The organism is Streptomyces sp. NPDC050704 (assembly GCF_040654355.1).
In the GTDB taxonomy this organism is placed as follows: domain Bacteria; phylum Actinomycetota; class Actinomycetes; order Streptomycetales; family Streptomycetaceae; genus Streptomyces.
The window spans coordinates 1-57,671 of record NZ_JBFAHW010000065.1 but is presented as its reverse complement, the minus strand read 5'-3'; the positions used below and the strand labels follow the sequence as shown (position 1 = coordinate 57,671).

43 protein-coding genes and 1 pseudogene (1 of these 44 running past the window's edge) are annotated in these 57,671 nt (G+C 70.2%); 11 read left to right on the top strand and 33 right to left on the bottom strand.

The window, feature by feature from the left end; translation table 11 throughout:
* The 7 genes from AB0I18_RS32170 to AB0I18_RS32140 form a co-directional block, all read right to left on the bottom strand.
* Window positions 1-194, bottom strand: the beginning of a protein-coding gene (locus tag AB0I18_RS32170; RefSeq protein ID WP_363109150.1) for a serine protease. It extends 625 nt beyond the left edge of the window; the window shows 194 of its 819 coding nt (coding positions 1-194); its start codon is at window positions 192-194; its stop codon lies beyond the left edge, outside the window.
* 132 nt (window positions 195-326) lie between these two features.
* Window positions 327-1,865: an RNA polymerase sigma factor gene (locus tag AB0I18_RS32165; RefSeq protein ID WP_363109149.1), complete on the bottom strand. Its 1,539-nt coding sequence runs from the start codon at window positions 1,863-1,865 to the stop codon at window positions 327-329.
* Between the two features lie 405 nt (window positions 1,866-2,270).
* Window positions 2,271-3,158, bottom strand: coding sequence for a FadR/GntR family transcriptional regulator (locus AB0I18_RS32160; RefSeq protein ID WP_363109148.1), 888 nt, complete (start codon window positions 3,156-3,158; stop codon window positions 2,271-2,273).
* A gap of 162 nt (window positions 3,159-3,320) precedes the next feature.
* Window positions 3,321-5,084 (bottom strand): ABC transporter ATP-binding protein, encoded by a 1,764-nt coding sequence (locus tag AB0I18_RS32155; protein ID WP_363109147.1) that lies wholly within the window; start codon window positions 5,082-5,084, stop codon window positions 3,321-3,323.
* A 134-nt stretch (window positions 5,085-5,218) separates the two neighbouring features.
* On the bottom strand, window positions 5,219-5,977 hold the full coding sequence (locus AB0I18_RS32150; RefSeq protein ID WP_363109146.1) for an NUDIX hydrolase: 759 nt from the start codon (window positions 5,975-5,977) through the stop codon (window positions 5,219-5,221).
* Between the two features lie 129 nt (window positions 5,978-6,106).
* On the bottom strand, window positions 6,107-8,182 hold the full coding sequence (locus tag AB0I18_RS32145; RefSeq protein WP_363109145.1) for a glycogen debranching N-terminal domain-containing protein: 2,076 nt from the start codon (window positions 8,180-8,182) through the stop codon (window positions 6,107-6,109).
* Between the two features lie 618 nt (window positions 8,183-8,800).
* Entirely contained in the window at window positions 8,801-10,399 is a 1,599-nt protein-coding gene (locus AB0I18_RS32140) for a DUF4192 domain-containing protein (protein ID WP_363109144.1), read from the bottom strand.
* A gap of 132 nt (window positions 10,400-10,531) precedes the next feature.
* Here AB0I18_RS32140 and AB0I18_RS32135 point away from each other — a divergent pair, with 132 nt between their 5' ends.
* Both AB0I18_RS32135 and AB0I18_RS32130 read left to right on the top strand, forming a co-directional pair.
* Entirely contained in the window at window positions 10,532-12,694 is a 2,163-nt protein-coding gene (locus AB0I18_RS32135) for a RecQ family ATP-dependent DNA helicase (RefSeq protein ID WP_363109143.1), read from the top strand.
* A gap of 222 nt (window positions 12,695-12,916) precedes the next feature.
* Window positions 12,917-13,543: a hypothetical protein gene (locus AB0I18_RS32130; RefSeq protein WP_363109141.1), complete on the top strand. Its 627-nt coding sequence runs from the start codon at window positions 12,917-12,919 to the stop codon at window positions 13,541-13,543.
* A gap of 441 nt (window positions 13,544-13,984) precedes the next feature.
* Here AB0I18_RS32130 and AB0I18_RS32125 read toward each other — a convergent pair whose 3' ends face one another.
* The 3 genes from AB0I18_RS32125 to AB0I18_RS32115 form a co-directional block, all read right to left on the bottom strand.
* Window positions 13,985-14,614 (bottom strand): hypothetical protein, encoded by a 630-nt coding sequence (locus tag AB0I18_RS32125; protein ID WP_363109140.1) that lies wholly within the window; start codon window positions 14,612-14,614, stop codon window positions 13,985-13,987.
* Window positions 14,615-14,694: 80 nt separating this feature from the next.
* Complete coding sequence (locus AB0I18_RS32120) at window positions 14,695-15,396, bottom strand: ribonuclease HII (protein ID WP_363109139.1); 702 nt, start codon at window positions 15,394-15,396, stop codon at window positions 14,695-14,697.
* A gap of 115 nt (window positions 15,397-15,511) precedes the next feature.
* The gene (locus AB0I18_RS32115; RefSeq protein WP_363109138.1) at window positions 15,512-16,135 is read right to left on the bottom strand and encodes a TetR/AcrR family transcriptional regulator; all 624 of its coding nucleotides are present in this window, start codon (window positions 16,133-16,135) and stop codon (window positions 15,512-15,514) included.
* 192 nt (window positions 16,136-16,327) lie between these two features.
* Between AB0I18_RS32115 and AB0I18_RS32110 the strand changes: the two genes are divergently transcribed.
* On the top strand, window positions 16,328-17,875 hold the full coding sequence (locus AB0I18_RS32110) for an MFS transporter (RefSeq protein ID WP_363109137.1): 1,548 nt from the start codon (window positions 16,328-16,330) through the stop codon (window positions 17,873-17,875).
* Between the two features lie 154 nt (window positions 17,876-18,029).
* Here AB0I18_RS32110 and AB0I18_RS32105 read toward each other — a convergent pair whose 3' ends face one another.
* The 4 genes from AB0I18_RS32105 to AB0I18_RS32090 form a co-directional block, all read right to left on the bottom strand.
* Window positions 18,030-19,493: a DUF4173 domain-containing protein gene (locus AB0I18_RS32105; protein ID WP_363109153.1), complete on the bottom strand. Its 1,464-nt coding sequence runs from the start codon at window positions 19,491-19,493 to the stop codon at window positions 18,030-18,032.
* A 653-nt stretch (window positions 19,494-20,146) separates the two neighbouring features.
* Complete coding sequence (locus AB0I18_RS32100) at window positions 20,147-21,067, bottom strand: ADP-ribosylglycohydrolase family protein (protein ID WP_363109136.1); 921 nt, start codon at window positions 21,065-21,067, stop codon at window positions 20,147-20,149.
* 12 nt (window positions 21,068-21,079) lie between these two features.
* On the bottom strand, window positions 21,080-21,739 hold the full coding sequence (locus AB0I18_RS32095) for a histidine phosphatase family protein (protein ID WP_363109135.1): 660 nt from the start codon (window positions 21,737-21,739) through the stop codon (window positions 21,080-21,082).
* 82 nt (window positions 21,740-21,821) lie between these two features.
* Entirely contained in the window at window positions 21,822-22,427 is a 606-nt protein-coding gene (locus AB0I18_RS32090) for a YdbC family protein (protein WP_363109134.1), read from the bottom strand.
* 154 nt (window positions 22,428-22,581) lie between these two features.
* Between AB0I18_RS32090 and AB0I18_RS32085 the strand changes: the two genes are divergently transcribed.
* Window positions 22,582-23,115 (top strand): TerD family protein, encoded by a 534-nt coding sequence (locus tag AB0I18_RS32085; RefSeq protein ID WP_363109133.1) that lies wholly within the window; start codon window positions 22,582-22,584, stop codon window positions 23,113-23,115.
* A gap of 105 nt (window positions 23,116-23,220) precedes the next feature.
* Here the strand turns inward: AB0I18_RS32085 and AB0I18_RS32080 are convergent, their stop codons facing one another.
* Together AB0I18_RS32080 and nrdR are read right to left on the bottom strand one after the other, a co-directional pair.
* Window positions 23,221-26,124 (bottom strand): vitamin B12-dependent ribonucleotide reductase, encoded by a 2,904-nt coding sequence (locus tag AB0I18_RS32080; RefSeq protein ID WP_363109132.1) that lies wholly within the window; start codon window positions 26,122-26,124, stop codon window positions 23,221-23,223.
* Window positions 26,125-26,276: 152 nt separating this feature from the next.
* Window positions 26,277-26,828: a transcriptional regulator NrdR gene (gene nrdR, locus AB0I18_RS32075; RefSeq protein ID WP_363109131.1), complete on the bottom strand. Its 552-nt coding sequence runs from the start codon at window positions 26,826-26,828 to the stop codon at window positions 26,277-26,279.
* Window positions 26,829-27,349: 521 nt separating this feature from the next.
* On the opposite strand from nrdR, the gene lexA reads away from it, so the two are divergent.
* Window positions 27,350-28,132, top strand: a complete 783-nt coding sequence (gene lexA, locus AB0I18_RS32070; RefSeq protein WP_363109130.1) for a transcriptional repressor LexA — start codon at window positions 27,350-27,352, stop codon at window positions 28,130-28,132.
* Between the two features lie 140 nt (window positions 28,133-28,272).
* Here lexA and AB0I18_RS32065 read toward each other — a convergent pair whose 3' ends face one another.
* The 5 genes and pseudogenes from AB0I18_RS32065 to AB0I18_RS32045 all read right to left on the bottom strand — a co-directional run bounded on the left by AB0I18_RS32065 (window position 28,273) and on the right by AB0I18_RS32045 (window position 37,221).
* Window positions 28,273-30,273, bottom strand: a complete 2,001-nt coding sequence (locus AB0I18_RS32065; protein ID WP_363109129.1) for an ATP-dependent DNA helicase — start codon at window positions 30,271-30,273, stop codon at window positions 28,273-28,275.
* An 88-nt stretch (window positions 30,274-30,361) separates the two neighbouring features.
* Window positions 30,362-32,020, bottom strand: a pseudogene (locus AB0I18_RS32060) (IucA/IucC family protein); the annotation flags it as partial.
* A gap of 621 nt (window positions 32,021-32,641) precedes the next feature.
* Window positions 32,642-33,445: a GNAT family N-acetyltransferase gene (locus tag AB0I18_RS32055; protein ID WP_363109128.1), complete on the bottom strand. Its 804-nt coding sequence runs from the start codon at window positions 33,443-33,445 to the stop codon at window positions 32,642-32,644.
* Between the two features lie 39 nt (window positions 33,446-33,484).
* Window positions 33,485-35,530, bottom strand: a complete 2,046-nt coding sequence (locus tag AB0I18_RS32050; protein WP_363109127.1) for an IucA/IucC family protein — start codon at window positions 35,528-35,530, stop codon at window positions 33,485-33,487.
* 269 nt (window positions 35,531-35,799) lie between these two features.
* On the bottom strand, window positions 35,800-37,221 hold the full coding sequence (locus AB0I18_RS32045) for a diaminobutyrate--2-oxoglutarate transaminase family protein (protein ID WP_363109152.1): 1,422 nt from the start codon (window positions 37,219-37,221) through the stop codon (window positions 35,800-35,802).
* A gap of 425 nt (window positions 37,222-37,646) precedes the next feature.
* On the opposite strand from AB0I18_RS32045, the gene AB0I18_RS32040 reads away from it, so the two are divergent.
* Together AB0I18_RS32040 and AB0I18_RS32035 are read left to right on the top strand one after the other, a co-directional pair.
* Entirely contained in the window at window positions 37,647-38,882 is a 1,236-nt protein-coding gene (locus AB0I18_RS32040; RefSeq protein ID WP_363109126.1) for a hypothetical protein, read from the top strand.
* Between the two features lie 177 nt (window positions 38,883-39,059).
* Window positions 39,060-40,259 carry a hypothetical protein gene (locus tag AB0I18_RS32035; RefSeq protein ID WP_363109125.1) on the top strand — a complete coding sequence of 400 codons (1,200 nt, stop codon included), beginning with the start codon at window positions 39,060-39,062 and terminating at the stop codon, window positions 40,257-40,259.
* 96 nt (window positions 40,260-40,355) lie between these two features.
* On the opposite strand, the gene hflX is transcribed toward AB0I18_RS32035, so the two are convergent.
* The 6 genes from hflX to miaA form a co-directional block, all read right to left on the bottom strand.
* Window positions 40,356-41,849 carry a GTPase HflX gene (hflX, locus tag AB0I18_RS32030; RefSeq protein WP_363109124.1) on the bottom strand — a complete coding sequence of 498 codons (1,494 nt, stop codon included), beginning with the start codon at window positions 41,847-41,849 and terminating at the stop codon, window positions 40,356-40,358.
* Between the two features lie 208 nt (window positions 41,850-42,057).
* Window positions 42,058-43,539: a M1 family metallopeptidase gene (locus tag AB0I18_RS32025; RefSeq protein WP_363109123.1), complete on the bottom strand. Its 1,482-nt coding sequence runs from the start codon at window positions 43,537-43,539 to the stop codon at window positions 42,058-42,060.
* Window positions 43,540-43,696: 157 nt separating this feature from the next.
* On the bottom strand, window positions 43,697-45,829 hold the full coding sequence (locus tag AB0I18_RS32020) for an HD domain-containing protein (protein WP_363109122.1): 2,133 nt from the start codon (window positions 45,827-45,829) through the stop codon (window positions 43,697-43,699).
* 170 nt (window positions 45,830-45,999) lie between these two features.
* Entirely contained in the window at window positions 46,000-46,869 is an 870-nt protein-coding gene (gene dapF, locus AB0I18_RS32015) for a diaminopimelate epimerase (RefSeq protein ID WP_363109121.1), read from the bottom strand.
* Window positions 46,870-46,956: 87 nt separating this feature from the next.
* The gene (locus AB0I18_RS32010) at window positions 46,957-47,475 is read right to left on the bottom strand and encodes a hypothetical protein (protein ID WP_363109151.1); all 519 of its coding nucleotides are present in this window, start codon (window positions 47,473-47,475) and stop codon (window positions 46,957-46,959) included.
* Window positions 47,476-47,583: 108 nt separating this feature from the next.
* Window positions 47,584-48,522, bottom strand: a complete 939-nt coding sequence (miaA, locus tag AB0I18_RS32005) for a tRNA (adenosine(37)-N6)-dimethylallyltransferase MiaA (RefSeq protein ID WP_363109120.1) — start codon at window positions 48,520-48,522, stop codon at window positions 47,584-47,586.
* A gap of 183 nt (window positions 48,523-48,705) precedes the next feature.
* Between miaA and AB0I18_RS32000 the strand changes: the two genes are divergently transcribed.
* Complete coding sequence (locus tag AB0I18_RS32000; protein WP_363109119.1) at window positions 48,706-49,002, top strand: hypothetical protein; 297 nt, start codon at window positions 48,706-48,708, stop codon at window positions 49,000-49,002.
* Between the two features lie 24 nt (window positions 49,003-49,026).
* On the top strand, window positions 49,027-49,302 hold the full coding sequence (locus tag AB0I18_RS31995; protein ID WP_363109118.1) for an antitoxin: 276 nt from the start codon (window positions 49,027-49,029) through the stop codon (window positions 49,300-49,302).
* Between the two features lie 610 nt (window positions 49,303-49,912).
* Here the strand turns inward: AB0I18_RS31995 and AB0I18_RS31990 are convergent.
* The 4 genes from AB0I18_RS31990 to AB0I18_RS31975 form a co-directional block, all read right to left on the bottom strand.
* Window positions 49,913-50,689 carry a class III extradiol dioxygenase subunit B-like domain-containing protein gene (locus tag AB0I18_RS31990; RefSeq protein ID WP_363109117.1) on the bottom strand — a complete coding sequence of 259 codons (777 nt, stop codon included), beginning with the start codon at window positions 50,687-50,689 and terminating at the stop codon, window positions 49,913-49,915.
* A 69-nt stretch (window positions 50,690-50,758) separates the two neighbouring features.
* Window positions 50,759-51,013 (bottom strand): hypothetical protein, encoded by a 255-nt coding sequence (locus AB0I18_RS31985; protein WP_363109116.1) that lies wholly within the window; start codon window positions 51,011-51,013, stop codon window positions 50,759-50,761.
* Window positions 51,014-51,071: 58 nt separating this feature from the next.
* Window positions 51,072-52,592: a tRNA (N6-isopentenyl adenosine(37)-C2)-methylthiotransferase MiaB gene (gene miaB / locus AB0I18_RS31980; RefSeq protein WP_363109115.1), complete on the bottom strand. Its 1,521-nt coding sequence runs from the start codon at window positions 52,590-52,592 to the stop codon at window positions 51,072-51,074.
* 405 nt (window positions 52,593-52,997) lie between these two features.
* Complete coding sequence (locus AB0I18_RS31975) at window positions 52,998-53,564, bottom strand: antibiotic biosynthesis monooxygenase (RefSeq protein WP_363109114.1); 567 nt, start codon at window positions 53,562-53,564, stop codon at window positions 52,998-53,000.
* Between the two features lie 158 nt (window positions 53,565-53,722).
* On the opposite strand from AB0I18_RS31975, the gene AB0I18_RS31970 reads away from it, so the two are divergent.
* Window positions 53,723-54,721 (top strand): TAXI family TRAP transporter solute-binding subunit, encoded by a 999-nt coding sequence (locus AB0I18_RS31970; RefSeq protein WP_363109113.1) that lies wholly within the window; start codon window positions 53,723-53,725, stop codon window positions 54,719-54,721.
* Between the two features lie 96 nt (window positions 54,722-54,817).
* On the opposite strand, the gene AB0I18_RS31965 is transcribed toward AB0I18_RS31970, so the two are convergent.
* Entirely contained in the window at window positions 54,818-56,227 is a 1,410-nt protein-coding gene (locus tag AB0I18_RS31965; RefSeq protein WP_363109112.1) for a HAMP domain-containing sensor histidine kinase, read from the bottom strand.
* A gap of 9 nt (window positions 56,228-56,236) precedes the next feature.
* Window positions 56,237-56,923 carry a response regulator transcription factor gene (locus AB0I18_RS31960; protein WP_363109111.1) on the bottom strand — a complete coding sequence of 229 codons (687 nt, stop codon included), beginning with the start codon at window positions 56,921-56,923 and terminating at the stop codon, window positions 56,237-56,239.
* 285 nt (window positions 56,924-57,208) lie between these two features.
* Between AB0I18_RS31960 and AB0I18_RS31955 the strand changes: the two genes are divergently transcribed.
* On the top strand, window positions 57,209-57,671 hold a 463-nt coding region (locus AB0I18_RS31955; protein WP_363109110.1), incomplete at its 3' end, for an ATP-binding cassette domain-containing protein.

Sequence of the window (57,671 nt, the reverse complement as noted above, 5' to 3'; positions counted from 1 at the left end):
CCGCAGAACTGCCCGGCACGCGTACCCCCGAACCGGTCACGGCTGGACAGGGCCACCGTCCAGGGGCTTTCGGAGATCTCGACGGGATAGCCGCCGATGACGATGCTGTCGGCGGCCACAGGGGCAGGTGACGCCAGCGGTATCACGGCCGCCGCGGCCGCAAGGGCCAGCGCTCGGGTGAAGGGACGACGCATACGAGCTCCTCACTCTGGGGTCGTCATGAGACACCCAGAGTGATCCAGCACACGGTGGTACGCACTCCGCACAGACCGAGGGCCCGGCTCCCTGGACGGGAAACCGGGCCCTTCGTGACGTACGGTCGAGACCTAGTCGAGGTAGTCGCGCAGGACCTGCGAGCGCGACGGGTGACGCAGCTTCGACATCGTCTTGGACTCGATCTGGCGAATGCGCTCGCGCGTCACGCCGTACACCTTGCCGATCTCGTCGAGGGTCTTCGGCTGACCGTCGGTGAGACCGAAGCGCATCGAGACGACGCCCGCCTCGCGCTCGGACAGGGTGTCCAGGACGGAGTGCAGCTGCTCCTGGAGGAGCGTGAAGCTGACCGCGTCCGCCGGAACCACGGCCTCGGAGTCCTCGATGAGGTCACCGAACTCGCTGTCGCCGTCCTCACCCAGGGGGGTGTGGAGGGAGATCGGCTCACGGCCGTACTTCTGGACCTCGATGACCTTCTCCGGGGTCATGTCGAGTTCCTTGGCCAGCTCCTCCGGGGTGGGCTCACGGCCCAGGTCCTGAAGCATCTGGCGCTGGACGCGCGCGAGCTTGTTGATGACCTCGACCATATGCACCGGGATACGGATGGTGCGGGCCTGGTCGGCCATCGCGCGGGTGATCGCCTGCCGAATCCACCAGGTGGCGTACGTGGAGAACTTGTAGCCCTTGGTGTAGTCGAACTTCTCGACCGCGCGGATCAGACCGAGGTTGCCCTCCTGGATCAGGTCCAGGAAGAGCATGCCGCGGCCGGTGTAGCGCTTGGCCAGGGAGACCACCAGGCGGAGGTTGGCCTCCAGGAGGTGGTTCTTGGCGCGGCGGCCGTCCTCGGCGATGATCTCCAGCTCGCGCTTGAGCTTCGGGGCGAGCTTGTCGGCGTTGGCCAGCTTGTCCTCGGCGAACAGACCGGCCTCGATGCGCTTGGCGAGCTCGACCTCCTGCTCGGCGTTGAGCAGCGGGACCTTGCCGATCTGCTTGAGGTAGTCCTTGACGGGGTCGGCGGTGGCACCGGCCGCCGCGACCTGCTGCGCGGGCGCGTCGTCCTCGTCCTCGTCGGACAGGACGAAGCCCTGGGCGCCGTCCTCGGCGGGCTCGTCGCCGGTCTTTGCGGTACCCGGAGTCTCCTCGGTCGCCTCGTCGTCGACAGCCTCGGCATCGTCCTTCTTGGAGCCGGCCTTCTTGGCGGTCGCCTTCTTGGCGACGGTCTTCTTCGCGACGGCCTTCTTGGCGGTCGTCTTCTTGGCGGCGGCCTTCTCGGCGGACGCGTCCTCGGCGGGAGCGTCGGCGGCAGGCATCGCCGGGGCGGCGGTGGCGGTGGCCTTCTTGGCCGTCGCCGTCTTCGCCGCGACGGTCTTGGTGGCGGTGCGCTTGACCGGACTCTTCGCTGCGACGCTCTTGCGGGTGCGCTTGGGCTCCGCGGCACTGACCATCAGCGTCACACCCTCTTCCTCGAGGATCTGGTTGAGGCTGCGCAGTACGTTCTTCCACTGAGTGGCCGGAATCTGGTCAGCTTCGAAGGCCCGACGCACGTCATCGCCGGCGATCTGCCCCTCAGCCTTTCCCCGCTCAATGAGCGCCATGACAGAGACGGACTCGGCGATCTCCGGCGGGAGCGTACGGGATGTGCTGGCCGACACGAACAACCTCTCGGAACGTTGGAAAACGGCTTCCGGCCCCGTCCACTACGGACAGGAGCCGACGACCGCCGACTTGGGGATGGGCCGACGGCGCGGGCGGGAGCCGGGAAGAGTCACAGCGCCTTGAACGGCGTCCGTATTCCCTACTCGGCTGTCACCTCTTAGGTCATCGCGCTGTTCCGAAGAGCGTTACGCCCAATCTGCGTGGCCCGAGTCACACCCCGTAAGTACCCAAAATCTGCCAGACATGCTCAGACACGGTCATTCGGCGGGCCCGGCACCTCATTGCAGCGCCGGGCCCACCGGATCCTTCCGGAGTCCGGCAGGCCCGGCGGCTCATGGTTTGCCGGCCAAGCAATGCCCCTCGGGGCATGTGCCCCCGTCCGCGCCGCCCTCGGTACGCGGTCAGTGCTCGCGCGGCGCGGGCACCACGCGCTCCACCTCGGGATGGACGGCAAGCAGTTGACGCATGGCCGCCTCGGCGCCCGACGCGTCGCCCGCACCGAGGGCGTCGACGATCCGGGCATGGTGCCCGAGCGAAGCCTCGTTCGGCCGGTCGCAGCCGGCGATCGGGCCGCCGGAGACCTGGAGCGCGGCCGACACGATCCCGGAGAGGTGCTCCAGCATGCGGTTGCCGGCGACCTGGATGAGCAGCGAATGGAACTCGGCGTCGGCACGCGAGAAGGTGAGCGCGTCACCCTGCCTCATGGAGTGACCCATGATCTCGACCATGTCGACGAGCCGCTGCTGCACCTCCTCGCGTCCGTGTCCGGCGGCCAGGCGGGCGGCCAGCGGCTCGATCGTCCAGCGCAGCTCGCTCAGCTCGCGACGCTGGTCGTCGCGCTGCGGTCCGAAGGCTCGCCACTCGATGATGTCCGGGTCAAGAAGGTTCCAGTCGCTGACGGGACGTACCCGCGTGCCGACATTGGGGCGGGCGCTGACCAGGCCCTTCGCCTCGAGGACGCGGAGCGACTCTCGGACGACGGTGCGGGAGACCTCGAATCGCTGGCCGATCTCCTCGGGCACGAGCGGGCGGTCCGCACCCAGGTCGCCGGAGACGATCATCTGACCCAGCTGCTGGACCAGTTGGCCATGCAGGCCACGGCCGCGACTGCCGGCGGAGCGCCGGCCCACGCGGCCCAGCTCCGGGTCCGTGGCATCCCAGACGGAGGTGCTGACGCGGTCTGCGCCGAGGGCCTCCGCATAGGGGTAGCGGTCGAGTTCGCCCGGGCCGGCGAGGCCGGAGTCTGCGGAACGGGCGGCGGTCATCATGGTGTGCGCAAGGGTAGTCACGGAACCTTTGTCGGCGCCGTCTCCAACTCCCTTGAGGTCTTTGGTGAAAAGCACACGAAAGGGTGATCGCTCACCCCGTCGCAATTGACGCCTTATCGGAAAGAAATGGGCGTTCTACGCGGAGTTGCGCGCACGGCACGAACGTATGTGCACGGACGGTCGTCATCGGACCCTGCTACGCAGGGTCGTGAGCAGATATGCGCAGAGCAGGGCGACGAGCGACAACATCAGCGCGCTGCCGACCGGTTGAGCGATCGTCCGCACAGCGGCGGCCACATAGCGCTCACCCCCGAACGGCCACTGCAGCAGCACGAGCTCGCGCAGCCGGGTCGAGAACCCGACAGCGGTCCGTACGGACGGCCCCTCCAAGACCTTCTGCACGAGCGGCACGACCAGGATCGGCACCGCGAGAACCGCCGCGAGTCCGGCGGTCGTCGACCGGAAGATGCCCGCCGCCAGGACGCCCGCCCAGGCGCAGCCCACCACGAGGCCGAGCCAACTCGCGCTCAGCGAAAGCCAGTCCGCGGGAACTCCGGCGAGCTCCCGTCCGTAGACGATGTAGAGCAGTTCGGCGTCCACGGCCACCGTGAGGAAAGCCAGCGTCAGCGCGGTCGCGGCGGCGATGAGGAGTTTGGCGGCGAGCAGTCCCAGCCGACGGGGCACGGTGCCGCGGTCCGCGGCCAGGGCGGGGTGGCGGAACTCGTCACCGAACGCGATGGCACCGAGCAGCCCCGCGCCGAGTGCCGCGGGCGGCAGGGGAAAGTCCTGCGGCCACGCGGCCAGCAGGCGAGGCTGTGGCGTGTGTCCCGCCCTGGCCAGGAGTACGGAGATCAGGGCGGAGGCGACCAGTACGGCGACCGCGGTCAGGTAGCCGGTGCCGACTCCCGCCGCGCGGCGCAGCTCATAGCGCAGGGGGCGCAAGGGGCTGGGTCCTGGACGGACGGAAATGGGGGGCGGGAGCGGCGACAGCGCGTCCGTGTCCTCCGCCGCGGCCGATCTCAGGGGCGACTCACCCCCGCGGGGGTCACCCACAGGGTGCCGCGCGGCCGTGGGCCCCATGTCGCCGACCTCGTCCGCGAGTTGGTGGACGAGGATGCCGTGGCGGTATGCGGTTTCGCCGATGTCGGCGCAGGTACTGCCGTACACGGAGAGACGGTTGCCGTCCTCGCGTACCACTTCCACCGAGCGCCGCGCGGTGCGGGCTTCCTTGGCGAGCAGGGCGCCGAGACGGGCGGCATACGGGCTGCGGACGGCGACGCGCGGCCGAAGGCGCGTGCGCGCGAAGTCCGCGACCTCCTGGTCGGCGACGAGCCTGCCCTCCTCCATCGTGACGACCCGGTCAGCGATCCGTGCGGCTTCCTTGGGGTCGCCCGTGCTGACCAGCACGGTGCCGCCCTCGGCCGCATGGGCTCGCAGAATCCCGTGCAGCCAGCGGCTTTCACGGATGGAGAGACCGTCCGAGGGATCGTCGAGCACGAGGGTGTGCGGGTCGGCCAGCAGTGCGCAGGCAAGTCCTAGACGGCGATCCATGCCTCGCGAGAGCGTGCCCAGGCGTTCGCCGCGCAGACTGACGAGGCCCACGACTTCGAGCACTTCGTCGGCCCGCCTGACGGGCACACCCGCTGCGGCGCACACCATGCGGAGCTGGCCGCGGACCGTGCGTGCCGGATGCCCGGGGACCTCGCCGAGGAGAACACCCACCTCGCGTGACGGATGGGCGATGCGGTGCAGCGGGCGACCTCTGAAGTAGGTGATTCCGCGGCCCTTTTGGAGTTCGAGCATGAGTCTGATCGCCGTCGTCTTGCCCGCACCCGGGGCTCCGAGGAGCGCCGTGACGCGGCCCGCGGGCGCCTCGAAGGAAACGTCGTCGACGGCGGGCGGAAGCTCCTTGCGGGCGTTGCTGGTCAGTCCGATGGCCTGGATCACTCGAAGCAAGATAGCGCGATATGTACGGTTTTCCGGGCACCTTGAGCGCGCTCCGGAGCCTGCCCGTACGAGTCGGGCCACTTGTCCGGCTGCGGACCTCGCGACGTCGTCGAACCTCAGGCCTCGGGCCGGCCTCAGACCTCGGGCCGGAGCATCGGCGGGTTGAGCAGCGTGGCGCCGCCCGCGCGAAAGAGCTGGGCGGGACGGCCTCCCTGCCGGGTGGTCGTACCGCCGGTGGGGACCAGGAAGCCGGGTGTGCCGGTCACCTTCCGATGGAAGTTGCGGGGATCGAGCGCCACTCCCCACACCGCCTCGTACACCCGGCGAAGCTCACCGACCGTGAACTCGGTCGGGCAGAAGGCGGTGGCCAACGACGAGTACTCGATCTTGGATCGGGCACGCTCCACACCGTCCGCCAGGATCTGCGCGTGATCGAAGGCGAGCGGCGCGGCCTGTTCGCCGTCCCGGCCGTAGCCCGCCCGCTGGAGCAGTTCCTCGACCGGAGCCCAGCGTGCGCTGTTCGCGTCGCCGCCCGCCCTGGGCGCGGGCAGATCCGGAGCGAGCGCGAGATGGGCGACGCTGACGACCCTCATCCGCGGGTCGCGTTTGGGATCACCGTAGGTCGCGAGTTGCTCCAGGTGCGCGCCGTTGGCCTGCGCGGGGGCTGCCGGGTCGTGGGCGCACAGCCCGGTCTCCTCTGCCAGTTCCCGCGCCGCGGCCTGCGACAGGTCCTCGTCGGGCCGTACGAAGCCGCCGGGCAGCGCCCACCGCCCCTGGAACGGCGGCTCGCCCCTCCGTACCGCCAGCGCGCACAGGGCGTGGCGACGCACGGTCAGCACGACCAGGTCAACGGTGACGGCGAACGGTGGGAAGGCTGACGGGTCGTAGGGCATGCCGCGATCATAGTCGTCTGCCTGACGATAAACACTCCCTTCGTCGGTCGCTTCGGTGGCTGATCCCCTGCGCTCCGGAACAGACGTCACAGACCGCCGCCGGTCCCTGCCCTGTCGGGTTCCACCAGCTCACGCTCCCAGCTGGAGCCCGTCGGCCGCCTCCTCGACCATGGCGAGGCCGAGCCTGCTGACACGTACGGAGAAGGGGGCGCCCGCGACGCGCAGACCGGTCAGACCGATCTCGCCCAGGGGCGCCCCGCGGACCGGGCGCAGCGTCACCGTCCCGGCCGGGGCGTCGGGACGGATTCCGGCGAGGGTGGTGAGCAGGAGGACCCCGGCGGCCGCGGACGTGGCCGACGGTCGGCAGGCCGCCGGATGCGGCACCGGGGCGCCGCCCTCCACACGCTGCTCTCCCGCGTACATCTCGGGCAGCCGGTAACCGAAGGTCTCGGCGGCTGACAGCACGCCCCGCAGCAGTGAGCTCGCCTCCTTTTCGTAACCCGCGGCGGCGAGACCCGCGACGGCGACAGCTGTCTCGTGAACCCGGACGGCCCCGCCTCGATGCCCGAACGGGTTGTACGCCGCCTCCTTCACACCAAGGCTGCGCAGCCCCCAGCCCGAGTCCATGGCGGGCCCGCCGAGCAGCCGTGCGAGCTGTTCCGTCTGCACCTTGTCGAGCAGTCCCGGGGCCGGTGCGCCCGCGCCGAGCAGTCCGGTGTCGAGGAGGTGGACGCTGCCCGCGCCGAGGTGGGGCAGGAGCCGCCCGTCCGAGAGACGGGCCGCGGCCGGTCTGCCTCCTCCCCTGTCCTCGATCCAGAAGTCCTCCCGGAACGCGGCTCTCATCTCCCGCGCCCACTGCCGCAGCCCGCCACCGCCGGCTCTCCCGTACGCGTCGAGAAGGTCGGCGCCCAGCAGCGCCGCCCGGTGAGCGTGTGCCTGGGTCTCACCGCGTGCGGGTCCACCGGGGTGGAGGTCGGCCAGATACGTGCCGTCGCCGACGGAGGTCCGCAGCCACCGCAGACAGCGCTCGGCGGCGGGCAGCAGGTCCTCGGCCTCCTGGTCAGGAAGCCCCCAGCGGACGGCTTCCGCGAGGAGCGCCGGGAACAGCAGGGTCGCCTCCACACCCGTGCAGCCCGGTGGCAGATGCGTACCGACGTGCCGTCTCGGCCCGGGAATAAGGCCGGACCGCGGTCCCTCGCCCGGGAGTTGAGTACGAGCGAGGGTGCGCAGAGTGCCAGCGGCGAGCCTGGTCCCCAGCGGCAGCGTCATCCGCGCCGCCGCGAGCGCCTCGGCCGGAGCCATGCCGCAGCGCCACGGTGCGCCGGCCGCCAGATGTGTGTCGGACGGCTGTGCGGGGTCACGAAGCAGCAGCGACTGGAGGTCCTCGATGCTCGTGTGCAGAAGGCCCTGGACCCTTGGGTCGTCGCCCGCCGCCCGCGCCGGGGCGAGCGGGCTCGTGGCGCCGCGCGCTGCTGCCCGGATGGGCCCGGCCCCGGCCGGCCGCACCCTCAGTTCCACGCTTCGGGTGCCACCGGGTGGCAGTTCGATCTCCCAGCGGAGCAGCCCGGCGGAGGCCAGCGCGTCCGCGGGCGGCGGGTCGGCGGTCACGACGGAGTGCCCGGTGGCACAGGACCACCGCATGCCGGAGTCGTGGACGCTGGCGGGCAGTTCGGGACCGGCTCGTCCTGCGGCGACGGCGCCCAGTTCGGCAAGATCCGTGCCGAGCGCCACCTCGACGGGCAGGCGCAGATGGCGGTGGGCCGCGCTGCGCAGGGTGATCCGCTCCGTGCCGTCCGCGTACCGCGTCCGTTCCACGAGAACATCCGGGTCCGGGCCACCTTCCGCGGACAGGCTCAAGGTCGACACGAAACGCGCCTGGTCCGCCGCGACCATCCGGGCCTGGACCGCGAGCGGCTCCCGACCCGCCACCCGCAGTCGGCACCGGGAGAGCATGCGTCGGCCCGCACGGTAGAAACCCTCCAGTCCCTGACCGGTCAGCTGGCCCTGCTCCGTGGAGATCGCGAGCCCCGGCAGGGCGACACAGATCAGCACGGTGTGCGCGGGTGGCAGGTCCACGGTCCGGCGCGGTACGGGAAGCGGTGGCTGCGGGGCAGTGAGGCCGCCCGGACCGATGGATCGCTGTGCGGGCCTGCGGAGCGGAGGGCGGTCGTCGTTCGGGGCGGAGGACGGGGTGGGCAGGGGCATGGGGCGGCTTCTTCTGTGCTCCGTGCACTGAGTGTGCGCTCGGCAGCGTGTGGAGGGCTCCGGAGGGGCGACGCGGCGCCACGGCCCGGCCGCGGGCTGCGCCACTCAGGTGAACGGAGCGGGCCCGTCCCGGGTCACGCCCGGTTTCAGGGAAGCCGACCGATTGGCGGCGAGCCCGGGGCTTGCGGGCGCGGTGGGGTCGGCTCTCTTGGGCGAGGTGAACGTGTGGAAGATGCCTGGATCTCTCGCCCGGGGCAGTTCGGCCGAGGCCCTGAGCCTGGCCGACCGGAGTGTGACGCAGATCCAGGTCAATGACCGCCGGTGGACGGTTCAGGCCTGGAAAGCCTGCCGGGAGTGACCGTAGTGCCGCAGTTGTCGGCACAGGCCGGTCTCGGCCCGAAGCGCCCTGCGAACCTCGCGCATCCTCGGGCACCGGAACCAGGTCCGGAGTCACCAGGAGAGTCCAACCCCACCCCGGAGCAGCAGCGGCCAGCACCCGGGCGCACGCTCCGAGCAACACCGGCCCGAGTCCAGCCCACACCCGAGACATCTCCCAAAGCCGCCAAGCCGGCCCCGGCCACCCGGCGGCCCACCTCACTCGCCCTCTCTCCCCCGCCCTCATGTGTCGCCCTTCTTCGTCCCCTGCCGGCCCGGGCTTCGGCGGACGCGAGAAGCACTGCCTGCGCCGTCACCGGCCCGGCCGGGTCCTTCCGCCGCGGGTGAGGCGTCGTCGGCTGCCCGCGGGCGGCGCGTACCCCCGGTCTCGGAAGACCGGGAGCCAGGACGGCCGCTCCCGCTCCCCGCGGACCGCGGCTTGCGCCGTCGGCGGGAAGCCACCCGTGTCGACTGCGCCGAGGCATGCCCGGCCGCTTCGGCGGCGACCGGTGACGCCGAGGAGGCGGACGCCTCCACGTCGGCGCGGTCCGTACGCTCCCTGCGGAGGCAGCGGCGAATCGATTCCGGGTCCAGTCCTTCGTTGCACGCCTGGTGCAGCAGGCGTGCGAAGAGGTACCCGGGATCCGCTCCGAGCGCCATGGCCAGGGCTTCCCGGGCCTCCAGTTCGTCGCCGACAGACCAGGCGACCCAGCCCGCCAGTGTCAGCGGCGCCGCGGCGTGCTCGCCGTACGAGCCGACGCAACGCCGGGCCAGAGCCCGCCAGAGGCGGAGGGCGGGACCGGCTTCGTCGCCCTCCATCCACTCCGCCGCCCGGTCCCGCGTCGTGCGGTCCTGGAGGCCGAGAATCAGGGTGGCCGCCTCGTCGTGGGCCAGCAGTTCGTCGTCCTGAAGATCCGCCGGAAGTGTGCCGGAAGAGGTCCCGGCTTCGGCGAACCGGCGCATGACCCGATGAGTCAGCTCCAAGGTCTGATCCGCCACACCTGCCCGGCTCTCGTCGTCCAGGATCCGAGGGATCAGCGCCATGCTCACCGCGTCGAGTGCCGACTCCTGCTCCAGCGCCGCAGCGGTCTCCCACGGAGCGAGCCTCGCCCTCAGCTCCCGCAGAGTGCCCCGTACCTGAAGGCCGGCGTAGGTCGCGGCGGCCGCCAGCACGGATGTGCCGGGCAGTCCCATGGGCGTGCCGTCGAGCGGGCAGCAGTGCTCACTGGGGCAGCAGTACGACCAGAAGCGGCCGTCCGAGATGCAGAGGGCTTCGACCACGGGGACATCGAGGACGCCGCATGCCGTGCGCAGCAACTGCGCGAGCGGGCGAAGGCGTTCCATGACATCCCGGCCCGATTCTCCGTCCTTGGGTTCTTGGCAGAGGAAGGCGACCATGCTTTCGGGAAACGCACCTCTGCGTTCGCTGCCCTTCACGAGCCCGTGCGTCAGCTGTTCGGCGACGGACGGCCAGTCGTCCGCGTGGCCCGGGATGCCGAGGCGGGCTCGTCCGCCGAACCTGCCGCGCCCGTCCCTGTCGTGCAGTGCGACGAGCACGATGCTGTCCTCGGGCCTGTACCCGAGCAAGTACGGCAGGGCGTCGGCCAGTTCGGCCGGAGTGCGGAGTGTGACCTGGTGCTCGGCACCCGAGGCACCCGAGGTACCGGACGCGCCGTGCGTCAAGCGGGCAGCGCTTTCACCGTCATGGGCTGCGCCATGCCCGCCGCGGACTTCGCCATGTCCGCCACCCGCGTCTCCGCCCCCGCCATACCCTCCACGTCCGTCGTGCCCGCCAATGTCACCGTTGCCGGAGGTCCCGGCCGCTTCGCTGTGATTCGTCATGCCGTGACCATCTCGCGGATCTTGGAATTCCGCTTTGCCCTGTGGATAACCACGAGCATGATCACGTCAAAGTTGTCCACAGCCTGACGGACCCATTCGCGTGATGTCCGACCCATCGGGTTGCATGGGGCCATGAGCAACGAAGAACTGCGCACTGCGGCCGATACCGTCCTCGCCCGCCTCGTCGGTGCTCCGGCGGACGAAGCCCGGCTGCGCGCGGACCAGTGGCGCGCCATCGAGGCACTCGTCGCCGACAAGCGCAGAGCTCTGGTGGTGCAGCGCACCGGCTGGGGCAAGTCCGCGGTGTACTTCGTCGCGACCGCGCTGCTGCGGGAGCGGGGTGCGGGCCCCACGGTCATCGTCTCCCCTCTCCTGGCCCTCATGCGCAACCAGGTCGAGGCGGCCGCGCGGGCCGGCATCCACGCGCGGACCATCAACTCGTCCAACACGGAGGAATGGGACACGATCCAGGACGAGGTGGCCGCGGGCAAGGTCGACGTGCTCCTGGTGAGCCCGGAGCGGCTCAACAATCCCGACTTCCGTGACCAGGTGCTGCCCAAACTCGCCGCGGCGACCGGCCTTCTCGTGGTCGACGAGGCGCACTGCATCTCCGACTGGGGCCACGACTTCCGGCCGGACTACCGCCGACTGCGCACGATGCTCGCCGATCTTCCGCCGGGCGTTCCGGTCCTCGCCACCACCGCGACGGCCAACGCGCGTGTGACGGCCGACGTGGCCGAGCAGCTGGGCACCGGCGGCAGCACGGACGCGCTCGTCCTGCGCGGCCCGCTGGACCGGGAGAGCCTGAGCCTCGGTGTGCTGCAGCTGCCGGACGCCGCCCACCGGATGGCCTGGCTCGCCGAGCACATCGGCGACCTGCCGGGCTCCGGAATCATCTACACGCTCACGGTGGCCGCGGCCGAGGAGGTCACCGCGTTCCTGCGGCAGTGCGGGCACACCGTGACGTCGTACACCGGAAAGACGGAGAACGCGGAGCGCCAGCAGGCCGAGGAGGATCTCCTCGCCAACCGCGTCAAGGCCTTGGTCGCCACGTCCGCGCTGGGCATGGGCTTCGACAAGCCCGACCTCGGGTTTGTGGTGCACCTGGGGTCGCCGTCGTCTCCCATCGCCTACTACCAGCAGGTCGGGCGCGCGGGCCGCGGCGTGGAGCACGCCGAGGTGCTGCTCCTGCCCGGCAAGGAGGACCAGGCGATCTGGCAGTACTTCGCCTCGATCGCCTTCCCTCCGGAGGAGCAGGTCCGGCGCACCCTGGACGCCCTCGCCCAGGCGGGCCGGCCACTCTCGCTGCCCGCGCTCGAACCGCTGGTGGAGCTGCGCCGGTCCCGGCTCGAGACGATGCTCAAGGTCCTGGACGTGGACGGCGCAGTGCATCGCGTCAAGGGCGGCTGGATCTCCACGGGCAACCCGTGGACGTACGACACCGAGCGCTATGCGTGGGTCGCCAAGCAGCGTGCGGCCGAGCAGCAGGCGATGCGTGACTACGTGACGACGACCGGCTGCCGGATGGAGTTCCTGCGGCGGCAGCTGGACGACGAGGGGGCGGCTCCCTGCGGCCGCTGCGACAGGTGCGCGGAGCCGCGGTTCGCCGATTCCGTGTCTCCGTCCGCGCTGGACTCCGCGCGTGGCGAGCTCAACCGCGCGGGTGTCGAGGTCGAGCCCCGGAAGATGTGGCCGACGGGTCTGCCCGCGGTCGGCGTCGATCTGAAGGGGCGCATCCCGGCCGGTGAACAGGCCGCCTCCGGACGAGCGTTGGGGCGGCTCTCGGACATCGGCTGGGGCAACCGGCTGCGGCCGATGCTCGCGCCGCAGGTGCCCGACGGGCCCGTTCCGGACGATGTCGCACAGGCGGTGGTCGGCGTGCTGACCGACTGGGCGAAGGGCCCCGGCGGCTGGGCCTCGGGCAGCGCCGACGCACAGCCGCGCCCGGTCGGCGTCGTCACCATGGCCTCGCACAGCCGGCCACGCCTGATCCAGTCGCTGGGCGAGCGGATCGCCGAGATCGGACGTATGCCCCTGCTGGGTTCCATCGAGTACGCCGCCGGGGCCGAGGCGGCGCAGGCCTCCAGGAGCAACAGTGCCCAGCGGTTGAAGGCGCTGGACGGGGCGCTGACCGTGCCGCCCGCCCTGGCAGCGGCTCTTTCCCAGGCGCACGGACCCGTCCTGCTCGTGGACGACTCGACCGAGACAGGCTGGACGCTGGCGGTGGCCGCACGCATGCTCCGGCGAGCCGGTGCGCAGGGGGTGTTGCCGCTGGTCCTTGCCATGCAAGGCTGATCAATGCGTTGCGGTGGAGGACATGGGGCAGGGATATAGGCGGCGCATCACCAGATAACGGTCGGTGGCCCCAATTGCTCGTTGCCGCAACGAAGTTCGACAGGAAGAATTGGGGTCGCGCCCCGCGCGGCCCTTCCCGGGCTGCCCGTTCGGGCTGTGCCGCGGTGCGCTCCCCCAGTCCGACCCCGCCCGCAGTGTGGGCGCGTAGCCGAAGGGAGGACCGTGACCTTCGGATTCGCTCCGTCCTCGGCGGCATCGATGTCGACGTCCGCCACTTCCGCCAACCCACTGGCCCGGATGCTCGAACCCGCCGAGTGGGCCGCCGCGGGGATTCCGCTGCTGCGCAATCCCCGGGAGGTCGTCAGCGGGCTGCACGCACGGCATCGGCCCCGGCCCGCGACCGCGGTCGTGGCCGTCCTCGATCCGGACGAACGGCTGAGCGCGAGCGCCTCGTTCACCCGGCGGCCGGCTCCGGCGGACGGCTGGATGTTCCGCAACGCGCTGCTCGCGCAGCTGCGCCGGGTCATCCCGCACGACCTGCGGCGCCGCACACCGGTGCGTACCGCTGTGCTGCTCTACTGCCGTGACGGCGACGCACGATGGACTGAGGAGGACGGGGCCTGGATGTGGGGGCTGCGGGACGCCTGCACCCTGCACGGGCTGCGCTGCGGGGCGTACATCACGCTGACACGTGACGGTTGGCAGGTGCTGGGCGAGGGTCGTGGCGGACGTCGGCCCAATGCGGACTCACCGCCGGAGTCCCTGGAGTCCTTCGCCGCGGCCGAGACCGTCCAGCCGCGGACCGGTGGCGCCGCCTCGGAGGTACTGCGCCGGGCGGCCGCCCGCTGAGCCGACGACCGCCGCCTGCGGCACAGGTCGTTCCTCAGCACCGGCCCACCGGCCGTCGTCGCGTGGCCACCGGCACCGGCGTCACGAAGGCACCCTGGCCTCGGTCCGGTCCCACGCGCGCGGGGAGCCTGCGATGGCGCCCCCGAGCACGCAGAGGCACCACCGCCGACCACCGACCACACGCACGGGGCACACTCAAGAGACCGCGTCCCTAAAGCCCCCAGGGCACGCGGATACCGGCTCGCCGCGTGAGGAAACGGGCACGCCCACAGGAACGAGCATGCCCACATGAACACGTGGCGTCATGACGACTCGCGCCCATGACGGGCACGCCGGCACGTCCCCCCGTACCGGCACACGTCGAACCGCTCACCGTGCGAATGCCACCGCAGCGGCACCCCGCCCCCGGAGACCTTGGAGACCCCGGAGGAAACGGGACCCTCAGACCCCCGCGCCGAGCACCGAGTTGATCTGCTGCGGATCCCCGCAGACGATCATCAAGGCACCGGCCCGGCCGAGGGCCAGGGGCAGAGCGGTGGCGGCACCGGCGTCGGGTCCGCCATTGACGGCGACGACGACCACGGGACGGGACGCCGCACGACCGGCTGCGGAGACGTCGACGTAGAAGACGTCGTCGCCCGCGTCGTGCTGGGCCCAGTACGAGGCCTCGCCGAACGAGAGCTCGTGCGCGGCCCACGGGTGCGGTTCGCCGGTGGTGATCACCAGCACCTCACCAGGGGACCGGCCCGACTCGAGAAGCAGGTCGACCGCTTCCTCGGCGGCGTCCAGCGCCCCCTCGGCCGTAGCCGGGATCAGCTGGATCTGCGGAGTAGAGGCAGCGGTTGGGGCCGCCGGAGCGGACGGCTCCGGCTTGGCCACGGCCGTGTCACGCGGCGCGCGCTGCGCCGGGGGCATCGGCCGGACAGGACCCGGACGGCCGGGCCGCGGCGGAGCCGCGGGACGGGGGCCGGGTACGGGACGGGGGGTCGGCGCGGTTCGGCCAGTGGCCGAAGTGGCGCGGGGACCCTGGGCACTCTCGTGAATCTGAGGCTCCTCGGGAATGAGAGGCATGAGCTGATTTTTATCAAACGCCGGTGCGACTCGTGTCGGCGGGTCGCACATCGGGTGGCACATGAGTGCGAACAGAATCGTCAGAAGTCGAAGCCGAGCTGACCCTCGATCTCCGGAACGCTTCCGTCCGCCCAACTGCGGGCCTTCTTGAGGTGCCGCCACTGGGGCAGCGCATCAAGATACGCCCACGACAGCCGGTGGTACGGGGTGGGTCCCCGCATCTCCAGTGCGGCCTTGTGCACCGGTGACGGATACCCGGCGTTGGCCGCAAAACCGAAGTCTGCATGGTCGATGCCCAGTTCGGCCATCATTTTGTCGCGCTGAACCTTCGCGATGACCGAGGCCGCCGCGACGGCCACACAGGACTGGTCGCCCTTGATCACCGTACGGACCCGCCAAGGAGCCCCGAGGTAGTCGTGCTTCCCGTCGAGGATGACCGCGTCGGGACGCACCGGCAGGGCTTCGAGGGCACGTCCGGCCGCCAGACGCAGCGCGGCCGTCATCCCCAGGTCATCGATCTCCTCATGAGAGGCATGCCCCAGGGCGTACGACGTCACCCATTTCGCCAGTACCTCGGCGAGCGCGGTACGCCTCTTGACGGTGAGGAGCTTGGAGTCGGTGAGGCCTTCGGGCGGGCGACGCAGGCCTGTGACCGCCGCGCAGACGGTGACCGGGCCGGCCCAAGCGCCGCGCCCCACCTCGTCGACACCGGCAATGACCTTCGCTCCGGTCGTGGCGCGCAGGGAGCGCTCGACGGTGTGGGTAGGTGGTTCGTACGGCATGGCGGGCTCAGCCTACGCCGCCCCGGACCTCACGCGACACCCGGTCTCCCCAAGCATCCTTCGCGCCTCCGGCCACCGCGTTCCGAAGAGCAGTCGGACGGTCCCCGACGAGCGGTCAGACGTGCCCCGGCCGCAGCAGCGGAACCATGAACTGATCGATCATCTCCTCGAGGTCACGCTCGGTCCATTCGCTCGCGCTCATCTTGGAGCGGTACATCATCATCGCCGGAATGGCGTCGAAGACATACCCGTTGGCCGCGTCGGGCCGCACTTCTCCCCGCTGGATTCCGCGGTTGATGACCTCGCGGAGCAGCCGGACGGTCGGCTCCACGACCCCCTCGAAGATCACACCGTGGAACCGCTCGGCCTGGAAGGTGTCGCATTCGTGAATCACCGCCCGTAGCGCGAAGCCGGGACGCGAGAACATCGCCTCGCGCACCCAGCGGCACAGACCCAGCAGGTCCTCTCGTACGCTCCCCAGGTCTGGCGCGTCCTGAAGCAACGGCAGTCCGGCCTGGAGTGCGTCCGCGACGAGGTCCTCCTTCGACGGCCAACGGCGGTAGACCGCCGCCTTGCCGGTCTGGGCGCCGGCGGCGACGCCCTCCATCGTGAGGCCGTTCCAGCCGACCGTACTGAGCTGTTCCAGTGCGGCGTCGAGGATCGCACGTTCGAGCACGGCGCCGCGTCGGCGCGAGGAGGCCGCCTGATCGGGAGCGGTCGTCCACCTCGAAGTAACCATGAGCATGTCTCCGTTGAGCGGGCCGACGGCACGCGCGCGCGTGCCTTGCGGACTGGGGAATCCGAGAGCGGTCGAGCGACGCAAAGCGGCAGCAACTTCAGTGAACGCTTGCGTTCACTGTCGGGGACTCACTACCGTTTGACGCGAAAGTGAACGCGAGCGTTCACTAACGTACCCGTGGGGGACTCAATAGTGGCAACCTCTCCGTTGATCAAGGAACCAAAGCCAGGAGCGGCCCGCCGGGAGGGGCATCCCGGCATCGCGCTCACCGTCATCGCGGCCTGCCAACTCATGGTCGTACTCGACGCGACGATTGTGAACATCGCACTCCCGCACATTCAGAACGCGCTTGAATTCTCCACGACCGATCTCACCTGGGTCGTCAGCGCGTACACACTCACCTTCGGCGGCCTGCTGCTGCTGGGCGGCCGGGCCGGAGACATCCTGGGCCGGCGTCGGGTCTTCATGACCGGCATCCTGCTCTTCACCTTCGCCTCACTGCTCGGCGGTTTCGCCCAGGAACCCTGGCAGTTGCTGGCCGCGCGCGCCCTGCAGGGCGTGGGGGGCGCGATCGCGTCGCCCACCGCGTTGGCGCTCATCACCACGACGTTCCCCGAAGGGCCCGAGCGCAACAGGGCGTTCGGCGTCTTCGCCGCGGTCTCGGCCGGCGGCGGCGCCATCGGCCTGCTGGCCGGCGGCATGCTCACGGAGTGGCTCGACTGGCGCTGGGTGCTCTTCGTCAACGTTCCGATCGGTGTACTGATCGCCTTCCTCACCCCGCTCTACATCAACGAGTCCGAACGCCATCCGGGGCGCTTCGATCTCGCGGGCGCGCTGACCTCGACGGCCGGCATGGCCACGCTCGTCTACGGATTCATCCGGGCCGCGGAGGAAGGCTGGCGGGACAACCTCACCATCGGGTCCTTCGGCGCGGCCGTGGTCCTGCTGCTGGCCTTCGCGCTGGTCGAGTCCCGGGCCAAGGAACCGATCACACCTTTGCGGATGTTCGCCGACCGCAACCGCTCGGGCACATACGTGATCATGCTGAGCCTGGCCGCGGCGATGTTCGGCATGTTCTTCTTCATCGTGCTCTTCGTGCAGAACGTGCTGCAGTACACGCCGATCGAGGCGGGTCTGGCCTTCCTGCCGGTGACGGTCGCGATCGCGGTCGGCGCGGGTCTTTCGCAGCGGTTCCTGCCGGTGCTCGGCCCGAAGCCGTTCATGGTGGTCGGGTCGGCGCTCGCCGCGGTCGGGCTGGCCTGGCAGACCTTGATCGACCCCGGGAGTTCGTATGCCGGCGGGGTGCTCGGTCCGATGCTGGTGTTCGGCTTCGGCATGGGCCTGAACTTCGTGACGCTGACCCTGACGGCGGTCTCCGGAGTCGCTCCGCACGAGGCGGGGGCGGCGTCGGGCCTGCTCAACGTGACGCAGCAGGTGGGCGGTTCGCTCGGGCTCGCCATCCTCACCACGGTCTTCGGCACGGCCAGCCGTGACGAGGCGGAGAAGCAGGTGACGGACTTCATGGCCAACGCCTCGGCCGAACAGAAGGCGGAGTTCGCCCGGACACAGCAGTTGCCCGCGCCATGGGGGCACGAGGCCCTGGCCCAGGGCATCTCCACAGCCTTCATCCCGGCCGCCGCCATGGCCGTGCTGGCGCTGGTCGTCGCCGCGCTGGTGATCCGGGTCCGCAAGAGCGACCTCGACGCCCTCTCGGGCACCGCGGGACCCGCCGGGGGCTGACAGCAGACGCCCGGGCCGACCGGGCCGACGGGAGGCCGGGCCGCGTCCTGAGGACACTGGCCCGGCCTGCGGTTCGTACGCGCCCCTTCGGTTCGTACGCGTCCTGGGCGGTACGTCTCTCGCCGGTGCGTACGCGGTCGGTGCGGCCCCCGCCTCAGCGGTAGGGCAGTTCGGTGCGCAGCCGCATGCACACGTTCCAGTCCGCCTCGGGAGACAGCGGCCGGTCGTCGAGGATGCCCCTGGCACGCGCCTCGCCCCAACTCGTTGCGTACCAGGGCTCCTTCTCCTGCTTCAAGTCCCGCGCGATGCGTTCCAGCGCGCAGGAACGCACCGGCTCCTGGAGTCCGTCGAGGGCCGGTACGGCGTCGGCGGACAGCCCGCGTACGTAGTCGAGGTCGAACTTGCCCGTCTCCTCGTACCGTTGGACGTTGCGCTCGGCGATCGCGCCGTCCGGTGACACGAGCCCGAAGGCGAGCACTCCCACGGCGGCGCCGGCCAGCACGGCACGCGGCAGCCAGCGGGCACCCCAGATGCCCGCCGCCATGATGAGCACGAGGACCAGGCCAAGCCAGAGCTCCACCCCCACCACGGAGATCCTCAGTCGCGTCAGTCCATACGCCTCCACATACATGTACATACGCCGCACCGCCGATGCCACGACAACGAGCGCGAGGACGCAGAGAGTTCCCAGGACGGCGCGCACCAGCGTCCAGTCGCGCGCATCGTCGCGCGGGGCCCAGCGCAGGGCGAGGCCGATGACGAGCAGGGTGAGCAGCGTGACCACGAGAAGCTGCCAGAAGCCCTGGCGCGCGTACTCGGCGTAGGTCTGGCCGGTCTTCTCGAGTACGGCGTCGTATCCGCCGAACAGAACGGCGAGCTGTACGGCGTTGAAGACCGCGAAGAGCGCGGCGAGCACGATCAGGGGCAGCGCCCACTCCACGCGGCCGCGGGCCCGGCCCGGGGGCACCTCGACCCGGTCCCACTGAACGGGCGCGGCAGCCGTGTGCGCAGCCGCGAGCGCTCCGACCACGCCGATCACGAACAGGACGGCGTGCCAGGGGGTACCGGCGACGGACGCGTCCGGCATGAGACCACCGAGGAGATCCGCGAAGGCGGCGTCCGCTCCGGCGAACAGCGCTCCGAAGACCAGCAGCAGAACCGCGGCCACCGCGAGCGCACGCAGCACCGGGCCCACGTTGCCGCGAGCACCGCCGAACCGCTCGCGCAACCCGCGCCAGCCCCAGGCGGGGCCGGTCAGGAGCGAGGTGTAGAGGCCGATCGGGCCGAACAGCATCCCGGTCCAGGTGCGGCCGCCGTGCAGGGCGAGCGAGCCCGCCGCCAGGGCGGCCACGACGGCGAGGAACGACGGCCAGTCGGCGTCGCGGAGCGCCGGCACGATCAGCAGGGCGAGACCTCCGCCGCCCCATGCCCACGACCAGCGGCGCGGGCGCCGGCCGGCCGCCTGGGCGGCGAAGTACGCGCCGAGCGTGGCGGGTATCGCCACCAGCAGGAGGTTCAGGGCCAGGCCGTCCCCGAGCAGGAGCATGCTGAACACACCCGTGACCAGGGCGGCCCAGAGGGTGGCGGTGCGGACGCGGGCCGGGGGCTCCGCGTGGATGTCGGTGAACCAGGACTCGGCGACGGAATCATCCCAGTCGTCGTACTCGTCGGAGTCGCCCCGCCCGGAAACGGCGTCCCCCGGCTCTTCGGCTTCGGGCTCGTCGGCATCGAGGCCGGGGCCGGGCACGGGCTTCTTGGTCAGCGCGACGGTACGCCCGCCAGCCCTCTCCGCCGGAGCACGTCCCCCGCCGCTTCCTCCGGGAACCGCTGATTCCTCCGCTTTCGGCCCTCTCGGCTCGGCCTCGGACGGCGTGTCGGACACGGGACCCCCTCCCGACCGGTCCGCGCGGTGCGCAGCTAGCGGCGGCGGCAGAAGCCCGGGGACCGGTGTCTCGTCGGCGCACGCCCGAGATGATCAACGAGCGGCGTGGCGGAAAGAGTAACCGCGGGACAGTCGGCACAGCGGGGCACCGGCTCTCTGTGGCAGGGCTGTGACAGTGCCTGACGCTTGGAGCAGGAGATGCGGGGCATGAGCGGCACCCCCGGGCCGTGAATACCTGCCTGGTCTGTCCTCAGACCCGCATCGACAGCCAGTCGTACGAAAACGAAGCACGCAGGGAGCCCGACCGGCACCTGCACCTACTCGCCGCCCACCACGGCAGCCGGCCGTCCGTGGCCGACTCCGCGCCCCTGCGGACAACCGTGCACGGTCTAACCCGCAACCCCTACCCGCAGCCACTCCGGCAGTCCCTCGGTCCGCGACACCCACTCCGCCGGCGGTGTCCCGGCCTTTCCTGCGGCCACCACGCCCCCGACGATGGCACAGGTCGTGTCCATGTCCCCGCCCACCTGGGCGGTCGCCCAGAACGCTTCCTCGTAGTCACCGAGGGCACGCGCGGCCGACCAGAGCGCGAACGGCACGGTGTCGTGCGCGGTCGTACGCCGCCCGCAGCCGAGTACCGCCGCGACCGTCGACGGGTCGCCGTAGTCGAGCATGTCCCGGGCGCGTCTCAGACCGGCGCCCACGGCGCTGCGCGGCACGAGGGCGATCACCCCGTCGAGCAGTGCGTCAGGACGTGGCGGCCCGCCGGGTGCGGCGGCCAGCGAGGCGGCCGCGGCCACAGCCATGGCGCCGACCACGGCTTCCCGGTGCTGATGCGTGGGGTAGGCCGAGATCTCGGCCTGGTGCGTCGCCTGTTCCGGATCGCCCGCGTACCAGGCGCCCAGGGGTGCGATCCGCATCGCGGCGCCGTTTCCCCACGATCCCTGCCCGTTGAAGAGGGCCGAGGCCAGCTCGCGCCAGTCACCGCCCTCCCGGACCTGCCGCAGCAGCCGGTTGACCGCGGGCCCGTAGCCCCGGTCGAAGTCGTGGTGCTCGGCGAAGGAGCGGGCCAGCGCGTCCTGGTCGATGCGGTGGTGAGCGGCCAGAACGGCCACTACGGAGGAGGCCATTTCGGTGTCGTCGGTCCACTGCCAGGGGCCGGGCGGCAGGGCGCGGTGCTTGAGCGACGGGTAGTTCGCGGGCACGAAGAACTGCGAGCCCAGCGCGTCTCCCACCGCCAGGCCACGCAGGCTGGCCAGGGCGCGGCCCAGGCGCCCGTCGGGAACGTCGGGAGAGGAGTCAGTGGTCATCGCCCTGCCACTCTATTCGGTGACTCCGTACGGTTCCGGATCACGCCAGCGTTCGAAAGGGCGATCAAGCGTGTACTTGCCGTCCTCCCCGAGAACGAGCATCCGCATCTCCGCGTTCCCCGGATTCGACAGCGACTCGAAGTCCGCGACCGTCCAGTGGAACCAGCGCATGCAGAACAGCCGCATCGCCAGTCCATGGGTCACGATGAGCACGTTCGGCGGATGGTCGGGCGCCTCGAAGCTCCGGTACAGGCTCTCCAGGAAGCCGCCGACCCGGTCGTACACGTCGGCACCCGACTCGCCCTGCGCGAAGCGGTAGAAGAAGTGCCCGTACGCGTCGCGGTAGGCCTTCTGCAGCCGTACGTCGTCCCGGTCCTGCCAGTTCCCCCAGTCCTGTTCGCGCAGCCGCGGTTCCTCCCGCACGCGCACCTGTTCCGGGTCGAGGTGGAAGGCCCGGAAGGTCTCGTGCGTGCGGCGATACGGGGAGACGTAAACGCTTACGCGCTCACGGCCGAACACCTCTCGCAGCCGTTTGCCCGTCTCCTCCGCCTGCCGCCACCCCTTCTCGGTGAGCGCCAGTGCGTGGTCGGGTTCACGCTCGTACACCGAGTCATCGGCATTGCCCACCGACTCGCCGTGCCGGACAAGGACGATGCGCCGTGGTCGTGCCATACCGAAACCCTAGATCGGGTCGGGCCCGATCGAGCACTCGTACGGGCCCCATACGGCATAGGTCACATAAATCCCGGCCGTTTCAGACCGTCCAGGTCGGTTCCAACTGCACGATGTCGCCCGCGAGCGCCGAGACGTCCGCCTCCAGCTGGGCCCGCAGAGCGAGCCGCTCCACCCGCTCGACGCGGTACTTGCCATGCTCCGCGGCCGACTTCCACATCGACAGAATCAGGAACTCGTAGCCGGGTGCCTCGCCGAACAGGCCCCGCACCATGCCGGGCGAGCCGGCCATCGCGGGATTCCAGACCTTCTCCTGCATCAGCGCGAAGTGCTCGGCCCGCTCCTCGTGGACGCGACAGTGCGCCACCCGTACCAGATCGGCTTCCGTGAAGCGCGGTTCGAAACCGGTCTTCACATCGAAACGGTGATCGAAGAGTTTGACCTGTGAATCCTTGAAGGTGCCCGACTGGGCAGCGGCCAGCCGGTCATGGGAGCGCGCCATGAAGGAGTCGTAGAAGGCACGGCTCTCCCAGAAGGCGAAGATGTGGGCCACCCCGGTCCTTCCCCGGCTCCAGCCCCCGCCCTGCCCCCGGAATCCCGGCTCCCCCAGAAGTCCCGCCCATTTCCGCTGCCCCCGTTCAAAACCGCGGCGATCCACCACGGTGCAGCGAATCCACTTGACCAGCACCGCGCCATCGTAAGGCCACGGAACGTGGCGTCGGTCACGCTCCGGCGGAGTGCATCCGCACGAGCGCCCCCGTGCGCGTGGCACGATGGGCAACATGCCTCACCTGCCGTGCAGTTGGGGCGGCTCATACAGGGGGACCAGGAGGGGAGAACCGGTGAACGGCCTCAACAAGGGCATCAGCAAAGTCGAGGTCTCGGTGAAGTGGGATCCCAGTCCCGCCGGTCAGCCGGCCACCGATCTCGACATCGTCGCCGCCACCTACCTCGCGACCGACACACACGAAAACCCCGACTACGTAGTGCACTTCGACAACCGCTCCCCGGACGGCACCATCAACCTCAACCGGGACAGCAAGGACGGCAAGGGCTTCGGCTGGGACGAGGTGATGACGCTTGAGCTCACCCGTCTCGACAGGCGCTACGCGCGCGTGGTGGTCGGCGTCGCCATACAACAGCGCACCGGGCCCAGGACGTTCATCGGTGTACAGAACCCCGCCCTGAGGATCCGCGAGGGCTACACCGTCCTGGCCGAAGGCGACTTCGGCCACGTACTGGGGGCGACGGCCACTACGGTCGCGGAATTCGTGCGTGACGACTCCGGAGAGTGGACTTTCCACCCGGACACCCGCGGGTTCGAGTGCGACCCCGAGACCTTCGCCAGGACCATGGGCAGCGCCCGCCCGTCCTGACCCGCTCCCTCCACCCACCAACTCCGAGTACGCCGAAGGAGGCGGAGCCGAGAAATCGGCTCCGCCTCCTTGGCCGTTCACTTCACGCCTGGACGGCGCCCCGGATCAGCTGCAACCGCTGGTCGAGCCGCAGCCCTCGCAGATGTAGCAGGAACCGGCCCGCTGCATCTTCGTACCGCAGGAGAAGCACAGAGGGGCGTCCGCCTGGATACCCAACTGCATCTCCACCAGTTCGGCACTGGTGTGAGCCTGCTGCGGGGCGGGCTTGGCCGCCTCGACCTCGGCCTTCGGGGTGACGACGGCCTTCAGTTCCTGCGCGCGGGGCGCGGACTGGGCCAGGCCCTCGACGTCCATCTCATCGTCGACGGACGGCTCGTACGAACCCGTCTCCAGATGACGCTGACGCTCGTCGGCGGAGTGGATGCCGAGCGCGGAGCGCGTCTCGAAGGGCAGGAAGTCGAGCGCCAGGCGGCGGAAGATGTAGTCGACGATCGACTGCGCGATCCGCACGTCCGGGTCGTCCGTCATGCCGGCCGGCTCGAAGCGCATGTTGGTGAACTTCGAGACGTACGTCTCCAGGGGCACGCCGTACTGCAGGCCTACGGAGACGGCGATCGAGAAGGCGTCCATCATGCCCGCGAGGGTCGAGCCCTGCTTCGACATCTTCAGGAAGACCTCGCCGAGACCGTCGTCCGGGTAGGAGTTGGCGGTCATGTAACCCTCGGCGCCGCCCACCGTGAAGGAGGTGGTGATGCCGGGACGGCCCTTGGGGAGGCGCTTGCGGACCGGGCGGTACTCGACGACCTTCTCGACCGCGGTACGCAGGGTCGCCTCGGCCTTCTCGGCGGCGGCGGTGGCCTCGGGGCTCTGGTTGCCCTTGGTCTTGGCGGAGAGGGGCTGGCCGACCTTGCAGTTGTCGCGGTAGATCGCGAGCGCCTTGACGCCCATCTTCCACGCCTCGAAGTAGACCTCTTCGACGTCCTCGACGGTCGCCGACTCCGGCAGGTTGACCGTCTTGGAGAGCGCGCCGGAGATCCACGGCTGAATCGCGGCCATCATGCGGACGTGGCCCATCGCGGAGATGGAACGCTCGCCCATGGCGCAGTCGAAGACCTCGTAGTGCTGGGGCTTGAGGCCGGGGGCGTCGACCACATTGCCGTGGTCGGCGATGTGGGCGACGATCGCCTCGATCTGCTCCTCCTGGTACCCCAGGCGGCGCAGGGCCTGCGGCACGCTGCCGTTGACGATCTGCATCGAACCGCCGCCGACCAGCTTCTTGAACTTGACCAGCGCGAGGTCGGGCTCAAGACCGGTGGTGTCGCAGGACATCGCGAGACCGATGGTGCCGGTGGGCGCGATGACCGAGGCCTGCGCGTTGCGGAAGCCGTTCTTCTCACCGATGCGGAGCACGTCCTGCCAGGACTCCGTGGCGGCGGCCCAGATCGGCGTGTCCAGGTCGTCCATGCGGACGGCCACGGCGTTGGCGTCGGAGTGCTGCTTCATGACGCGCTGGTGCGGCTGCGCGTTACGGGCGTAGCCGTCGTACGGGCCGACGACCGCGGCGAGTTCCGCCGAGCGCTTGTACGACGTACCGGTCATCAGCGACGTGATGGCACCGGCGAGGGCGCGGCCGCCGTCGGAGTCGTACGCGTGGCCGGTCGACATCAGGAGCGCGCCGAGGTTGGCGTAACCGATGCCCAGCTGGCGGAAGGCGCGGGTGTTCTCGCCGATCTTCTGGGTCGGGAAGTCCGCGAAGCAGATGGAGATGTCCATCGCGGTGATGACCAGCTCGACGACCTTGGCGAAGCGCTCGACCTCGAAGGACTGGTGGCCGAGGCCGTCGTCCTTGAGGAACTTCATGAGGTTCAGCGAGGCGAGGTTGCAGGACGTGTTGTCCAGGTGCATGTACTCGCTGCAGGGGTTCGAGCCGTTGATGCGGCCGGACTCCGGGCACGTGTGCCAGCGGTTGATCGTGTCGTCGTACTGAATGCCCGGGTCGGCACAGGCCCAGGCGGCCTCGGCCATCTTGCGGAAGAGCTCCTTGGCGTCGACCTCCTCGATGACCTCGCCGGTCATGCGGGACGTCAGGCCGAACTTGTCGCCGTTCTCCACGGCCTTCATGAACGTGTCGTTCACGCGGACCGAGTTGTTGGCGTTCTGGTACTGGACGGACGTGATGTCGTCGCCGCCCAGGTCCATGTCGAAGCCCGCGTCGCGCAGCGCGCGGATCTTCTCCTCTTCCTTGACCTTGGTCTGGATGAAGTCCTCGATGTCGGGGTGGTCGACGTCCAGGATGACCATCTTGGCCGCGCGGCGCGTGGCGCCACCCGACTTGATCGTTCCTGCGGAGGCGTCGGCACCGCGCATGAAGGAGACCGGCCCCGAGGCGTTGCCGCCCGAGGAGAGCAGCTCCTTGGAGGAGCGGATCCGGGAGAGGTTCAGGCCGGCGCCGGAACCGCCCTTGAAGATCATGCCCTCTTCCTTGTACCAGTCGAGGATCGACTCCATGGAGTCGTCGACGGCGAGGATGAAGCAGGCGGAGACCTGCTGAGGCTGGGGCGTGCCGACGTTGAACCACACCGGCGAGTTGAAGCTGAAGATCTGGTGCAGGAGGGCGTACGCCAGCTCGTGCTCGAAGATCTCGGCGTCGGCGGGCGAGGCGAAGTACTTGTAGTCCTCACCGGCCTTCCGGTACGTCTTCACGATGCGGTCGATGAGCTGCTTGAGGCTCACCTCGCGCTGCGGGGTGCCCACGGCACCGCGGAAGTACTTGCTGGTGACGATGTTGACCGCGTTCACCGACCAGAAGTCGGGGAACTCGACGCCACGCTGCTCGAAATTGACCGAGCCGTCGCGCCAGTTGGTCATGACGACGTCCCGACGCTCCCACGCCACCTCGTCGTACGGGTGCACGCCGGGGCTGGTGTGGATGCGCTCGATGCGCAGGCCCTTGGCCTTGGCTCCCTTTGCGCGGGAACCTCGTGCCGGACCGCTCGCCGTCTCTGTCATGCCGCCTCCCTGTATCAGGCTAAAACGCCCTGAAGTGCCTGGTTCTTCCCGTGGCACGGTGTGTGTCTGGTGCTGCGCGCGCCGCGTACGCGTACGCCCGCAACAGGTCTGTGATCGCCGCCGGTCGGCCGGACTCGGTCCGGCCCCTCTCGTCAGTCGGCGGCGTTGGCGGGCGCAGGGACTTCGACAGCCCCTCCGGATCCGCGGTCGGTTCCCTGGCGCTCCTCGCCCGCGTCTTCGTCGGCCGCGGCGGGGCGCTGCGTCTCTTCCCTGAGTTCCACGATGGCGGCCTCGAAGTCCTCCAGCGAGTCGAACGCCCGATAGACGGACGCGAATCGCAGATAGGCGACGAGGTCGAGTTCCTGCAAGGGGCCGAGTATGGCCAGTCCCACGTCGTGGGTGGTCAGCTCGGCGCTTCCGGTTGCCCGCACCGCCTCCTCGACCCGTTGGCCGAGTTGGGCGAGTGCGTCCTCGGTGACAGGCCGTCCCTGACATGCCTTGCGCACGCCGTTGATGACCTTGGTACGACTGAACGGTTCGGTGACTCCGGACCGCTTGACCACCATGAGCGAGCACGTCTCCACCGTCGTGAAACGACGGGAGCAGTCAGGACACTGGCGGCGCCTGCGGATCGACGTACCGTCGTCCGTCGTACGACTGTCGACGACGCGGCTGTCGGGGTGCCTGCAGAAGGGGCAGTGCATCGAACTCCATCCCTCCTTGCACAGCACGACTCAATGGCCTCGACAGGCCCTTTGAGCCCCTCGAAGCAGCCCCAAGCATAGGTGATGACCATGGCCCCAAAACACCGGGGGACCACAACTTCTGGGCTGCTGCCGCAATCCAACCACTACATGTGGGGATTGACCCGCAGATTCACACCCGACACGCGTGTCGCGCCCGTATTGGCATGTGCCGCGCGGCCATACCGGCGGCGAGCGTACGGGGATACGGTGGGCGGCACAGCGGCAGGGGGCCGGTTCCCGGCCCACGGGATGCCTGGTGGCAGACTGACCCTCGCCCCGCCCCGGCCCACAAGGCCATCGCTCCGGCGGCGAAGAGTACAACAATGAGCGCTTTTGTCCGCCCTGCGCAGCGTCAGCTATACACCTAGACACATGATCACGTCACGTCATCCCTGATTTTTCACTCGAACGTGTGTTTGGCGCAACCTTTCGAAAGCAACTACCGTTGTGCAGCAGGGAGACGAACGAGAGGGGCCGACGTGACCACCACCGCAGACAGTGCCACCATCACTGCCCAGGACCGCTCCCAGGGCCGATTTGAGCCGGTGCATGCAATGAATGAAGCAGTGAATCAGGAGGCGCCCAAGCCCACACGCTCCCTGCCGGGCCGACCTCCAGGTATCCGGGCGGACAGCTCCGGACTCACCGACCGGCAGCGCCGGGTGATCGAGGTCATCAGGGACTCCGTGCAGCGGCGCGGCTACCCGCCGTCCATGCGGGAGATCGGACAGGCCGTGGGCCTCTCCAGCACCTCCTCGGTCGCACACCAGCTGATGGCACTGGAGCGCAAGGGCTTCCTGCGCCGCGATCCGCACCGACCGCGAGCCTACGAGGTCCGCGGGTCCGACCAGTCCAGCGCGCAGCCCACCGACACGGCGGGCAAGCCGGCCGCGTCGTACGTCCCGCTGGTCGGCCGGATCGCCGCCGGCGGCCCGATCCTCGCCGAGGAGTCGGTCGAGGACGTCTTCCCGCTGCCCCGGCAGCTGGTCGGCGACGGCGAGCTGTTCGTCCTGAAGGTTGTCGGCGACTCGATGATCGAGGCCGCGATCTGCGACGGGGACTGGGTGACGGTCCGCCGCCAGCCGGTCGCCGAGAACGGCGACATCGTCGCCGCGATGCTGGAGGGCGAGGCCACGGTCAAGCGCTTCAAGCGCGAGGACGGCCACGTGTGGCTGCTGCCGCACAACTCCGCGTACCAGCCGATCCCCGGCGACGAGGCAACCATCCTCGGCAAGGTCGTGGCAGTGCTGCGGCGGATCTGAGCCTCCGCCCCTGACCGGGCCCCGGGACCCCTGCGCCGGTTCCGGGGCCCTGTGCTGTCCGGACTGAGCTGTCCGGACTGACGCTCTTCACTGGGTCGGCCCCCTGCTTCGAGCAGGGGCCGACCCAGTGGTCTGCTGATCTACTCGCCCTCCGCCTTCCGGGCCGTCTCGTCGATCGCGGCCAACGACCGCCGCACCTGGTTGCGGTCCGTCGTGTACCAGAAGTCGGGCATGGACGCCTTCAGGTAGCTGCCGTAACGAGCCGTGGCGAGCCGCTGATCCAGTACGGCGACCACGCCACGGTCTCCTGTCGCCCGTACGAGGCGGCCGGCACCCTGAGCCATCAGCAGGGCCGCGTGAGTGGCGGCGACGGCCATGAAACCGTTGCCCCCGGCGTCCTCGACGGCCTTCTGGCGGGCGCTCATCAGGGGGTCGTCGGGGCGCGGGAAGGGGATCTTGTCCATGACGACCAGCTGGCAGCTGGCGCCCGGGACATCCACGCCCTGCCAGAGCGAGAGCGTGCCGAAGAGGCAGGTCTTCGGGTCGGCCGCGAAGTTCTTGATCAGCTCGCCGAGGGTCTCCTCGCCCTGGAGCAGGATGGGGAACTCCGGGATGCGGGACCGCAGTTCCTCCGCCGCGAGCTGGGCGGCCCGCATCGAGGAGAACAGGCCGAGCGTGCGACCCCCGGCTGCCTGGATCAGTTCGGTGAGCTCGGTGAGCATGTCCCCGCGGTCGCCGTCCCGCGCGGGCCGCGCCAGGTGTTTCGCGACGTACAGGATGCCCTGCTTGCCGTAGTCGAAGGGCGAGCCGACGTCGAGGCCCTTCCACCGCGGGATGTCCTCACCCTCGGTGCCTTCCGGGGCGAGGCCCAGTGAGGCGCCCACACCGTTGAAATCGCCGCCCAGCTTCAGCGTGGCCGAGGCCAGCACGACGGAGCGGTCGGTGAAGAGCTTCTCGCGCAGCAGGCCCGACACGGACATCGGGGCGACCCGCAGGGAGGCGCCGCTGTATCGATATGCGCCTCCGCCGCGGGGCTCGTGCCGCTCGTACCAGACGACGTCCCACTCGGAGCCGTTCGTAATCCGCTCCGCCACGTCGTGGACCGTCTCGACAGACGCGAGGGCCTGCTTGCGCACCGCGTCCTCGTCCCCGACGGATTTGTCACGGGTCGCACCGATCGCCGAGATCACCGTACGGGCGGCGTCGCGCAGGGCCATCAGCGCGTATCCGAGGTCCTCCGGAATCTCCTCCAGGCGGCCGGGCAGGGCGAGCTCCATCAGTCGCTCGAAGCCCTCGGCAGCCGTCTGGAGCTGGTCGGCGGCCTTCTCGTTGACGAGCTTCGCGGCGCGCCGCACGGCACGGTTCACCTGGCCGGGTGTGAGCTCGCCGGTCGCGACCCCGGTGACGCGGGAGACCAGCTCGTGCGCCTCGTCGACGATCAGCACCTCGTGCTGCGGAACGACCGGGGCTCCCTCGATGGCGTCGATCGCGAGGAGGGCGTGGTTCGTGACGATGACATCGGCGAGCTTGGCGCGCTCGCGGGCCATCTCCGCGAAGCACTCGGCCCCGTAGGCGCACTTCGAGGCGCCCAGACACTCCCTGGAGGACACCGAGATCTGGGACCAGGCACGGTCCGAGACACCGGGTGTGAGATCGTCGCGGTCGCCGGTCTCGGTCTCGTCCGACCAGTCCCGCAGCCGCACCAGGTCCTGGCCCAGCTTGCTGGTGGGCGCGGCGGCCTCGAACTGGTCGAAGAGGCCCTCCTCCTCGTCCTGCGGCATGCCTTCTCGCAGCCGGTGCAGGCACAGATAGTTCGACCGGCCCTTGAGCATCGCGAAGTCGGGGCGGCGGCGGAGCAGCGGATGGAGCGCGTCCACCGTACGCGGCAGATCCCGCTCCACGAGCTGTCTCTGGAGCGCCAGGGTGGCCGTCGCCACGACGACCCGCTCCCCGTGCGCGAGCGCGGGCACCAGGTAGCCGAGCGACTTTCCGGTGCCGGTGCCTGCCTGGACCAGCAGATGGGAGCCGTCGTCGATGGCCTGCTCGACAGCTTCGGCCATGGTCACCTGGCCAGGGCGCTCCGTGCCGCCGACGGCTGTGACGGCGGCATGCAGGAGTTCGGGGAGTGAGGGCTCTGTCATAGCGCGACCACCCTACGGGGCGGCACTGACAACCGGGCGATCAAGGCCGGAGCGAGGGACGCGATCAAGACGCGTGCCTGGTCGGTGATCACAGCTGGTGCAGCGGGTTCGGGACGGTGCCGTGCACGGCGGCGTGCGGGCGCTGGGGGCGGTCGCGGTAGCCGTCGAGGTGCAGCCGGTTCCGGTTGAGGCACAGGCGCTCGATACGGGCGGTGAGCAGGTCGAACTTTGCGTAACGCTCCTTGAGCTCCGGGAAAAGTTTCTGGTGGCGGAGGATCTCGGCTCGGACGAACGACCAGAACTCGGCCTCGGGGACGTCGAGCTGTTCCTCGCAGAGCGGCGCCAGATAGCGGAAGACACCGACGAAGAGACCGGAGTGGATGAACTGGGTGAGGAACGCGGGCGGCTCGGCGAGCAGAACGGCTCGTACGTCGTCCGGCATGGAGGCGTGCTCGGGGATCGGCTCGGCGCTGACGTTCACGTCGTCCACGAAGTCCTTCACGGCGAGTCGGACAGGGACGTCGTGGTCGTCGAAGACAACGATCGCGTTCTCGCCATGTGGGCTGAACACAGTGCCGTAGCGGTAGAGGAAGTGCAGCAGGGGCGGCAGCAGCGCTGCGAAGAGGCGGCGCAGCCAGGTCCGTGGGGCCAGGCCCGAGCGTTCGACGAGCTCTGTCGTGAAGGCACGGCCGTCCGGATCGGTGTGCAGGAGGGCGGCCAGAGTGCGGGCGCGTTCACCGGGCGCCAGATGGCGGGAGACCGGCTCGCGCCAGATGGCGCCGAGCAACTCCTTGTACTGGTACGGGACTTCCGGCAACACGTCGTACACCGGGTGCCCGACCGTCACCGAAGCGACCTCGCCGAGAAGGATGACCTCGCAGGTGTCGCGCAGGAAGGGATCGGCGTCACGCAGGCCGTGCATCCAGGCGGTGACGGCGGGGGCCGCGAGTGTGCGTTCCGTCGGGAGGCCGCGCCACACGAGGGTGTTGAGGATGGACAGCGGCAGTTTGACGGTGTGCCGGTCCGGGCGTGAGGTGTTGAGGAAGGTGCGGATCGACTGCTGGGGCAGCCGCAGGTCGCCGTCCGGGTGCAGCGGAACGATCGCGCCCTCGGCGACGGAGGGTGCGAAGAGCGGCAGCACCACGTCGTTCCACTGCCAGGGGTGCACGGGCAGGTAGAGATACGCCTCCGGAGTGAGCCCACGCGCGCGTACCGCGGTGTCGTAGGACTCCCTGGTGGCGGGGTCGAGTTCGCGCGCGTAGAGGTGGTCGGCGGTGTCCAGGCCCGCTACGCCCCGGTAGGTGGCGAGCGAGGTGTGTACCGCGATCCAGGGCAGGGCCGTCGCTCTGCGACCCTCGGGTGCCCACTGGGCGGCGTCCGTCGCGGAGAACCCGAGGCGCCCCTTGTTGAGGACGATCCAGGGATGGCCTGTCTGGTGACCTTCCAACTCGGCGTACCCCAGGTCGGCGAGACGGGCGGCGGGGAGCGCGGTGTGGTCGAGACGTACGTCCGCGGCCAGGGTGGTGGTCAGTTCGCGGATCAGGTGGCCGAGGGTGGCACCGTCGAGGCCCAGCGTGCCGCGGGCGCGGGTGAGAAAGTCGAGGGGGTCGGTGTAGGGGCGGGGAGCTCGGGGGCCGCTGGTTGCTTCGGTCAAGGTGATTGACCCAGGATCGATTCGCCAGCTGCCGTAGGCGCCACGGCGGGCGCGGAAGGTCAGGATGTCGCCGGCATCGAGGCGGAGAGTGTAGGGGCGAGCGCCGTCGGAGTCGGCTCTTTCCGTTTTGGTCTTGGTGAAGGGCGGTGGGGCCGGCTGCCCAGCCGCGGGAAGAGTGGGGGGAGATTGCTGGGCGTTCGTCAAGGTTGGCGAATCGTCTCCTCTGGGGTGAGGAGCTTTGACCGGCGCTGCGTCCCCGGGAGAAACGGCGGCTGAGGCGACCGCCATTGGCCCATCGTGCGCGGAAGCTCTGTGGGGCGCTGCTGGGCCATCGGGCACGACCGGCCCGTCGAGTGCGGCAGATCCGATGGGCTCGGCCGGTCCACCGGCGTCGGCGGATTCGCCGGGCAGGGCCGGTCCATCGGGCACGGCGTGTTTGCCTGGCGCGTTTCCATCAGGCGCTTTTCCGCCAGGCTCCTGTCCACCGGCACGGCTCGCGGCCGGCTCCGGCCGCAGGATCTCCTCGTGGGCGAACTCACCGATCATCTTGGCGAGCAGGCGGCGCCCGGCTCCCTCCCATCGCTCCCGGCTCAGTTCGGGCGGGTCGTAGAGCAAGGACGGCTCCCCGGAAGCCGGGGTGGCGGACGGGTTCGGCACGGAGACTCCTCGACTGGGAACCTGATCGGGACGGGCGGTGTACTAAAAGTGACGGCGCTACAACAGATCGCGCAGGGCCCGGTCTCGGACCATGAGGGCTGCCCGCTTATCGGGCAGATCGACCTCGGCGGAGAACCGGAAGCCGGCACTGAGGAAGGCTGACACGGAGGGGGTGTTGCGAAGATCGGGCTCCGCGATGACGCGTGCGCACGAGAGACGTCGGTCAAGGACAAGGTCGGAGACGGCTCGGAGCAGGATGGCGCCCAGTCCTCGCCCGCGATTGGCGACACCACCGATGAGGAGGTGGATCCCGGTGTCGTGAAGGCGGGCGGGATAGTGGCGGGCCAAGGGATCGAGGTCGGCGCGATAGATCTCCCAGTAGCTCATCGGCGTGCCGTCCAGCACTCCGAGGCAGGGGACGCTGCGCCCGTCGCCGCCGAGTTGAGCGCGCAGATGATTCTCGGTCGCCGTCTCTGGTCCCGAGAGCTCCCAAAAGGGAGCTACAGCAGGGTCGTTCATCCAGCGGCTGATGAGCGGAAGGTCGCGGTCAATGCGTACGGGGACCAGGTGGAAGACGCCCGCTGAGGTGGCCGTCGGCCCCCAGTCGCCGACACGGTCGAGCAGGTCGTCACCGGCCTGAGTGGCGAAGACGGCCTTCGCCATGCCCCGCGCCGTCCCCATCTCCTCGTCCCGTTCCGCGACCCCACCGGCTGCTTCGGCCTCCCCGGCGAAGAGCGCGAGGAATTCGTCGGGCAGACGCAGGTCGAGGGTGTCCTCGCTGTCCGCACCGGGGCCGGTTTTGCTGTCGACGGTGGAGAAGGGGGCGGTACCGGCGTCGGTGCTCGCATCGGTGGGAGGCACGGCGACGCTCCTCTCAGGAGACGGGGTGGGTCATGTTCCTCAGGAATGAAGGGGGTTGGCGATGGTGACGTAGACGGACTGGGTGTCGACCGGGCCGACGAGTTCGTCGAGGCCGTGCAGCCGGGTCAGCAGGTTGGCCTTACAGCGCAGGACGGGTGAGTCGAGGAGGTGGACGGGCAGGGAGGTACGCAGTCGGGCGGGGCCGGAGGCGACATCGGTGAGGAAGCGGCGGAAGGCGGCGAGCAACAGTCGTTCGTCGGCCAGGCGTTGGGAGCCGAAGGCGCCGATGAGACCGAGCACGTTGTTGATGCCGAGGTAGTAGGCGAAGCGTTCGTCGGTGACCTCGTCGGAGACGAAGGTGTCGCTCTGTTCACCGATCCCGGGGAGCCGTTTGTCCAGCTCCGTTCGACGGGACTCGCGGAAGTAGTAGCCCTGGTTGTCGCGGTAGCGGCCGCCGATGGGCCAGCCTTCCGTGTCCAGCAGGACCAGGGTGTTCTGTTGGTGGGCCTCCAGCGCGATACCGGCCTCGCTGTCCAGCCAGAGGACGGGGCGTACGACCTGCTCCAGGTACCGGAGGAACCACTCGGCGGCGACGGCTCCGCGCGGACGGCCCGTGCGCCCGGCGAGCCGGGTGACGATCTCGGTGAGCCGGGACCGCATCGTGGGCCTGCTCTGCTCGGCGCGTTGCTCCTGTCCGGCGGGCTGGGTCTGGGGCCTGGGTGAGACGAGTCCGGCGATGCAAGAGGCGTCGTCCGTCGGCGTGAACGGGTTGTGGCGGATCATCACGTCGAGCCCGGGTACGGGGTTGCCGTGCGGGTCGTTCACCGCGAGCCAGGCCGGGTCGCGGACGATGTCGAAGCCCGGGTGGGCCGCCTGCCACTGTTCGGCGAGGCCGCCGCGGAGCAGGCGGTGGACCTCGACGCCACGGTGGAGCTCCTTGCGGAGGTTCTCCCGGCGGGAGTTGGTGATCGGCAGGCTCAGCGACAGCTTCAGCATCGCAGGGGCGCCGGAGCGGTAAAGGGTGCGTACGGAGGAGGTGGGGTGCCACGAGGAGCCATGAGAGCCGAGGTCCTGGAGCAGGCCGACATCCAGCAGTTTCGCCGTCTCGGGTCGGTGGCGGACCTCGCGGATCTGCCAGGGGTGCATCGGCAGCGCGGTGTACCCGTCGGGCAGCGGCAGCCCGGCGCCGGCGAGCCGACGGGTGAGCTGCTCCGCGGGTACGGGGCGCCCCCGCTCGGTCCAGGCCGAGTCGGTGACGAGCACGGAAGGGGCAACGGCCATCCAGGACAGAGGGAAGGAGCCGCGCAACTCGGGTGAGTAGCGGAGCGTTTCGGCCTCGGTGAGTCCCTCGCGGCTTTTCGGGGTGGGGTGCAGCGGGTGACCGAGCAGCAGCGCCTGTTCGGCGGAGAGGAAGAGGTCCTCGCCGTCGGTGGGGTTCTCCCTGCGGTCCGTGATGAACACGACGGTTCGCCGCATGGAGTCGGCGACTCGGCTGACCAGGTCTCCGCTGTCGGTTGCGGCGTCTGGCCGGGGAGACACATTCGCCCCTGCGGAGGCGGCCGGCTCGCCGGGCGCAACCGCGTCGGCGGGAAGGGGTGGCTCGGCAAGTGCGTTCGCGCCGCCGGAGGAATGTGGCTGGGCAGGAACCCGGCCCGTCGGTGTCTCTCGTCCCAGCAGGGCGGCCAGTGTGACCGCGTCTGTGGGTGGCGCCTGGTCAGCGGTGTCGGAGAGGTACGGGAGGCCGAAGCGGTGCCATCCCGTGGAGGACCAGTAGTGGACAGGGGCAACGAGGGAGGCGCCGCTGGCGGGCAGTGGGATGCGAAGGGTGCCGTCGTCGTGAGCGTGGAGGTCGTGCTCGCGTACCCAGCAGCGGAGCAGGTTCTCGATGGCCGCGGCCTGGGCCGCGGTGTGCGGATCGGGGTGTTCCAGGAGGTCGGTGGTGGCACCGCGCAGCCGTTCGGACCCCCGGGGTCCTCCCTTCTGCCTGGGGACCGATTGGGCCCCCGGCCCGAGAGGGGCCTGCGTGCCTCGGGCTCCGCGCTCGTGGGTGTGGGGACGGCCGTCAGGGGCGGGAGTGACGTTCAAGAGGGTTCCTTGTGAGGTGGTTCAGGCTCGTGCGGCGACGAACCAGGGCTGTTCTGGCGTACGTCGGGGCTGTGTGTTTGCTGGTCAGTTCGGGTGGAGGGCGTCTTCTGGCCGAGATGCCGTTCGGTACGGGGAGGTATGGGGAAGGAGGCAGAGCCGCTGGTGAGGCCCTGCGGGTATCACCGCACGACGACAGGTCCGGCGGCTCACGCCAAGCCGTCCAAGCCGTCCGTGCCGCCGAAGCCGCCCCCACCGTCCGCGGCGCGGGCCTATCCGGAGCACTCGGCCTGCCCGGCCTGCCCGGGTGCCGCAGCTCCTCGCCCGCCCAGCCCCGCGGACGCGACGTCAGCCACCGCGTCCGCCAGCCGGTCGAGCACGGCGCTGACCTGCTCGTCAGTGATCGTGAGCGGTGGGAGTAGCCGCACCACACTGGAGTGGCGGCCGCCGAGTTCCACGATCAGTCCACGTCGGAGGCACTCCCGCTGGACGGCGGCCGCCCGTTCGGGGGCGGCAGGGGGCGGTCCTCCGGTGGACGCCGACGGCTGGTCGGGGTCCACGAGTTCGACTCCGATCATCAGCCCGCGGCCTCGTACGTCGCCCACGCAGGCGAAGTCCGCGGCCAGGCCCCGGAGTTGGGTGAGCATGCGGATGCCCAGAGAGGCGGCGCGCTCGGCGAGACGGTTCTCACGGACGTAGGCGAGAGTCGCGGCGCCTGCTGCCATGGCGAGCTGGTTGCCGCGGAACGTGCCCGCGTGGGCGCCGGGTTCCCATACGTCGAGGTCGTCGCGGTAGACCACGACGGCCAGCGGCAGGCTGCCGCCGATGGCCTTGGAGAGGACCATCACGTCGGGCGTGATGCCGCTGTGCTCCACCGCCCAGAAGGCGCCGGTCCGGCCGACCCCCGTCTGGACTTCGTCGGCGATCAGCGGGATGGAGCGGGCCGACGTGATCTCCCGCATCCGCCGCATCCAGTCGTCCCGCGCCGGAATCACTCCGCCCTCGCCCTGCACCGGCTCCAGGATCATCCCGGCCGGGCTCGGCACCCCGGACTTGGTGTCGTCGAGGATGGACTCGGTCCAGCGCGCGGCGAGTTCGGCCCCGCGCTCACCGCCGATGCCGAACGGGCAGCGGTAGTCGTGCGGATAGGGCAGGCGCGCGACACGTACGTCGGACGCGCCCCCGGATGCCGCGAGCGCTCCCGCGGTCATCCCGTGGTACGCGCCGGCGAAGGCGAGGATCCCGCTGCGCCCGGTCGCGGCACGCACCAGGGTCAACGCTGCCTCGACGGCGTCCGTACCGGCGGGCCCGCAGAACTGCACGCGCGCGTGGTCGGCGAGCCCGGCCGGCAGCGTGCGGAACAGCTCGGTGGTGAACGCGTCCTTGACGGGTGTGGCCAGGTCGAGGACCTGCAAGGGTGCCCCCGAATCGAGGACCTTTCTGATGGCTTCCAGTACCACCGGGTGGTTGTGCCCGAGCGCCAGCGTCCCCGCGCCCGACAAGCAGTCGAGATAACGGCGCCCGTCGGCGCCCTCGATCGTCAGCCCGCGTGCCCGCACGGGCACGATCGGCAGGGCGCGCGCGTAGGTGCGCGCCGCGGACTCGCGCGCCGACTGCCGCCGCAGAATCCCGTCGTGCGCCGCGCGCGCCCCCAACACCGGGCGCGTGTCCGGGCGTTCGCCGACCGCGGGCATCACCGCGGACCCCTCGGCCGGCCCACCGGGCGCAGGCTGCGCGACAGCCTCGTGCGGTGCGGGCGCCACCTCGGGCGCAGACTCGGTCACAGCCATGTCTGTCGGTCCTCCCGCTGTCCAGAGGCGAGTTGCTCGGCCGCCGGGTGGGAGGCGGCAAGGGGATGAACACAGCCGGAACGTCCCCCGTACGTACCAACGACGGGGACCGCGAGGGGCAACGGCGGGACGAAGATCCTTGCCGTGACGGAACCGTTGCGGTTCCGTCGGAAGTCCCCCACAGCAACGGCATAGTCTGTGGTGCCGTTCAGCGATTCCTGCTGATCAGCGCCCACGGTTCACATCAGGTACGTACGGGTCCCCGGATCCGCGCACAGCCACATGTGGCAGCACAGAGTTGTTCGTTCACCTCCAGGGGGAGTCACACCATGCGACCCATACGCCCGTCGTTCGCCGCCCGTCGAGGGAGGAGCTCGCGCCGCGGAACCTCTCCCCTGCTGTTCGCGGTCGGCCTGGCCACCACGCTGGCGCTGACCGCCACCGCCTGTGCCTCGGGCGACGACACCAACGCGGGCGGCGACGCATCGGCCTCCGCGGCCGGCAGCGGCGACGACAAGATCACGATCCCGGACGACATCAAGGACAGGCTCAAAGAGCACGGGATCGACGTCGACAAGTGGAAGAACGGCGCCTGGAAGAACTGGGACAAGGACGACTGGCTGCGCGAGGCCGGTGACTACATCAACCCGATCATCGAGGACCTGTGGGACCCGGACCGCATGCGTGAGGCCGAGGACCCGGACCAGGGCAAAGGCGTCGACGAGAGCGACCTCTCCGGTGACCAGGGCGTGACCGACCCGGAGCCCGCGCCGGTCGCCGCCAAGGCGGTTCCGGCCGCGTACCACGACAACGCCCCCGAGGCGGGCAAGGTGTTCTTCGACTCCCCCGAGGGCACGATGGTCTGCTCGGCGACGGTGGTCGAGGATCCGGCCAACCCGGGCAAGTCCAACATGGTGTGGACCGCGGGCCACTGTGTGCACGCCGGCAAGAAGGGCGGCTGGTACCGCAACATCGCCTTCGTACCCTCGTACAACAACGACGCCAAGGCGGCGGCGGACCTTAAGAACGCCACCCAGGAGGAGGTCGCTCCGTACGGTGTCTGGTGGGGTGAGTGGGCGCAGACCTCCGATCAGTGGATCGAACAGGGCGGCGCGACGGGCGGTGACGGTGCCGCGTACGACTTCGCCGTCATCCAGGTGACGCCGGAGAAGGGCGGTGACGGCAAGTCCCTGGAGGAGACCGTCGGTTCGGCCCTTCCGGTGGACTTCGACGCGCCGACCGTGTCCGAGGTCGGCGACATCACGGCGACGGGTTATCCGGCCGCGAAGCCGTTCGACGGCGAGACGATGTTCCAGTGCGCGGACCAGCCGGGGCGGCTCTCGATCGCCGAGTCCGAGCCGACGATGTACCGCATCGGGTGCACCATGACCGGTGGTTCGTCGGGCGGTGGCTGGGTCGCGACGGGCTCCGACGGCAAGCCCGCGCTGGTGTCCAACACCTCGATCGGCCCGGTGAGCGCGGGCTGGCTCGCGGGCCCGCACCTGGGCGCGGAGGCCAAGGGGATCTACGACGAGGTGAGCGAGAAGTTCGCCGGTCAGGGGTAGCGGTACGGGGTCGGACGGCGGCGGGACGCCTCACGGAAACCTTCACCGCCCCGCCGCCGTTCGTCCCCGACTCGGCGGGCATAGTGAGGTGTCGCGGCGGCGCGGGCTTCACGGAGAGCCGACTTCGCGCCCGACCCGTACATGACTTGTGCACGTTCAATCGGGGGTAACAGCACCATGGGTTCCACACGTCCGTCTTTCGCGAGCAGGCGCGGGCGGCGCCGCGTGCTCGCCGCCACCGGGCTGGTAGCGGCCCTGGCGCTCACCGCCACCGCCTGCGGCCCGGGTGACGACAAGGCCGCCGACAAACCCGGTGGCACCACCTCCCAGGCCGCGGGCGACGACAAGATCGAGATTCCCGCCGACATCGCCGACAAGCTCAAGGAGCACGGCATCGATGTCGACCGGTGGAAGAACGGCGAATGGAAGAACTGGGACCAGGACAAGTGGCTCAGTGAGGCCAAGGACTTCGTCAACCCGGTGATCGACGGCCTCTGGAAGCCCGAGCGGATGAAGTCGGCCAAGGACCCGGACAAGACGATCTCCGCGAAGGACGCGTCGGCCGACCAGGGCATCAGCGACCCGGCGCCGTCCCCGGTCACCGCCACCCGGGAGAAGACCCCGTACCACGAGAACGCCGCCCCGGTCGGCAAGGTCTTCTTCGACTCCCCCGAGGGCTCGATGGTCTGCTCGGGCACGATCGTCAAGGACCCGCGCAACCCGGGGAAGTCCAACCTCGTGTGGACGGCCGGCCACTGCGTGCACGCCGGAGGTGGCGGCGGTTGGTACCGCAACATCGCCTTCGTCCCCGCGTACAACGACCTCGGCAAGTCCGAGTCCGAGCTGGCGGGCGCGGCTCAGCAGGAGATCGCTCCGTACGGCCAGTACTGGGCGGACTGGGTCTCGACCTCCGACGAGTGGATTCAGGGCGGCTCGGAGTCGGGCGGCGAAGGTGCCGCGTACGACTACGCGGTGCTGCATGTGAAGCCGGAGTCGGGCTCCAAGTCCCTTGAGGAGACCGTCGGCACCGCGCTGGACGTGGACTTCTCCACGCCGGCCGCCGCGGACGCGGGAGCGATGGGTGCCTGGGGCTACCCGGCCGCGCCGCCGTACAACGGCCTGATCATGCACAAGTGCGTCGACCGGCCGGGCCGTCTCTCGCTCAGCCCGAGTCTGCCGACGATGTACCGCATCGGCTGCACGATGACCGGCGGTTCGTCCGGTGGCGGCTGGTTCCGTGTCGTCGACGGCACGACCAAGCTGGTTTCGAACACGTCGATCGGCCCGGCCGACAACACCTGGCTCGCGGGACCACAGCTCGGAAAGGGCGCCGAAACGCTCTTCGACAACATGAGCAGGGAGTACGGCGCCAAGTAGCGCCGTACGTCCGGCGGTTCCTCGCTCGCCGGCGCCTCGGACCCATGGCGAAGGCCCGCCCCCTACGAGAGGGAGCGGGCCGTTTCGCTCTGTGGATCAGGCGGCGGGCGCCGGAACGTACGGCGCCAGGTCCGCCGCCAGTTCCTCGTGCACCCGTGCCTTCAGCAGCGTGCCCTCCGGGGTGTGCTCCGCGGAGATCACCTCGCCGTCGTCGTGGGCACGCGCGATCAACTGGCCCTGCGTGTAGGGCACGAGCGCCTCGATCTCGACCGAGGGACGCGGCAGTTCGACGTCGATGAGCGCGAGCAGCTCGTCGATGCCGAGGCCCGTGCGGGCCGAGACCGCGATGGAACGCTTCTCCATCCGCATCAGCCGCTGGAGCACCAGCGGATCGGCCGCGTCCGCCTTGTTGATCACCACGATCTCGGGCACCTTGGTCGCGCCCACGTCACGGATGACCTCGCGTACGGCGGCCAGCTGCTCCTCCGGTGCGGGGTGCGAACCGTCCACCACGTGCAGGATCAGGTCGGAGTCGCCGACCTCCTCCATCGTGGAGCGGAACGCCTCGACGAGGTGGTGCGGCAGGTGGCGTACGAAGCCGACGGTGTCCGCCAGCGTGTACAGCCGCCCGCTCGGGGTCTCGGCCCGGCGCACGGTCGGGTCGAGGGTCGCGAACAGCGAGTTCTCGACGAGCACGCCCGCGCCCGTGAGGCGGTTGAGCAGCGAGGACTTGCCCGCGTTGGTGTAACCGGCGATCGCGACCGACGGCACCTTGTGTCGACGGCGCTCCTGGCGCTTGATCTCGCGGCCGGTCTTCATGTCCGCGATCTCCCGGCGCATCTTCGCCATCTTCTCGCGGATCCGACGCCGGTCGGTTTCGATCTTGGTCTCACCGGGACCACGGGTGGCGAGGCCGCCGCCCTTGCCGCCGCCCATCTGACGGGACAGCGACTGACCCCAGCCTCGGAGCCTCGGCAGCATGTACTGCATCTGCGCGAGCGCGACCTGCGCCTTGCCCTCTCGGGACTTGGCGTGCTGGGCGAAGATGTCGAGGATCAGGGCCGTACGGTCGATGACCTTGACCTTGACGACGTCTTCGAGGTGGATCAGCTGGCCGGGGCTCAGCTCACCGTCACAGATGACCGTGTCGGCGCCCGTTTCGAGAACGATGTCACGCAGTTCGTTGGCCTTGCCGGACCCGATGTACGTGGCCGGGTCCGCCTTGTCGCGGCGCTGAACCACTCCGTCGAGTACGAGCGCACCCGCGGTCTCCGCGAGAGCGGCCAGCTCCGCCATGGAATTGTCCGCGTCCGCCGCGGTTCCCGTGGTCCACACGCCGACGAGCACCACGCGCTCCAGGCGGAGCTGTCGGTACTCGACCTCGGTGACGTCCTCGAGTTCGGTGGAGAGGCCTGCCACGCGGCGCAGGGCCGCGCGGTCGGAGCGGTCGAACTGGTCGCCGTCCCGCTCTCCGTCGATCTCGTGGCTCCAGGCGACGTCCTCTTCCATCAGGGCATCGGCCCGAAGACCGTCGGGGTAGTTCTGCGCGAGGCTCTGCGTGTCCTGGGAAGGGGAAGAAGAGGAGGTCATTGGGTCCTTACGTCGATGGGGTACCTCTGGGGCGACGGACTGCGATCCGTCACCCACCACAACGTCCGGGGCCGCCGGGAGATTCCCGGCCGGAGTACCGGAGGGCCGTGTCGTCGGCCTGAGGCGTCGTTGACCCGACGATGGTCGCACGGCACGGCCCGTCTCGTCATCGAGTTATTCCGGACTGTTCATCGCGGACTGTCACGGGTCATCGCGTGCTCTTCGGGGCCTTCTCCGCGGGCGGCGCGCTGCGCCAGTCCGGGTGCCCCGGCATGGGCGGGGTCTTCTCCCCGTAGAGCCACGCCTCGAAGAACCCGCTCAGATCGCGGTCCGCGATACCTGCGGCGAGGCGCATGAAGTCCGCGGTGTCCGCCACGCCGTCGCGGTGGGTGCTCACCCAGGTCCGCTGCAGCTGCTCGAAGGCGGGCCGGCCGATCTCCTCGCGCAGCGCGTACAGGACCAGGGCGCTCCCGTCGTAGACGTTCGGCCGGAAGATGCTGAGCTTCTCGCCGGGCTCGGCCCCCTTGGGCGCGGCGGGCGGGCCACCGGCGGCCCGCCAGGTGTCGGAGGCGCGGTAGGCGGCACGCATCCGCGCCTCCATGGGCCTGTCGGCCTTCTCCTCGGCGTACAGGGCCTCGTACCAGGTGGCGTGTCCTTCGTTGAGCCACAGGTCGGACCAGGTCCGCGGGGCGACGCTGTCACCGAACCACTGGTGCGCCAGCTCGTGCACCATGATCGCCTCGACGTACCACTTCGGGTACTCGGGCCGGGTGAAGAGCTCTCTCTCGAAGAGAGAGAGCGTCTGTGTCTCGAGTTCGAACCCGGTCCGCGCCTCGGCGATCAGCAGTCCGTACGTCTCGAACGGGTAGCGGCCGACCTTCTCCTGCATCCAGGCGATCTGGCCAGGCGTCTTCCTGACCCACGGTTCCAGCCGCTCGCGGTCCTTGGTGGGCACCACGTCGCGTACGGGCAGACCGTCCGGTCCCTCTCGGTGCAGCACGGCGGAACGGCCGATGGAGACCTGGGCCAGCTCGGTGGCCATGGGGTGCTCGGTCCGGTACGTCCAGGTGGTGGCCGCGGCCCGGCGGACCACTCCTACGGGGAGCCCGTTGGCGACGGCCGTGTACCCGTTGGGGGCGGTGACCCGGATGGTGAAAAGGGCCTTGTCCGAGGGGTGGTCGTTGCCGGGGAAGACCCGGTGTCCGGCGTCGGCCTGGTTGGCCATGGCGAGACCGTCCTTGGTCCGCACCCAGCCGCTCTCCTCGTCCTTCCCAGGCATGGGGTTGCTGTCGTGGCGCACGGTGATCCGCATCCGGACACCGGGCGGCAGCGGTTCCCGGGGAGTGACCACCAGGTCCTCACCCGCGCTCCGGAACTCCGCCGGCGCACCCTCGACCTCGACGGATCGCACCGTTCCGTGCGAGTAGTCAAGATTGAACTGTTCCAGCCAGGCCGTCGTCCGGGCCTCGATCGTGGTGACGGCCGGCAGTGGCTTGCTGTTGCTGCCGGGATAGGTGAAGGCGAGGTCGTACGCCGTGACGTCGTACCCGGGGTTGCCCAGGTACGGGAAGAGGCGGTCGCCGATTCCGAGCGGGGCCGGCGAGGGGGCGCTCGCGGCGATGAGGCAGGCGGAGGCGGCGGAGGCGAGGAGGGCCGTCCGGAGCCGTCGAGGGGCCCTTGGGCCTGACATCCCGGTACGGGAGGTCGTGGGGGTGCGCAGCATGGACCACGGCTATCAGCGCCCACCCGCCGTGCGGTGCCGACTCGCACCACGTCCACCCGAATGGACTCTTCCCGCGTGACCTGGCGGGGCTGCCGGCCGGGGAGCGCCCGCTCCCGACGGCCTCCTACGACGCCGTCGTCGGGTGCTGGGCCCGGGTCACGTCGAACACGCCCGGCACATTGCGCATGGCCCGCATCAGCGCGGGAAGGTGGGCGGCGTCCGGGAGTTGGAGCGTGTAGGTGTGGCGTACGCGCTGCTGGCTGGGCGGTTCGACGATCGCCGAGACGATGGGGACGCCTTCCAGCGCGATGGCTTCGGTGAGGTCGGCGAGCAGATGCGGCCGTCCGAAGGACTCGGCGACGAGCGTGACGCGACACTCCGTGGTGTCGCCCCAGCGCACGTCGACCTCCGCACGCCCCGCGCCTTTCATCCGCGCCACCGCGGCGCACTCGACGCGGTGCACGGTCACCGCTCCCCCGCGTACGGAGAAGCCGGTGACCTCGTCGGGCGGTACGGGCGTACAGCAGCCCGCGAGGCGTACGGTCGCGCCGGGCTGGTCCACGACGACGTCCGCGGCGGCCGGGCGTGCGGCAGGGCCGTCCGCGTACGGGCGCGGGGTCGAGGCCGGCGTCTCGGGCTCGGCGACCGGCGACGGATGCGCGGCCAGCCAGCGGGTGATGGCGATCCGCGCGACAGGCGTGTGCGCGTGCTCCAGCCACTCTCTGGAGGGCTCCGAGGACGGGTCCTGGCCCATCAGCAGTTGCACGGTGTCGCCGTCGCTCAGGACCGTACTCAGCGTCGCCAGGCGGCCGTTGACGCGCGCGCCGATGCAGGCGTGCGCGTCCTCGCCGTACTGGGCGTACGCGGCGTCCACGCAGCTGGCGCCCGCGGGCAGCCCGAGTGTGCCGCCGTCGGGGCGGAAGACGGTGATCTCCCGGTCCTGGGCGAGGTCTTCGCGGAGCGTGGACCAGAACGTGTCGGGGTCGGGGGCGGCCTCCTGCCAGTCGAGGAGACGGGAGAGCCAGCCGGGGCGGGTGGGGTCGACGCGCTCGCCGTCCACAGGGCGCTCGCCGTCACCGTCCGTCTGCTCCTCCGAAGGAGGAGCGTAGGGATTGCCGAGCGCGATGACGCCGGCCTCGGCGACCTTGTGCATCTGGTGCGTACGGATGAGGACTTCGGCGACCTGGCCGTCGGCGCGGGCGACGGCGGTGTGCAGCGACTGGTACAGGTTGAACTTGGGGACGGCGATGAAGTCCTTGAACTCCGAGACCACCGGCGTGAGGCAGGTGTGCAGTTCGCCGAGGACCCCGTAGCAGTCGGCGTCCTCGTTGACGAGCACCAGGAGGCGTCCGAAGTCGGCGCCGCGCAGCTCGCCGCGTTTGCGCGAGACGCGGTGCACGGAGACGAAGTGCCGTGGCCGGATGAGGACTTCGGCCGGGAGTCCGGCTTCGCGCAGAACGGCGCGCACCTCTTCGGAGATCTCGGCGAGGGGATCGTCGGCGCGCGAGGCGTTGCTGACGATGAGTTCCCTGGTGTGCTGGTACTCCTCGGGGTGCAGAATCGCGAAGACGAGGTCCTCGAGCTCGGTCTTCAGGGCCTGGACGCCGAGGCGTTCGGCCAGCGGGATCAGAACGTCCTTGGTCACCTTGGCGATGCGTTCCTGCTTCTCGGGACGCATGACACCGAGCGTGCGCATGTTGTGCAGCCGGTCGGCGAGTTTGATCGACATCACGCGTACGTCGCTGCCGGTGGCGACGAGCATCTTGCGGAACGTCTCGGGCTCGGCCGCCGCCCCGTAGTCGACCTTCTCCAACTTCGTGACGCCGTCGACGAGATAGCGGACCTCCTCGCCGAACTCCTCACGCACCTGATCGAGCGTCACTTCCGTGTCCTCGACGGTGTCGTGGAGCAGAGACGCCGTCAGGGTCGTGGTCTCGGCGCCGAGTTCGGCGAGGATCAGGGTGACCGCGAGCGGGTGCGTGATGTACGGCTCGCCGCTCTTGCGCATCTGGCCGCGGTGCGAGGACTCGGCGAGGACGTAGGCCCGGCGCAGCGGGTCCAGGTCGGCGTCGGGGTAGTGGGCGCGATGGGCCTCGACCACGTGACCGATCGCGTCGGGCAGCCGGCCACGGGCTGCGGGCCCCAGGAGAGCGGCCCGGCCGAGGCGCCGCAGATCGATCCGGGGCCGGCCCTTCCTGCGATGCACCCCTGGCGTCATGGGGCCGGGCATCGCGGGGTTCGTGGCCTCCGCACTCATGGGCACCTCCGGCTGCGTGGACCGGCGGACGGGGTGCCCCAATGGCGTACGCGGCTCTGGGGATGGCGTCGTTCCCCCGTCCGGGCCGGTGCTTGATGCTACCGAGCCCACCACGCCCGGCTGACCGTCTCTCGCCGAGCGTGAAACGGATCACCCATTCGAGCGAAGGTTCAGGGGGTCACGGTTTCGAACCACTCGGCGTCGATCTCACCCTCAGCGACGATCACCGCGGGCCCGGTCATCTCGATCTCGCCGTCGGTCCGCTCGGTGATCAGCAGCCGCCCGCCGGGCACGTCGACGGTGTACGTCGTCGGAGTACCGGTCAGGGCGGGGTCGGCGCCGTCCCTGCGCGCCGCCGCCACAGCTACGGCACACGCGCCCGTGCCACAGGAGCGGGTCTCACCGGCACCGCGCTCGTGGACACGCAGAGCGACGTGACGCACGCCACGGTCGATGACGAATTCGACGTTCACACCGTCCGGGTACGCGGACGCAGGGCTGAACGGCGGCGGGGTGTAGAGGTTTCCGGCGTGGCCGAGGTCCTCCACGAAGGCGACCGCGTGCGGGTTTCCCATGTCGACGTTGCGCGCGGGCCAGCTGCGCTCCCCGACGCTCACGGTGACGTCCCCTTCGGGGAGGAGCGCCTTGCCCATGCCGACGGTGATGTCACCCTCCTTGGCGATGTGCACCGCCTTCACGCCGCCGCGCGTGGCGACCGCGATGTCTCCTTCGACCACATGCCCGGCACGCTGGAGGTATCGCGCGAACACACGCACTCCGTTGCCGCACATCTCGGCGATCGAGCCGTCGCCGTTGCGGTAGTCCATGAACCATTCCGCTTCGGCCGCCATCGCCGCGGCCTCGGGGTGGGCGGCGGAGCGTACGACATGCAGCAGACCGTCCCCGCCGATGCCCGCGCGGCGGTCGCACAGGGCGGCGACGGTGGCCGGAGGCAGGTCGATGGAGTTCTCGGGGTCGGGGATGATCACGAAGTCGTTCTCGGTCCCGTGCCCCTTGAGGAAGGCGATCCGCGTGCTCATTCCTCGATCGTACGGGTTCGCTACGACAGCCCGGCCGACCGGTCCGCAGCCGGACCGCACTCGCCGGCGGCATCCGGACCGGGACGCTCAGCGCAGGCGGGCCACGCGCCACACGGCGAGGACCACGACCGCGGTGACGACCACGGTGTACGCGATCACGACGCGCCAGTCCCGGCGGCGGTCGGAGCCGCGCTGCGGGAGGCCAGGCCACGTGTAACCCACACGACGGGCGGCCATCATGCCCCAGCCCGCGGCGCAGGAGCAGATCAGCAGACCGAGCATGGCCACCATGGCCCCGCTGTCGCCGAAGTCGAAGGCCAGCGGGAAGGCGAACATCAGGGAGCCGAGCGCGGCGAGGCTCACGATGGGCGCGAGCTGCCAGATGCGCATACGCCGCTGGGGGCGCAGCTCGACCTCGACCTCGGGACCCGCGAACATCTCGTCCGGCTCAGGTCCGTCGGCCGTCACACCGCCGGCCTCGTCGGGCCCGTCCGGGCTCAGCCGGTCCCCGTCGGGGTCCTGCTGATCCTGTGCGGTGTCGTGCGCCCCGCCGGTGGCGGTGCCTTGCTCCGCGCCTTGTGCGGTGTCGCGAGGGCCGGCCTCCATCGCCACGCGCCCTCCCAACTCGGACTCCACTTGGTCGATCGAAGCTCGATGATGGCACGGCCCGGGAGGCCGGGATGACGGCCGGAGCGTCCCGATGCCATGACGTGATCAGGCTGTGACCGGTCGTTCGACCAATGCCAGCGCGAGCTGCGGAAGTTCTGTGAGATCCACCGCAGCCCCACTCAGCCAATGCACCCGCGGATCGCGTCTGAACCAGGAATCCTGGCGGCGCGCGAAGCGCTTGGTGGCTCGTACGGTCTCCGCACGCGCCTCCTCCTCGGTGCACTCCCCGGAGAGCGCCGAGAGCACCTGCTGGTAGCCGAGGGCCCGCGATGCCGTACGCCCTTCGCGCAACCCGTGCGCCTCCAGTGCGCGCACCTCGTCGACGAGGCCGGCCTCCCACATGCGGTCCACCCGACGGGCGATGCGCTCGTCGAGCTCGGGACGCGCCACGTCGACGCCGATCTGCACGGTGTCGTAGACGGAGTCGTGGCCGGGCAGGTTGGCGGTGAAGGGCTTGCCGGTGATCTCGATGACTTCCAGGGCCCGGACGATCCGGCGGCCGTTGCTGGGCAGGATCGCGTGCCCCGCCTCGGGGTCGGCGACGGCCAGCCGGGCGTGCAGCGCGCCGGAGCCGCGCAGGGTGAGCTCCTCCTCCAGGCGGGCCCGAACCTCGGGATCGGTGCCGGGGAACTCCAGGTTGTCGACGGCGCCGCGGACGTACAGCCCGGAGCCGCCGACGAGGACCGGCCAGCGCCCGTCGGCGAGCAGCGCGTCGATGCGGTGCCGTGCGAGACGCTGGTACTCGGCGACGCTCGCGGTCACCGTCACGTCCCAGATGTCCAGGAGATGGTGCGGGATTCCGTCGCGCTCCTCGGGCGTCAACTTCGCTGTACCGATGTCCATCCCTCGATAGAGCTGCATGGAGTCGGCGTTGATGACCTCGCCGCCGAGTCGCTGGGCCAGATGGACGCCCAGATCGGACTTACCCGCCGCGGTGGGACCGACGACGGCGATGACCCGCGGGGCGGGAGCTGCACTACTCACCGCAACAGTCTCGCAAACGTCGGGGCCACTTCTCGAACGAGCTACGTGACGCCACAGGGCCGGGGTCGTTGCCTGTTGCGAGGTTCCAGCCGCCGGTTTCGAGAACCGGTGACCCCGGGCGACGCAATGGGACGCACCGGGCGACGCGGGATTTCGCCCACACGAGTAAGGCATGGAGTGGATATGGGCGTTTTTGCACGGCTTCTTCGCAAAGAAGGGTCTAAGTCCAAAGGATCAGAGGAGGCGTCAACCGCCGAGGCACAGGCCGACACACTGACGGCCGATTCCGAGGCGGAGGCGAAGGGTAAGGCGGGGGAAGCGGCGCAGGGGTCGGCCGAGACCGAAACCGCGTCGGAGTCGACATCGGCGTCGGCGTCCGCCGAGTCCGACGAGGCTGCGGCGGAGGGTGTCGAGATCCCCAAGCAGCAGTCCGCCGAAGAGGCGGCCGACAGCGAGGCCGGCGAGGGTGCCCGCAAGTAACTGTCCCGCGAGGGAAGGCGAACCATGGGTCTCCTGGACAATCTGAGAGCCGGACTCGCGCCTGCCAAGGAGAAGGTCTCCGACCTCGCGCAACAGCACGGGGGCAAGATCGGACAGGGCCTCGACAAGGCCGCGAAGCTGGCCGATGAGAAGACCAAGGGCAGGTACAGCGGCAAGATCCAGACAGGCACGGGCAAGGCCAAGGGTGCCCTGGACCGGATCGCGCACAAGGAGAGCGACGGGACGGACGGTGACGTGATGCCTCCGCCGACCTCGTCGCCACCGTCCTCGGCATCCTGAAGGACCAGCCCAGCACATCGGCGGACGGCCACGGAGCGCTTGCGGCTCTCGGCCGTCCGCCGTGTTCTTGGGGCGTTCCGACGCTCCGGCGCGCCGGCGCTGCTTGGGCTGCCGCTCTGGCTCTTGAGCACGCCAGGGCGCGAGCCCGTGCGTCGCGCCACGCTGCTTCAGCCCCGGCGGCGAGCGACGAGCCGTGTGACAGCCCTGTGGAGCATGCCGCGGTGCCGGTGCCTGGATCGCGCCTCGGATCTTGAACCCCACCACGACACGGCACGGCACGGCACGGCACGGCACGGCACTGCACGTGCACTGCACTGCACTGCACGCGACCTTGGGCACGCCATGGTCTCGGCCGCACCACAGTGCTTGCACCGCGCCACGACGCCTACGCCACGCCACGGTTCTGGAGCACGCCAAGTCCCGTATCAGGCAAGGGGCGTGTCCCTCGGGCCCACACCGCAGCAAACCAAGCCACTGCAGCAAACCAAGTGCGCGCCGGCATCGGCCTGTCCTCGGACCGGGCGCGGGCCCATCCCGGGTACCTGCGCCCGCGCCCACGGCAGCCGTACCGCCGCAGGACCCGCCCGCCACGGTCGACTCCTCACGCGGGCTACGACCACGCGGCCACCATGTACCCCACGCCATAAGGCGCGTCCTCATACAGCAGCGCGCCCCCGAGCCCCGCGCCGTCGGCCGCGCCGGCGAGCACCTGCCAGGGGGCCCGGCCGGAGGCCTTCAGCTCGTACGCCAGCTCGGCGTCCAGCGCCTTGAGGGCGGCCACGTCCGCCGCCTCCAGCGCACGCGCGACCTCCGCGTCGAACCCCTCCGCCCGCTCGTCGAGATACCCCGGCGCCTTGAGCGTGCGGCACGCGCTGGCGTCGCCCATCACCAGCAGTGCCACCCTCTCGGGCCGCGCGACGATTTCCTCTCCCACTTGGATACACCGCTCGGCCGCGAGAGGTTCCCCCACTCCGAGGCCTTCGACGGGGGCATCGGACCAGTCGGTACGGTGCAGCAGCCAGGCGGCGACGGCCAGCGAGCAGGGCAGCGCCCGCTGCGAGGACCCGGCAAGCTCCGAGCGTTCCGATTCACCCGGCCCCTCCGATTCACCCGGCTTCTCCGCCGCCGGCGCACCGTGCCCGCCCAGTCGCACATCAAGATCCACCCCGAACCCGCGGAACGATCCCCACGCGCCCTCGGGATGGGCCCCGCGGCCGCTCGGTCCGGCGGGCCCCACGACCACCAGCCGGTCGGGGCGCGCGGCGGCCAGCACGCCCAACGCATCCGTACAAGCGGCGCGTGCCGCGGCCAGCTCGCCCGCGGCGCCCGCGGCGACGTCGGGCACGAGCAGGGGCGGACAGGGGCACACGGCGGCGGCGACAAGCATGATCGGCAGCGTAGCCCCGTGCGACGGCCGGGCGTCACTCCGCCGCCGGGCGCCACCACTCGCCGGGCCTCACTCCTCGACGAGCACGTCCGCGAGATCGATGACCGTGGGGAGCAGTTCTGCGAGTTCGCCGTCGCTGATCACGTACTCGATGAACAGGTTCCGCGGCAGCGCCGTCTCGCGAGTCGCCTCGTCGCCGCCCACGGCGTACGACAGCTTGTGACGCGGGTCGGCCGGCAGTACGGCCGGCCCGCGGTCCGGCACCTCCCGGCGCTCGGCGGGAAGGCTGTCCCGGACTCGTGCGGCAGGCTCGGTGGACTCCACGCTGCACGGCAGGAGGAACCCCTCCCCCGGCAGCCCCTGACGCGGTCGGTCGCCGCGATCAGTCGCAGCCGCAGCCGCTGCCCGTCGCGACCGGCAGCGGTGCCGGAGCCCCGATCTTCGGCAAGCCCAGCATGACGCCCGCCGGCTTCGCGGCCTCGGCGGCGTTGCGCTTCTCCCAGGCGTCCCCCGCGCGCGTGCGGCGCACATCGAGGACGGCGCCCTCGGCGAGCAGGTGGTGCGGGGCGGCGTACGTGATCTCGACGGTGACGACGTCACCGGGGCGGACCTCGGCGTCAGGCTTGGTGAAGTGCACCAGGCGGTTGTCGCGGGCGCGCCCGGAGAGGCGGTGCGTGGCGCCGTCCTTGCGCCCCTCGCCCTCGGCGACCATCAGCTCCAGGGTGCGGCCGACCTGCTTCTTGTTCTCGTCCCAGGAGATCTCCTCCTGAAGGGCGACCAGGCGCTCGTAGCGCTCCTGGACGACCTTCTTGGGAATCTGCCCCTCCATGGTGGCCGCCGGGGTTCCGGGACGCTTGGAGTACTGGAACGTGAACGCCTGCGCGAAGCGGGCCTCGCGGACGGCGTGCAGCGTCTGCTCGAAGTCCTCCTCGGTCTCGCCGGGGAAGCCCACGATGATGTCGGTGGTGATCGCCGCGTGCGGAATCGCGGCGCGGACCTTCTCGATGATGCCGAGGTACCGCTCCTGCCGGTACGACCGGCGCATCGCCTTGAGGACGGTGTCCGAACCGGACTGCATCGGCATGTGCAGCTGCGGCATGACGTTCGGCGTCTCGGCCATCGCGGCGATGACGTCGTCCGTGAAGTCGCGGGGGTGCGGCGAGGTGAAGCGCACGCGCTCCAGGCCCTCGATCTTTCCGCAGGCCCGCAGCAGCTTGCTGAAGGCCTCGCGGTCGCCGATGTCGGAGCCGTAGGCGTTGACATTCTGGCCGAGCAGCGTGATCTCGGAGACGCCCTCGCCGACCAGCGCCTCGATCTCGGCGAGGATGTCGCCGGTTCTGCGGTCCTTCTCCTTGCCGCGCAGCGCCGGAACGATGCAGAACGTGCAGGTGTTGTTGCAGCCGACGGAGATGGACACCCAGGCGGCGTACGCGCTTTCGCGGCGGGTCGGCAGCGTCGACGGGAACGCCTCCAGCGACTCGGCGATCTCGACCTGCGCCTCTTCCTGGACGCGGGCACGCTCCAGGAGGACGGGCAGCTTGCCGATGTTGTGCGTACCGAAGACGACGTCCACCCAGGGCGCCTTCTTGACGATGGTGTCGCGGTCCTTCTGGGCGAGGCAGCCGCCGACGGCGATCTGCATGCCGGGCCGCTTCGTCTTCATCGGTGCGAGCCGGCCGAGATTGCCGTACAGCCGGTTGTCCGCGTTCTCCCGCACGGCGCACGTGTTGAAGACGACGACGTCCGCGTCACCGTCGGAACCCTCGGGCGCGCGCACGTAACCGGCGGTCTCCAGCAGCCCGGAGAGCCGCTCGGAGTCGTGGACGTTCATCTGACATCCATAAGTGCGGATTTCATAACTTCGATTGACGCCCACTGCCAGGCTCCGGTCGCTGCTGCTCATGCCATAAGGGTAGGCGGTGCCTCGGACAGCCCCCGCCTCCCCGGCCCTGCGGGCCGAGTACCGCGTCCGGCCGACCCGCCGGATGTCCCGTGGCCCGAGGTCGGCCCGGTCCTGAAGGTGGCACGCGGCCTGCTCCAGTTCTCCAGGAGCACCCCGCGAAAGAACAGAGCCCCGGCTGGACGGGGGAGACCAGCCGGGGCCGTGCGTGGTGGCTCGCGGAGGGCGGTCGCCTGTCGGCGAAAGGCTCCATGGGGCTTCAGCCGAACGATCGTCCCCATGGGCTATAGGTGAGGCCCGGGGACACTGTCCCCTCCGCAGCCACGTAAAGAGGAACGGCGGAGTACGCCGCGTTGTTCCGGAGCCCTCGCCGCAACGCGTGTGAGGTGGGTCATGTCCTGCCGAGGGTCAACCGTCGGGCGGCCGATAGAGCCAGAGCCGCAGCACGCGGCTGAGCGCGGGCATGATCACGTACGTCAGCATGGGCAGCAGTACGCACGGGAACACCGCGGCCCGCAACGGCAGGGGCCAGCTGGTCGTACTCGGGGTCACCAGCCACTGGATCAGGAAGGTGAGCGGATAGGCGCCGAGGAAGGTGGCCAGGACCATCTTCCAGCGCGGCGGAGCCTGCACGGTGGTTCCGGGCAGACGGAACCAGCCCTCCAGGCCGGTGGTCGACTGCCGTTCGCTGCTGACTTCGGTGGCGATGCCGTCGATCCGCGCGTGCCACTCCGCCCGCTCCGGTGATGTCAGCCATGCGGTGAGCCGCTCGGGATCGGCGAAGTGGAGCACGGCGTGGAACCGGTGACCGTGTTCCGGGCGCAGCCAGGAGACACCCTGGTTTCCGGGGAACCGCGACGCGCAAGCGGTGACACCGCGGGTCCACTCTTCGAAGTCGGCTTCCCGGCCGGGGCGCACCTGCCAGGTGAAGACAGAGGTGACGGGTTCGGTGCATGAGGCCTGCGTGGTGCTCATGCCCGCCACGAGTGCCATGTCTGGCGCAGGCCATGCGTGCTGTGCCGGATTCGGCCCACCGATCCCGGGGCCCCCTCCACGCCCTCCACGCGCGCGTGGAGGGCGCTTATGGGTCCAGCCCTGGTCATCACGGCCGGTGAGCTGACAGGATCGCGCGCATGTTCCAGGCACTCCCCCGTATCGGCAGGCGCCGGGCCCTGCAAGGCTCGGCCACCGCCTTCGTGGCCTTCGGGCTGCTGCTGTGGTGGCTGCTGCCGCTGGGCAAGAGTTCCCCGACCGGGACGGTGTCATTCAGCACGGGGACGTCGACCGGCGTGTACCAGCTGTACGGCAAGCTGCTGCAGAACGCGCTCGCGAAGGACATGCCGCGCCTGGACGTAGACCTGGTGCCGAGCGAGGGCTCTCTGCAGAACGTGAAGCGAGTGGCCGTCGGGGACGCCGATTTCACCATCGCGGCGGCCGACGCCGTGGAGAAGTACAAGCGTGCGGGCGGGCAGGGCGCGGACCAGCTGCGCGGTTGCGCACGGCTGTACGACGACTACGTGCACGTGGTGGTCCCCCGCACGTCCACCGTGGACTCCATCGAGGACCTGCGGGACAAGAGGGTGGCCGTTGGCCAGCTCAGCTCCGGAGTACAGCTGATCGCGGAGCATGTGCTCGACGCGGCCGGCCTCGACCTGCAGAAGGACATCGAGCCGGTGTCCGTGGGCATACAGGCCATGCCGGAACTGCTCAGAACGGGAAAGATCGACGCCTTCTTCTGGTCCGGCGGGCTCCCGACCAGCGCCGTGTCCGACCTTTCGAACGACTTCCCCACCAGGCTGATCCCGATCGGCGCGGACCTGGTGAAGAAGCTGCACGCGCAGGGCGGGGAGGCCGCCTACTACCGCGCCGCCGTGATGCCCGCGGACGCCTACCCCGAGGCCCAGGCGGGCAACTCCGTACCGACGGTGGCGGTGGCGAACCTGCTCGTGACGCGGGCCGGGACGGCCGAGACGCTGGCCGAGGGCATGACCCGCACGGTGATCAACAGCCGCGACCGCATCGGTGAGAAGGTGCACGCGGCACAGGTGGTGGACCTGCGGACCGCCATCTACACCGACCCGCTGGAGCTGCACGAGGGCGCACGGCGCTATTACCGCTCCGTGAAGCCGTAGCGGCTCGTACAGCCGCGACGGGCCCCGTCCACGCCTGATTGCACACCCGACCGCGGAACGGCGGCAGCGGGCCCCTCAGGCGCCGTGGCGACCCTGTCAGGCCCCGGGCACGGCCCGCGGGACGGTCACCGTCACCCGCAGACCATGCGGCTCATGGCGTTCGTACGCGATCGAGCCGCCGCCGGCCGCGAGCAGCGCGCGGGAGATGGACAGTCCGAGGCCCGACCCCTTGATGTTCTGGTGGCCGGGGCTGCGCCAGAAACGGTCGCCGACGCGGGTGAGTTCGTCGTCGCTGAGGCCGGGCCCTCGGTCGGTGACCACGACGGTCGAGTGCTCGCCGTTGGAGGACACCTCGACCTCGACGCATTCGCCCTCGGGGGTGAACTTCAGCGCGTTGTCGATCACCGCGTCCAGGGCGCTGGAGAGGGCGACCGGGTCGGCCCAGGCGGTCGTGGCCGGGCAGTTCCCGACGAGTCGTACGCCCTTGTCGTCGGCGACGGGAGACCAGGACGCAACCCGTTCGGCGGCCAGCTCGCCGATGTCGGTGAGCCGCAGGTCCGCGTCGACGTGCTCGGCGAGCGCCAGGTCGAGCAGGTCGTCCAGGACCTGGGCGAGGCGCTTGCCCTCGGTGCGGACCGAGGCGATCTCCTCGTTGCCCTGCGGGAGTTCCAGGGCGAGCAGCTCGATGCGCAGCAGCAGGGCGGACAGCGGGTTGCGCAGTTGGTGCGAGGCGTCGGCGACGAAGGCGCGCTGCTGCTCCAGTACGTCCTCGACGTTGTCGGCCATCTCGTTGAACGACCGGGCCAGGCGCCTGAGTTCCGGCGGCCCGCCGGCGGCCGCGACCCGGGACTTCAGGCGACCGGTCGCGATGTCGTGGGTGGTGGCGTCGAGGACGCGTACGGGCCGGAGCACCCAGCCGGTCAGCCGCAGCGCGGCGCCGAGCGCGAGGAGCATCGCGGCGGCCTCGCCCACGCCGATGACCACCCAGCCGCGCAGGATCTTCGAACGCATCTGCCCGGTGGGCGAGTCGGTGACCACGACGGCGACGACGTCGCCGTCGTAGATGACGGGCGACGCGACGACGAGACGATTGCGTTGCCACGGCCAGATCTGCTTCGGGTCCTGGCTTCGGCGGCTCAGGAGCGCCTCTTCGAACGCGTCACGGACCTCGCCCTCCGCGGGGACGTACCAGGTCGCGGGCGCGTTGGCCATGGCCGATTCGTTGCGGCGGTAGAAGACGCCGGCGTTGATGCCGTACACCTCGTGGTACTTGACGAGTTCCTTGCGAAGCGTCTCACGGCGTTCGTTCGGGGTGTCGACCCTGGAGCCGCTCGGGCTGTCGGCGACGAACTGTGCCAGGGACGCGAAAAGTGCCGTGTCGTCGATCCGGTCGACGATCACCCTCTGTTGCTGGGCCGCCGCCAGGCTCACGGCGAGCGGGACGCCGAGGGCCAGCAGTACGGCCGCCATCAGGATGATGAGCAGCGGGAGGAGACGTGAACGCACCTGGGCCCGCTACGCCACGGGCGCGACGAGCCGGTACCCGACGCCGCGCACGGTCTCGATCAGGGCCGGCATATGCAGCTTGGAGCGCAGGGACGCGACATGCACCTCCAGGGTGCGGCCGGTCCCCTCCCAACTGGTGCGCCACACCTCACTGATGATCTGTTCCCGCCGGAACACCACGCCGGGTCGCTGGGCGAGGAGCGCGAGAAGGTCGAACTCCTTGCGGGTCAGTTGGACGACCGAACCGTCCACCGTGACCTGCCGGGTCGGCAGTTCGATGCGTACGGATCCGAGGTGCAGTGCGGTCTCGCCGGGGGTCGCCGCGTCGTCGGGGACGGTGCGCCGGCTGACGGCGTGGATCCGGGCGAGGAGTTCCCCGGTGTCGTAGGGCTTCACCACGTAGTCGTCGGCGCCGAGGTTGAGGCCGTGGATCCGGGAACGTACGTCCGCGCGCGCGGTGACCATGATGACGGGAGTGCTGGTGCGCTTGCGGATCTTGCCGCAGACCTCGTAGCCGTCCTGGTCGGGCAGGCCCAGGTCGAGAAGCACCACTCCGAAGCCGTCACTTTCCGGGACGAGCGCCTGGAGTGCCTCCTCGCCGCTGCGGGCGTGCACGACGTCGAAGCCGTGCCGTGCGAGGACCGCGGACAGCGCGGCGGCGACATGGTTGTCGTCCTCGACCAGGAGCAGTCTCATTCCGGCCCCCTTCGGTTCATCGGTCGTACGGTCTCGGCGCGTAGACGTGGGCACGCGCGCGTGCGTCAAAGAGGAAGTCACGCCGATGGACGAGTACGGCGTCAAGGGGGTGCGGGTCGCGGGCGGCTTCCGTTACTCACCCGGTACGCGCCCGAGAGTACTCTTCACGAAGAGTGTCCGGTTGCTGCCGGATCGTTATGCTCAATTTCCCCTCAGATGTAATGACGCTGGTCGTGCGGGGTTACTACTGTCCTCCGCAACCGAGGAGGACGGAGCAAGAGGCCGATGACCGAAGTTTCGGTGATCAAGGACGCCGTACCCATGGCCGGCGATCTGGTCGTGCTGAAGAACGTCAACAAGCACTTCGGCGCGCTGCATGTGCTCCAGGACATCGACCTGACCATCGCCCGTGGTGAAGTCGTCGTGGTCATCGGGCCCTCCGGGTCCGGAAAGTCCACCCTGTGCCGCGCCATCAACCGCCTGGAGATGATCGACTCGGGAGACATCTCGATCGACGGCAAGCCGCTGCCCCTTGAGGGCAAGGAACTGGCTCGGCTGCGCGCCGACGTCGGCATGGTCTTCCAGTCCTTCAATCTTTTCGCGCACAAGACGGTGCTCGAGAACGTGATGCTGGGCCAGGTCAAGGTCCGCAAGGCGGACAAGAAGGTCGCCGAGGAGAAGGCCCGCGGGCTGCTGGACCGGGTGGGTGTCACCACGCAGGCGGACAAGTACCCCGCGCAGCTGTCCG

Excerpts from the sequence above, each read along its gene's own strand:
- AB0I18_RS32150 (WP_363109146.1), bottom strand. The coding sequence starts at position 5,977 with ATGCCCTACGACCCGTCAGCCTTCCCACCGTTCGCCGTCACCGTTGAC.
- AB0I18_RS32145 (WP_363109145.1), bottom strand. The coding sequence starts at position 8,182 with ATGCCCCTGCCCACCCCGTCCTCCGCCCCGAACGACGACCGCCCTCCG.
- AB0I18_RS32140 (WP_363109144.1), bottom strand. The coding sequence starts at position 10,399 with ATGACGAATCACAGCGAAGCGGCCGGGACCTCCGGCAACGGTGACATT.
- AB0I18_RS32135 (WP_363109143.1), top strand. The coding sequence starts at position 10,532 with ATGAGCAACGAAGAACTGCGCACTGCGGCCGATACCGTCCTCGCCCGC.
- AB0I18_RS32125 (WP_363109140.1), bottom strand. The coding sequence starts at position 14,614 with ATGCCTCTCATTCCCGAGGAGCCTCAGATTCACGAGAGTGCCCAGGGT.
- AB0I18_RS32120 (WP_363109139.1), bottom strand. The coding sequence starts at position 15,396 with ATGCCGTACGAACCACCTACCCACACCGTCGAGCGCTCCCTGCGCGCC.
- AB0I18_RS32115 (WP_363109138.1), bottom strand. The coding sequence starts at position 16,135 with ATGGTTACTTCGAGGTGGACGACCGCTCCCGATCAGGCGGCCTCCTCG.
- AB0I18_RS32100 (WP_363109136.1), bottom strand. The coding sequence starts at position 21,067 with ATGACCACTGACTCCTCTCCCGACGTTCCCGACGGGCGCCTGGGCCGC.
- AB0I18_RS32095 (WP_363109135.1), bottom strand. The coding sequence starts at position 21,739 with ATGGCACGACCACGGCGCATCGTCCTTGTCCGGCACGGCGAGTCGGTG.
- AB0I18_RS32080 (WP_363109132.1), bottom strand. The coding sequence starts at position 26,124 with ATGACAGAGACGGCGAGCGGTCCGGCACGAGGTTCCCGCGCAAAGGGA.
- nrdR (WP_363109131.1), bottom strand. The coding sequence starts at position 26,828 with ATGCACTGCCCCTTCTGCAGGCACCCCGACAGCCGCGTCGTCGACAGT.
- AB0I18_RS32065 (WP_363109129.1), bottom strand. The coding sequence starts at position 30,273 with ATGACAGAGCCCTCACTCCCCGAACTCCTGCATGCCGCCGTCACAGCC.
- AB0I18_RS32045 (WP_363109152.1), bottom strand. The coding sequence starts at position 37,221 with ATGCCCGCGGTCGGCGAACGCCCGGACACGCGCCCGGTGTTGGGGGCG.
- AB0I18_RS32040 (WP_363109126.1), top strand. The coding sequence starts at position 37,647 with ATGCGACCCATACGCCCGTCGTTCGCCGCCCGTCGAGGGAGGAGCTCG.
- AB0I18_RS32035 (WP_363109125.1), top strand. The coding sequence starts at position 39,060 with ATGGGTTCCACACGTCCGTCTTTCGCGAGCAGGCGCGGGCGGCGCCGC.
- hflX (WP_363109124.1), bottom strand. The coding sequence starts at position 41,849 with ATGACCTCCTCTTCTTCCCCTTCCCAGGACACGCAGAGCCTCGCGCAG.
- AB0I18_RS32025 (WP_363109123.1), bottom strand. The coding sequence starts at position 43,539 with ATGTCAGGCCCAAGGGCCCCTCGACGGCTCCGGACGGCCCTCCTCGCC.
- AB0I18_RS32020 (WP_363109122.1), bottom strand. The coding sequence starts at position 45,829 with ATGAGTGCGGAGGCCACGAACCCCGCGATGCCCGGCCCCATGACGCCA.
- dapF (WP_363109121.1), bottom strand. The coding sequence starts at position 46,869 with ATGAGCACGCGGATCGCCTTCCTCAAGGGGCACGGGACCGAGAACGAC.
- AB0I18_RS32010 (WP_363109151.1), bottom strand. The coding sequence starts at position 47,475 with ATGGAGGCCGGCCCTCGCGACACCGCACAAGGCGCGGAGCAAGGCACC.
- AB0I18_RS32000 (WP_363109119.1), top strand. The coding sequence starts at position 48,706 with ATGGGCGTTTTTGCACGGCTTCTTCGCAAAGAAGGGTCTAAGTCCAAA.
- AB0I18_RS31995 (WP_363109118.1), top strand. The coding sequence starts at position 49,027 with ATGGGTCTCCTGGACAATCTGAGAGCCGGACTCGCGCCTGCCAAGGAG.
- AB0I18_RS31990 (WP_363109117.1), bottom strand. The coding sequence starts at position 50,689 with ATGCTTGTCGCCGCCGCCGTGTGCCCCTGTCCGCCCCTGCTCGTGCCC.
- miaB (WP_363109115.1), bottom strand. The coding sequence starts at position 52,592 with ATGAGCAGCAGCGACCGGAGCCTGGCAGTGGGCGTCAATCGAAGTTAT.
- AB0I18_RS31975 (WP_363109114.1), bottom strand. The coding sequence starts at position 53,564 with ATGAGCACCACGCAGGCCTCATGCACCGAACCCGTCACCTCTGTCTTC.
- AB0I18_RS31970 (WP_363109113.1), top strand. The coding sequence starts at position 53,723 with ATGTTCCAGGCACTCCCCCGTATCGGCAGGCGCCGGGCCCTGCAAGGC.
- AB0I18_RS31960 (WP_363109111.1), bottom strand. The coding sequence starts at position 56,923 with ATGAGACTGCTCCTGGTCGAGGACGACAACCATGTCGCCGCCGCGCTG.